Source organism: Streptomyces sp. H27-H5, from assembly GCF_026627505.1.
In the GTDB taxonomy this organism is placed as follows: domain Bacteria; phylum Actinomycetota; class Actinomycetes; order Streptomycetales; family Streptomycetaceae; genus Streptomyces.
Genome location: NZ_JAPNLK010000003.1, coordinates 2,840 through 60,510, shown reverse-complemented (window position 1 = coordinate 60,510; position 57,671 = coordinate 2,840). Strand labels below are relative to the sequence as shown.

The window sequence follows — 57,671 nt, the reverse complement described above, 5'->3', positions numbered from 1 at the left end:
ACGGGCGCGCACGGGCACCCGCCGGCGTGCACGAGCACCCGCCGGCTCGGCCCTGACCGGGCCGAGCCGGCCGAAACAGGTGCGTCCGACGCGCCGTCGAACCCCCGTCGACGGGCCGCCGATCCCGGCCCGTCCCGTGTCTTCCCTCCGCAAGGCCCCCGGCGTACCTTGAGCCACCAATCTGATGTGCCGTCAGTAACTTGTCGGACATCCACGGTTCACGGTTCGAGGGGAAGACGAAGGTGACCCACCGCAAACGCACCACCGCGCTCGCGCTGGCCTCCGCGCTGGCCGGATCGGCGGCCGTCCTGACGCTCGCCCCCTCGGCCCACGCCGACGTGGTCGACGTCGCCTACAACTGCGCCACACCCATCGGGGACAAGTCGGCCGTCTCGCCCATCGACATCAAGGCGGTCAAGGCGGGCGACGGGTACAAGCTGACGATGTCCTTCCAGAAGGGCGTCTCCTCCAGCCCCATCGAACTCGGCAAGGGCGCGATGAGTCCCGGCGCCGTCATCCTCGTCGGCGGCGCCGACAAGGGCTCCGTCCCCGTCTCCGGCCCGCCCAACCCCGAGGCCGTGCCCGCCGACACCCCCATCAAGATCACCGACCTCTCGGGCACCTACACCCCCAAGAAGAGCGGCAAGGTCACCTTCACCGCCGGCGTCCTCACCATCAAGGCCATGGGCACCACCACCACCTGCACCCCCGGCAACAGCCCCAAGCCCTCCCTCGAACTGGACGTCACCGCCCCCGGCGGCGGCGCGGCACCACCACCCCCCGCGTCCACGGCGGCGGGCGGCGACAGCCTCCCGCAGACCGGCCCCGCCGACTCCGCCCTCGCGCTCGGCACCCTCGGCGCCACCGTGCTGCTCTCCGGCGCCGCCGGCGTGCTCTGGCTGACCCGGCGCGGCCGGCAGGCCCGGTCCTGAACGGAGCGGCCCCGCCCATGCCCGCACCCCCCACCCTCCGGCGCCTCGGCCCCACCGTCCGGCGCCTCGGCCCCGCGCTGCTCGCCGGCGCCGCGCTGCTCCTCGGCGCGCCCGCCGCCGTCGCCGACGAACCGGGCTGGACCGCCGAACCGGCCGCCGGGCGGACCGCCGGCGCCGTACGCCCGTACTTCTACCTCGCCGGCGCCTCCGGCAGCGTGCTGGAGGACCGCCTCGCCCTGACCAACACCACCGACCGGGAACGCACCCTCACCCTGCGCGGCGCCGACGCCTACAACACCGCCGACGGAGCCCTCGCGGTACGCCCCGACCGCCGGTCCACCGGCGCCGGCTCCTGGCTGTCCTTCGGCGCGAGCACGACCGTGAGGATCCCGCCCCGCACCCGCGCCGTGGTCCCCTTCACCGTCTCCGTGCCCCCCGCGACCCCGCCCGGAGACCACCCCGCCGCCGTCGTCGCCACCGAGGCCGGCCACGAGGTCGGCGTACGGATCCACCTGCGCGTCGGCGGGCCGACCCTGGCCGCCCTCACCGTCGAGGACGTCTCCGTACGCGGCAAGGGCGCGGCGACGCGTGTCGCCTACACCCTCGTCAACCGCGGCAACGTGGCCCTCGTCCCCGAACTCGCCCTGCACGTGCGCGGCCGCTTCGGCGAGGTCCCGGGGCGCGCCGCCCACGCCCTGCCGGTGGAACTGCTGCCCGGCCAGAGCGTCGAACTCACCGAACCCTGGCCCGGCGCCCCGGTGTTCGACCAGGTGCGCCTCACCCTCACCGTCACCGCCCCGGGCGGCGCCCGGGCCACGGCCGCCGCCTCCGACTGGTTCGTGCCCTGGGGCGTCGCCGGCTGGACGGGCCTCGGGCTGCTCCTCCTCGGCGCGGCCACCACGGCCGCGCTGCTCCTCGTACGCACCCGACGGGCGACCCGCGAGGAGCAGCCGGAGCCCTCCGGGCCGGTACCGGGGCAGGCGCAACCGACGTCGAAGGAACCCGAGTTGACGGGAGCACCCAGGTGAGCACCCAGGTGAGCGCCAAGGTCGGCGGGGCGGGCGGGACCCTCGCCGCCGCGGGGTGGTCGGCGGTGTCGGCCCTCGTGGCCTCGGCCCTGGCGGCCCTGGCCCTGGCCGTCCTGACCCTGTTCCCGGCGCCCCCGGCCGCCGCCGCGGAGACCAAGCCGACCGTGTCGCTCTCCCTCCAGGAGGTCGCCAAAGGCACCGGGATCACGGTCGCCGGCGCCGGCTGGCGGCCCAAGACCATGGTGATGCTGCTGGTCTGCGGACAGAACATGATCGGCGGCACCAACAGTTGCGCGAACGCCGACGGCGTCGCCGTCGCGGTCGCCGACGACGGGCGGTTCACCGCCCAACTCCCGGTCGTGGAACCGCCCAAGCCCTGCCCGTGCGTCGTGAACGTGACCTCCGTCAACGGGGACCAGTCCACCGTCGCCGCACCACTGAAGATCACCGACCACCCGGTGGCGGAACTGCCCACCGACTCCGGGACGGCCCGCCTCGCGGTGCTGACGGGGGTCCGCCTGGAGGGCGACGACGGGGTCCTGACCTGGTTCGGCGCCCCGCCCACCCGGAAGTTCACCGTCACCGTCGGAAACCTCGGCTCCGCTCCCGTCACCGACCCCGTCTTCCAACTCGGCACCGCCCACGGGGTGTTCGCCCCCCTGTGGGAGGAGGCCCGCTGGAAGGGCACCGTCCCGCCCGGCGGCAAGGCGGAGATCCGCCTGGACACCGCCCTGTCGGCCGGGGCCCACGGCGACTACACCGTCTCCCTCAAGTACGGGGACAAGGTCCTGGCCACGCAGCCGTGGGGCGTGGACCGCCCGTACGGGGTCCTGCTCTTCTGGGGCCTGCTCCTGCTGGTCGTCCCCGCCGCCGTCTTCCGCGTCGGCATGGCCGTCGTCGACCGGGCCCGACCGGGCGGGGCCCCGCCCGGCGGCCACCACCGGGGCGCCAAGGCGCTGGAGGCGGCGGCGTCGGCGGTGACGGCCCGACTGCCGCGGATCCCGGCCGTACGGGGATCCACGCCCGCCCCGCCCGCCGACACCCCGGCGGCCTCCCCCCAGACCACCACGGCGGTCCTGCCGTGGTTCACCCCGGACAGCGCGCCGGGATCCCAAGCACCACCAGGCCCACCTGCCCCACAGGCGTCCGCACCGTCTGAGAACCGTCCGACAACGAAGGGACATTCGTGAAGACCCAACGGAGGGTGAGCGCGGCCGCTGTCGCGCTGCTGTTCGGCGGCGCGGGCATCCTGCTGGCGGCCGCCCCCGCCCAGGCGGCCGACGCCACGTTCAAGGTGAAGTGCGTACCGCCCACGGGCGGCGGCTCCCCGGTGGAGGGCGAGACCACCGCCAAGATCACCGCGCCCCCGACGGCCAAGGTCGGCGACGAGGTCGACGTGTCGTGGGAGACGGTCAAGCCCGCCTCCAACAACACGGACCTGATGGTGATCCCCAAGGACTCCGTGGTGCCCACCGGCTGGTTCACGGTGAGCGGCGGCGGGGCCGAGCTGAAGGTCGTCGGGGAGAAGAAGAACCCGGAGATCCCGAAGAAGGCCCCGATGGTCATGTCGACCATGAAGGGCAAGCTCAAGCTCACCCAGGCGGGGAAGATCACCCTGACGCCCGGCCGGTACGAGGTCGCCGTCTCCTTCCCCTTCGGGACCTTCGTCACCAAGTGCGCCCCCGTGGGCACCGTGACGGGCGGGACCACCATCGACGTCTCCGCCGGCTCGACGGGCGGCGCGACCACCGGTGGGGCGACCACCGGCGGCGCGACGACGGGCGGTGCCACCACCGGTGGGGCCACCACGGGCGGTGCCACGACCGGCGGTGCCACCACCGGCTCCACCACCGGCTCCACCACGGGCGGCAGCGGCGGTCAGACCGACTTCCCGGGCAAGGCCGTCGAGGTCGCCTTCGACTGCGGCCCGGTCGTCCCCGGCGGCATCAAGACCCCGGTCACCGTCAACGCCAAGAAGAACGGCGGCGCCTACGACCTCACGGTCAAGACCGCCAAGGGCGCGATGGCCGCGCCCATGGCCCTGCCCGCCGGCGCCCTCAAGCCCTCGATGAACGTCAAGCTCGGCGGCGCCGACAGCGGCACGGTCAAGGTCTCCGGCCCGGCCAACGTCGAGCCGATCCCCGACAAGGCCCCGGTCAGCCTCAGCGACATGACCGGCACCTACAAGCCCGGCAAGACCGGAAAGGTGACGCTGACCCCCGACCAACTGACCATCGACGTCACCATGGCACCGGGCTCCACGCCCATCAACGTGCCCTGCAAGGCGACCAGCAGCGCCGTCTCGCTCGAACTGGACACCACCGCCCAGGCCGGCGGCTCCGGCTCCCCGTCCTCCACCGGCAGCACGAGCGCGGGCACGCCCTCGGGTTCGGGCGGCCTCGCCGAGACCGGCGCGCAGGACGACGGCGGCATCAAGGCCCTGGCCCTGGTCGCCGGCACGGTGATCCTGCTCGGCGGGGCGGTCTTCACCTTCACCCCGTGGCGCCGCCTGCGCGGCACCCGGTAGACGCGGGAAAGCGAACGGCCCGGCACACCTCGCGGTGTGCCGGGCCGTTCGTCGTGCGGGGGTCGGGCTAGTGGACGCTACCCATCAGGGACTGGACCTTCTTGCGGTACGAGAAGATCGCGAAGCCGGCGAGGACGGCGGCGGTCGCCTCCAGGGCGATCACCCCGGTGCCGTTCAGGTCCACTCCGCCGATGGACAGAAGACTGGTGGTGCAGTCACCGGCGGTGACCGCGAGGAACCAGACGCCCATCATCTGGGACGCGTACTTCTGCGGCGCCATCTTCGTGGTGACCGACAGGCCGACGGGGGAGAGGCACAGCTCACCGATGGTCTGGATCATGTAGATCGAGACCAGCCACATCGGGGAGACCTTGCCGTCGACCGCCATGTTCATCGGGACGATGAAGACGAAGAACGAGGCACCGACCAGCACCAGGCCCATCGCGAACTTCACGATGGTGTTCGGCTCCTGGTTCTTGCGGGCCAGCCACAGCCACAGCCAGGCGAAGACCGGGGCGAGAGCCATGACGAACAGCGGGTTCAGCGACTGGTACCAGGTGGCCGAGAAGCCGAAGCCGAAGACGCTGCCGGCGGTCTTGGAGTCGGCGAACAGGGAGAGCGTGGAGCCGCCCTGGTCGTAGATCATCCAGAAGACGGCGGCGGCGACGAAGAACCAGATGTAGGCCGTCATCTTCGACTGCTCGGTGTTCGACAGGTCCCGGTCGCGCTTGATGCGCGTCAGCACGGCGATCGGGATGATCAGACCGGCCAGGGTCAGCGGCACCAGTGCCCAGTTCAGGGTGTAGAAGCCGAGCGCGACAACAGCGCCGTAGAAGACCGCGATGCCCACGGCCGCGAGCACGACCTTCGTGATGACGGCCTTGCGCTCCTCGACGGACAGCGGGTTCGGAACCAGGCTGCTCTTGGGGCTCAGGTGCTTGGTGCCGAGCAGGAACTGCGCGAGGCCCAGGCCCATGCCGGCGGCGGCGAGGGCGAAGCCCAGGTGCCAGTTGTACTCCTTGCCGACCGTTCCGACGATGAACGGGGCGATGAAGGCGCCGAGGTTGATGCCGATGTAGAAGAGGGTGAAGCCACCGTCGCGGCGGGGGTCCTCAGGGCCTTCGTACAGGTGGCCGACCATGGTGGAGATGTTGGCCTTCAGCAGGCCCGAACCGGCGGCGACGAGGATCAGACCGACGAAGAACATCGCCTGGCCGGGGAGGGCCAGGGAGAGGTGACCACCCATGATCACGAAACCGGCTATGGCGACCGTCTTGCGGGCGCCCCAGACACGGTCGCCGAACCATCCGCCGGGCATCGCCATGAGGTAGACCATGGAGACGTACACGGAGTAGATGGCCGTCGTCGTGGCCGCGGTCATGGCCAGACCGCCGCCCTGCGAGCCGGTGGCCGCGTCGGCACCGCCCGAGACCAGGTAGTAGACCAGCAGTGCACGCATGCCGTAGTAGGAGAACCGCTCCCACATCTCGGTCATGAACAGAGTGGCCAGGCCACGGGGGTGGCCGAAGAAGGTCTTCTCCGCGGACGGATCCGCCGAGTCCTTCGTCAGGCTGGAAGCCATGGTCGATCCTTGCTTGCTCGGGACGCGCGGCTTCGTGAGCTGAACGGCGCCCGGTGGGGGGGTGGCCGGCACCGGCGACGGATGTCCCACCCCACGCCCCGGGGTCTCGCCTTCCGGGATGCCGGGGACGAAGGGTCAGCCGTAACCGGGATCCACGCCCTCCGCGCATCTCGCGCGCAGGGCCCGGCCCACAGGTCATTCACTGTCATCTGGGTCGGTTGAACCGACCAGAGCAGAATTTGAGGATCTCAGTGCGCATTTCGGCACAAAGATCCCCGGAGTAGTGCATCAGGCGTCTCGCCACCATACGACACGACACTGCGGGATATGGAAGGACTTGAGAGATGGATCACAGGCGAGCCGGGAACCGTTTGGCCATTTTCGAAGGCCGTAAGTCCCTCGTGTACCCAGATAGAGAGGGGTCTATCGGCGTGCCCCTCCTTTGACCCCGTGCGGACTACCATCACCCACATGACGCGTGTACTGCTCGCCGAGGACGACGCATCCATCTCGGAACCCCTGGCCCGCGCCCTGCGCCGGGAGGGCTATGAGGTCGAGGTCCGGGAGGACGGCCCCACCGCCCTGGACGCGGGACTGCAGGGCGGCGTCGACCTCGTCGTCCTCGACCTCGGGTTGCCCGGGATGGACGGCCTGGAAGTGGCCCGACGACTGCGGGCCGAGGGACACGGGTTCCCGATCCTCGTGCTCACCGCCCGTGCCGACGAGGTCGACACGGTCGTCGGCCTGGACGCCGGCGCCGACGACTACGTGACCAAGCCGTTCCGGCTCGCCGAACTGCTGGCCCGGGTACGGGCCCTGCTGCGCCGCGGCGCCACCGAGGCCTCCCAGCCGCCCGCCACCCACGGCGTGCGGATCGACGTCGAGTCGCACCGCGCCTGGATGGGCGAGGAGGAGCTCCAGCTCACCGCCAAGGAGTTCGACCTCCTGCGCGTCCTCGTCCGCGACGCCGGTCGGGTCGTCACGCGCGACCAGTTGATGCGCGAGGTGTGGGACACCACCTGGTGGTCCTCCACCAAGACCCTCGACATGCACATCTCCTGGCTGCGCAAGAAGCTGGGCGACGACGCGGCCAACCCCCGTTACATCGCCACCGTGCGGGGCGTCGGCTTCCGCTTCGAGAAGAGCTAGTACTTACTGAGTCATGCGCCGCCGCCTGATCAACTCCACGCTCGCCGTGGTGCTCGTCGTGATCGCCGTGTTCGGGGTCTCCCTCGTCATCGTCGAGACCCGGACCATCACCAGCAGCGCCCAGGACCGCATCGGGTCCGAGGCGCTGCGCCTGGTGGGCATCGTCGAGTCGAACGTCCTGGAGAACAAGCCGGTCAATCCCGCGGCGCTCGCGGAGCAACTGGACGTCGGCAAGTACGCCCGCATCACCATCCCGGGGCAGTCGCCCGTCGAGGTCGGCGAGCCCATCGACGAGAGCGTCATCCGGGGCACCGCCCACGGCGAGCAGGGCGAGGAGGTGGTCGTCGAGGCCACCCGCTCGACGGTCACCCGGGAGGTGGGCCGCACCCTGGCCGTGGTCGGCGCGGTGGCGCTGCTGGCGGTCGTGGCGGCCGTACTGCTCGCCGTACGCCAGGCCAACCGGCTGGCCTCCCCGCTCACCGACCTCGCGGAGACGGCGGAACGGCTGGGGTCGGGGGATCCGCGGCCCCGCCACAAGCGGTACGGGGTTCCCGAGCTGGACCGGGTCGCGGACGTGCTGGACTCCAGCGCGGAGCGGATCGCGCGGATGCTGACGGCGGAGCGGCGGCTCGCCGCGGACGCCTCGCACCAGTTGCGGACGCCGCTGACGGCCCTGTCGATGCGGCTGGAGGAGATCACGGTCACCGACGACCTGGAGACCGTGCGGGACGAGGCGACCATCGCCCTCACCCAGGTGGAGCGGCTCACGGACGTGGTCGAGCGGCTGCTGACGAACTCCAGGGACCCGCGGACCGGCTCGGCGGTCCCCTTCGATCTGGACGAGGTCGTCAAACAGCAGGTCGAGGAGTGGCGGCCGGCCTACCGAAGCGCCGGGCGGGCCATCGTGCGCTCGGGGAAGGCGGGCATGCGGGCCGTGGGCACCCCCGGCGCGGTCTCGCAGGTGCTGGCCACCCTCGTGGAGAACGCGCTCATGCACGGCGGCGGCACGGTCGCGCTGCGTACCCGGGTGACCGGAAACCAGGCGGTGCTGGAGGTCACGGACGAGGGCCCCGGCGTCCCGCCGGACCTCGGCAACCGGATCTTCGAGCGGGCCATCAGTGGCCGGAACTCCACCGGGATCGGCCTGGCGGTCGCGCGCGACCTCGCGGAGGCCGACGGCGGACGCCTGGAGCTGCTGCAGACCCAGCCGCCGGTGTTCGCCCTGTTCCTCAGCCGCACCGCGCCGGAGTGCGCGGAAGAACCCGAGCCGACGGTGCGCTGAGCCGAGGGAGCTTCGGGCCGGGTGGCTTCGAGCCGGGGGTGCCTTGAGCGAGGCCGCACGACCACGGTGGCCCGGGCCCGGCGACCGGTCTACTGGGCGGCGGACTCGTGCGCCAGGGGAACGACCGGCGTGACCGGGGCCACCGCAACGGCCGGGGCGTCCGGCTCGGCCGCGTGGCGTTCCCGCTGCTCGACGACGGCCCCGGCCGCCGGGGGCCGGCCCGCGGGCAGGGCCTTGAAGACCCAGGTGCGGTAGGACCAGAAGCGGAAGACGGTGGCGACGCCGATGCCGGCGAACTTGAAGACGTTCGTGGCCAGCCGGCCGTCCATGCCCAGGCCGTAGGTCCCGGCGTAGAGCACGCCGCTCTCGATGACCAGGCCGATCGCGCTGAAGAGGGCGAACAGGGGCAGCTCACGGGCCGGGGGCCGGCTGCCGTCGCCGCCCGACCGGTCCCGGTAGGTGAAGAAGCGGAAGCCGATGTAGTTCGTGCCGATGGCCACCACGATGGCTATCACGCTCGCCCGGACGACCTGGAGGTCGGTGGTCGCACGCAACAGGTTGAAGACACCCAGGTTGACCAGGACACCGACTCCGCCGACGGCCCCGAATCTGGCGGCCTCCCGAGCCAGGCCGCGCAGACGTTCGAGGGCGGATCCGTTCTTCGGCGTGCTCATGTGATCGGTCAGTCCCTGTCCGTCGTGTCCGCGGTATCCGTCGTGTCCGTGCTGTCCGTCGCCGTACCCGTCGCCATGTCCGTCGCCCCGGTGCGGGGCGTCACCCGTTCTCGTCAACCCGTCCATGTTAAGTGTCGCCCCCGCGACCCGCCCGTGCCTTCGCCCGCCCCGCGCCCCCTTGCGGCCCTTGCGGGGTCCGGCACACGGCCCGCCGGCGGGTCCGCGCCAGGGCTGCGTCCGGATGGCGCAATACCGACGGATATCCTGGAGAGGTGACGTTCCCGGTAGTCGGCATGGTCGGCGGCGGACAGCTCGCCCGCATGACCCACGAGGCGGGCATCCCCCTCGGCATCAGATTCAAGCTCCTCAGTGACACCCCACAGGACTCGGCGGCCCAGGTCGTGAGCGACGTCGTCATCGGCGACCATCGCGACCTGGAGACGTTGCGCGCCTTCGCGCGCGGCTGTGACGTGATCACGTTCGACCACGAGCACGTACCCATCGAACACCTGCGGGCCCTGGAAGCGGACGGCATCCCCGTCCGCCCGGGGCCCGACGCGTTGGTGCACGCCGCGGACAAGGGGGTGATGCGCGCCAGGCTCGACGCGATCGGCGCGCCCAGCCCCCGCCACCGGATCGTGGCCGATCCGGCGGACGTGGTGGCCTTCGCGGACGAGGTCGGCGGCTTCCCCGTCATCCTCAAGACGGTGCGCGGCGGGTACGACGGCAAGGGCGTGTGGTTCGTGCGCACCCCCGAGGACGCGGCGGCGCCCTTCCACGCGGGCGTCCCGGTGCTCGCCGAGGAGAAGGTGGACTTCGTCCGCGAGCTCGCGGCGAACATCGTCCGCTCCCCGCACGGCCAGGCGGTGGCCTACCCCGTGGTCGAGTCCATCCAGGTCGACGGGGTCTGCGACACGGTGATCGCCCCCGCGCCGAACCTCTCCGAGGAGCTGGCGGGCGAGGCCCAGTCCCTGGCCCTGCGCATCGCCCAGGAACTCGGCGTGACCGGCCACCTGGCCGTGGAGCTGTTCGAGACCACCGACGGCCGGATCCTGGTCAACGAACTGGCCATGCGCCCGCACAACAGCGGCCACTGGACCCAGGACGGCGCGATCACCTCCCAGTTCGCCAACCACGTACGGGCGGTCCTGGACCTCCCGCTCGGCGACCCGCGCCCGCGGGCCCGCTGGACGGTCATGGCGAACGTGCTCGGCGGGGACTACCCGGACATGTACGCGGCGTACCTGCACTGCATGGCCCACGACCCCCAGCTGAAGATCCACATGTACGGCAAGGACGTGAAGCACGGCCGCAAGGTCGGCCACGTCAACACCTACGGCGACGACCTGGACGATGTGCTGGAGCGAGCACGTCACGCTGCCGGCTACCTCAGAGGGACGATCACCGCATGAGCACCTCTTCCGCAGGCCCCGTCATCGGCATCGTCATGGGCTCGGACTCCGACTGGTCGGTCATGGAGGCCGCGGCCCAGGCGCTGGACGAGTTCGAGATCCCGTACGAGGTCGACGTGGTCTCCGCCCACCGGATGCCGCGCGAGATGATCGCGTACGGCGAGCAGGCCGACGGCCGCGGCCTGAAGGCGATCATCGCCGGCGCGGGCGGCGCCGCCCACCTGCCCGGCATGCTCGCATCCGTGACCCCGCTGCCGGTCATCGGCGTACCGGTACCGCTGAAGTACCTCGACGGCATGGACTCGCTGCTGTCGATCGTCCAGATGCCCGCCGGGGTTCCCGTCGCGACCGTCTCCGTCGCCGGGGCGCGCAACGCGGCCCTGCTGGCCGTCCGGATGCTCGCCGCCCACGACCCGGAGCTGCTGACCCGCATGCGGGAGTTCCAGCAGGAGCTCAACGAGCAGGCCACCGAGAAGGGCAAGCGACTGCGGGCCAAGGTCGCGGGCGCGGAGTCCTTCGGGTTCGGCAAGTGAGCGCCGCGCAGCGCCTGGGCGAGGCGCGGGAGCTGCTGTCCGAGCACCCGGTCGTCGACGGCCACAACGACCTGCCGTGGGCGCTGCGCGAGCAGGTCCGCTACGACCTGGACCGGCGGGACATCGCCGCCGACCAGTCGGGCCACCTGCACACCGACCTGCCCCGGCTGCGCGCCGGCGGCGTCGGCGCACAGTTCTGGTCCGTGTACGTGCGCTCCGACTACGCGGGCGACGAGGCGGTCAGCGCCACCCTGGAGCAGATCGACCTCGTCGACCAGCTGATCGCCCGTTACCCCGCCGACCTGGTGCGGGCCCTGACGGCCGACGACATGGAGGCTGCCCGCGCCGAGGGGAGGATCGCCTCCTTGATGGGCGCCGAGGGCGGGCACTCCATCAACAACTCGCTCGCCACCCTGCGCGCCCTGCACCGGCTGGGCGTGCGGTACATGACGCTCACGCACAACGACACCATCGACTGGGCGGACTCGGCGACCGACGAACCCCGACACGGCGGCCTGAGCGACTTCGGTCGCGAGGTCGTCCGCGAGATGAACCGCGTCGGCATGCTCGTGGACCTCTCGCACGTGGCCGCGACCACGATGCGCGACGCACTCGCGGTCTCGGCCGCCCCGGTGATCTTCTCGCACTCCTCGGCGCGGGCGATCTGCGACCACCCGCGCAACGTCCCGGACGACGTGCTGGAACTGCTGCCCGCCAACGGCGGCGTGGCCATGGCCACCTTCGTACCGAAGTTCATCCTCCCCGAGGCCGTCGCCTGGACCCTGGCCGCGGACGAGAACCTGCGGGCCCACGGGTTCCACCACCTCGACACCACCCCCGAGGCGATGGCCCTGCACCGGGCCTTCGAGACGGAGCGCCCCCGCCCGGTGGCCACCGCCGCCACCGTCGCCGACCACCTGGACCACATGCGCGAGGTGGCGGGCGTCGACCACATCGGCATCGGCGGCGACTACGACGGCACGGCCTTCACCCCCGCGGGCCTGGACGACGTCGCGGGGTACCCGAACCTGGTCGCCGAGCTGCTGGCACGCGGCTGGTCGCGCGCCGACCTGGCGAAGCTGACCTGGTCCAACGCCGTACGGGCGCTGCGCGACGCCGAGGCGGTGGCCCGCGAGCTCACCGCCGCCCGGGGTCCGTCCAACGCGGTGCTCCGGCCGTAGGAGCGTAGAGCGGTGCTCCGGCCGTAGAAGCGCAGGAGGGACGACGGGCCCGCCCCGGGTGGGCGGGCCCGGACCTGCCCGCCCCCGCGACGGTGGCAGGCGCCCTCGAGCGGGCCGCCTCGCTCCTGGCCGTGCACCCCGTCGCGGACGGCTACAACACGCTCGTCTGGACCCTGCGGCAGAGCCCGCACCACGACATCGAGACCCCCGACGCGGGGGTCGCGCCGGGGGAGTGGGCGCCCAGTTCTGGTCGCTGCTGACCCCGGGCGAGCCCGAGAGCCCCGACCGGGTGGTGTCCGACACCCTGGAACAGATCGACGTCGCCCTGGCCTTCCTGCGCCGCTACCCCGACGGCCTGAGCCTCGCCCTGACCGCCGACGACATGGTCGACGCCCGCAACCGGGGCCGCATCGCCTCGTACCTGGGCCCCGTGCCGGGACGCGCGGTGACCGACGGGCTCGGCACCCTGCGCGCCTTCCACGCGCTGGGCGTACGGATCCTCGCACCGGCGGGAGCGCCCTGGGCCCGCGAGGGGCTCACCGCCTTCGGCCACGAGGTGGTCCGGGAGATGAACCGGCTGGCGATGCTGGTGGACCTGACCGGCTGCCCGCCGGCGGTGGCCTGCCAACTCACGGCCGCCTCCAAGGCGCCGGTCATCGTCTCCCACACCGCCGCCGCGACGCTCAACCCGCACCCGGAGAACGCGACCGACGAGGTGCTCCTCGCGCTGCGCGGGGCCGACGGGCTGGCCATGGTCACCTTCGACACGAACCGGACGGGCGACTCCCTGCACGCGGTGGCCGACCACGTGGATCACGTACGGGCGCTCGCGGGCCCGCACGGCGTCGGACTCGGCGCCACCTTCGGAGCCGAGCCCGGCAACCCCCGGCCGGCGGGCCTGACGGACCCCTCGGGGTACCCGAGGCTGATCGCCGAACTCCTGGAGCGGGGCTGGTCGGAGACCGACCTGTCGCTGCTGACCTGGGGCAACGCCAAAAGGGTGCTGCGCGACGCGGAGTTCACCTCACGCGCCGCACAGCACCGCAGGAACGTCTAGTGCTGTGAACGGAAAGCCCGGAGAGCGCGCCCGGGAACGCCCGGGGAGAACGCCCCGGGAGTGTGCCGTCAGGCCCTGGGGCGGCCCATGGCGCGGTACGTCCAGCCGGCGGCGCGCCAGCGCTCGGGGTCCAGGGAGTTGCGGCCGTCCAGGACCAGCCGGTCGGAGACGACCTCGCCGAGTTCCGCCGGGTCGAGGTCGCGGAACTCGCGCCACTCGGTGAGGTGCAGCACGACCTCGGCGCCCCGGGCCGCCGCGAGCGCGGAGTCCGCGTAGCCCAGCGTGGGGAAGACGCGGCGGGCGTTGTCCATGCCCTTGGGGTCGTAGACGGTGACCTGACCGCCCTGGAGGTGGATCTGCCCGGCCACGTTCAGCGCGGGCGAGTCGCGCACGTCGTCGGAGTCCGGCTTGAACGTGGCGCCCAGCACCGCGACCCGCTTGCCGAGGAACGAACCGCCCACCGCGTCCCGGGCCAGTTCGACCATGTGGCCACGCCGGCGCATGTTGATGGAGTCGACCTCCCGCAGGAAGGTCAGCGCCTGGTCCGCGCCCAGCTCGCCCGCCCGCGCCATGAAGGCCCGGATGTCCTTGGGCAGGCAGCCGCCGCCGAAGCCGATGCCCGCGCGCAGGAACTTCGAGCCGATCCGCTCGTCGTAACCGATGGCCTCCGCCAGCTTGACCACGTCACCACCGGCCGCCTCGCACACCTCGGCCATCGCGTTGATGAAGGAGATCTTCGTCGCGAGGAAGGAGTTCGCGGCCGTCTTGACCAGCTCGGCCGTCGGGAAGTCGGTCACCACCAGCGGGGTGCCCTCCGCCATGGGCGTCGCGTACACCTCGCGCAGCAGCTTCTCGGCGCGCTCGCCCTGTACGCCGATGACGATGCGGTCCGGGTGCAGGGTGTCGCCAACGGCGAAGCCCTCGCGCAGGAACTCGGGGTTCCAGGCCAGCTCGATCTCCTCGCCCGCCGGGGCGACGGCCGCGAGCCGGGCCGCGAGCCGCTCGGCCGAGCCGACCGGGACGGTGGACTTGCCCACCACCAGCGCCGGCCGGGTCAGGTGCGGCGCCAGGGAATCCATCGCGGAGTCCACGTAGCTCATGTCGCAGGCGTACTCGCCGTGCTTCTGCGGGGTGTTCACGCACACGAAGTGGACGTCGCCGAACGCGCCGACCTCCTCCCAGGAGGTGGTGAAACGCAGCCGCCCCGTCGAGCCCGGCAGCCCCTCCACGTGCGAGGCCAGCAGCTCCTCCAGCCCTGGTTCGTACATGGGGACACGGCCCGAGGCGAGCATCTCGATCTTCTCCGGGACCACGTCCAGCCCCAGGACCTCGAAGCCCAGCTCGGCCATCGCGGCGGCATGCGTGGCGCCGAGGTAGCCGGTGCCGATCACAGTGATCTTGAGGGGCATGCGTTGCTCCAGGTGTGGCGGGCCTTTGCGGCCACCGAGCATAGGCCGGCCCGCGGACCGGGACGCTCCCGGGGAGCCGCGGCCCGTGCGGCACGCCGCCGGCGGCCGCGGCACGCTGTCACGCAGCTCACGTACGCGTTACATATCGCTGCCGGGACCCCGGACACTAAGATTTGGGTTACTTAACGGTAGTTAGCATCACTGATGCGTCACGCATCACCTTGGGGAGTGAGAGATCTTGGCGGGTTCTGCCGACTTCGACCTGTACCGCCCGGCCGAGGAGCACGACATGCTCCGCGAGTCGGTCCGCTCGCTCGCCGAGGCGAAGATCCTGCCGTTCGCGGCGGCGGTCGACGAGGAGTCCCGCTTCCCGCAGGAGGCCCTCGACGCCCTGGTCGCCAGCGACCTGCACGCCGTCCACGTCCCCGAGACCTACGGCGGCGCCGGCGCGGACGCGCTCGCCACCGTGATCGTGATCGAGGAAGTGGCCCGCGTCTGCGCGTCCTCCTCGCTCATCCCGGCCGTGAACAAGCTCGGCTCGCTCCCGGTGATCCTCTCCGGTTCCGAGGAGCTCAAGGCCAAGTACCTCGGCCCGCTGGCCAAGGGCGACGCGATGTTCTCGTACGCCCTCTCCGAGCCCGACGCGGGCTCCGACGCCGCCGGCATGAAGACCCGCGCCGTGCGCGACGGAGACTTCTGGGTGCTCAACGGCGTGAAGCGCTGGATCACCAACGCGGGCGTCTCCGAGTACTACACGGTCATGGCCGTCACCGACCCGGAGAAGCGCTCCAAGGGCATCAGCGCCTTCGTCGTCGAGAAGGGCGACGAGGGCGTCTCCTTCGGCGCCCCGGAAAAGAAGCTCGGCATCAAGGGCTCCCCGACGCGCGAGGTCTACCTCGACAACGTGCGCATCCCCGCCGACCGCATGATCGGCGCCGAGGGCACCGGATTCGCCACCGCGATGAAGACCCTCGACCACACCCGCATCACGATCGCCGCCCAGGCGCTCGGCATCGCACAGGGCGCCCTGGACTACGCCAAGGGCTACGTCCAGGAGCGCAAGCAGTTCGGCAAGCCGATCGGCGACTTCCAGGGCGTGCAGTTCATGCTCGCGGACATGGCGATGAAGATCGAGGCCGCCCGCCAGCTGACGTACTCGGCGGCCGCCCGCTCGGAGCGCGTCTCCGGCGGAGGCCCCCACGAGGACCTGACGTTCTTCGGCGCCGCGGCCAAGTGCTTCGCCTCCGACGTGGCCATGGAGGTCACGACCGACGCCGTCCAGCTCCTCGGCGGCTACGGCTACACCCGTGACTACCCGGTGGAGCGCATGATGCGCGACGCCAAGATCACGCAGATTTATGAAGGCACGAACCAGGTCCAGCGCATCGTCATGGCCCGCAACCTGCCGTAACGGCCCACGAGGCATCCCACGACGGCCCCGGCGCAGCTCGCGCCGGGGCCGTCGTGGCGCCCGCACCGGCTCGCTGACGATCCTGACCCGACGGATGGACAGGCCGCGTGCAACCGCCGCAGCGATCTGATCGTGGAACGGTCGCCACCACGACGACCTGTCGTCCCAGTCGATCCTTTCGCCTCCTCGCCACGCCGCGAACCGCTCGTTGTCGCCGTAGTCGTCGCGCATTTCCAGGTGGACCGCCGAGCCGTCCGCGTCCCGGACGCACTCAGTGAAGCTCGGCTGCCGAGCGTTCTGCGGCATCGCACGCCTTCCTGATCTGGGCCACCATCCGAGCCGGAATCCGAATGACGGCCTCGGTGTCGGGGATCGGGCCGACCTCCGGACACTCCTTCTCTGTCTCGTCGTCCGCCCTCCACCCTTGAAAGGCGAGATCCGCGTTCTCTCGATCCACCCAGACGGTCGGACAGTGATCTTCGTCTGTGTCGGGGTCCTTGCCGAAGAACATCAGAGACACGGCCACCCTCTCCCGCGTCGAGCATGGGGCGACCTGTGTTGCACGACCTGGCGGCCGGCAACCGAGGTCGTCAAGAGGGTCGGTGCGGGCCTGCCCCGTAGGCAGGCCCACGGGTGGCGACCTGACCGGTGGGTAGCCCCCGCCACCTGCCCTGGGCGCGACATTGAGCCGGAGGCGGCCCCACCTGCCGTCTCCGGCCTTCGGCAGGCCCCCGATGGGCTAAATTTGTGCCCTCGTACGCCCGAATCGGTTGGGGAGACACAATGACGGAAGCGATCCTGCTTGTTGGCGGGCAGGGGACGCGTCTGCGCCCCGTGACGGTGAATACCCCCAAACCGATGGTGCCGGCCGCGGGTGTCCCGTTCCTCGCCCACCAGATAGCCAGGGCCGCGGCCGCCGGTGTCACCCACATCGTGATGGCCACCTGCTACCTCGCCGAGGTCTTCGAGCCCTATTTCGGCGACGGATCGGACTTCGGCGTCAGCCTCGAATACGTCGTCGAGGACGAGCCCCTGGGCACCGGCGGCGCCATTCGCAACGCCGCCCGCCGCCTCACCGGCGGCCCGGACACGTCCGTCCTCGTCTTCAACGGCGACATTCTGACGGGCCTGGACATCGCCGGCCTCGTCGACGCGCACCGCGAGGCCGACGCCGACGTCACCCTGCACCTCGTGCGGGTCGAGGACCCCCGCGCCTTCGGCCTGGTGCCCACCGACCCCGACGGGCGGGTGCTGGCCTTCACCGAGAAGCCGGAAACCCCCGAAGAGATCGTCACCGACCAGATCAACGCCGGCTGCTACGTCTTCCGTCGCAGTGTCATCGACACCATTCCGGACGACCGCGCCGTGTCCGTCGAGCGCGAGACGTTCCCCGGCCTGCTCACCTCCGGGGCGAAGCTCCACGGCGTCACCGAGGACACGTACTGGCTGGACCTCGGCAAGCCCGAGTCCTTCGTACAGGCCTCCGCCGACCTCGTCCGCGGCATCGTCTCCTCCCCGGCCGTTCCCGGTCCCCGCGGCGAGTCCCTCGTCCTGCCGGGTGCCCAGGTGGCCGACGGGGCCAAGCTGTCGGGCGGTACGGTCGTCGGGGCCGGAGCCCGTGTCGCGTCGGGCGCGATCGTCCACGGCTCCATCCTGATGGACGGCGCGGTCATCGGTTCGGACACCCACGTGAGTGCCAGCCTGATCGGCGCCGGAGCCTCGGTCGGTACGCGCACGGTGCTGGACGGCGCGGTCGTCGGAGACGGCGCGGTCGTCGGGGCCGACAACGAACTCCGTGCGGGGGCGCGGGTGTGGTGCGAGGCCGAACTGCCCTCCGCCTCCGTGCGCTTCTCCTCCGACCGCTGACCGCTGACCGCTGACCGCTGACCGCTGACGGCTGACCGACGCCGGCGAGGCGCCCACCCCGGCGCGACCACCTCAGGGAGTCAACCCGGTGCGCCCACCCCAGCGCGCCCACCCCAGGGCTCCACCCCCGTAACGCAACCCCAGTGAGGCGACCCCGGTGACGGCCGAGCAGCAGACTTCCCGCGCGGCAGACGCGGACGACGCCGCGGCCACGCGGCTCCCCGACGCGTGGGCGCGGACCCCGCTCACCGTGGTGATGCCCACCTACAACGAGGCGGGCAACCTGCCCGGCATGGTCGAGCTGTTGATGGGTCTCGACCAGCCGGGCCTGCGCCTGCTGGTCGTCGACGACTCGTCGCCCGACGGCACGGGCAGGATCGCCGACGAGCTGACGGAGGGCTTCCTCACCGAGGACGGCAAGCCCCGCATGTCGGTCCTGCACCGCACCGCGAAGGACGGCCTCGGCCGCGCCTACGCCGCCGGCATGACCCGGGCCGTCGAGGAGGGCGCCGCGTACGTGCTCCAGATGGACGCCGACGGCTCGCACCCGGCCGCCAAGATCGCCGAGTTGCTGGGCGTGGCCCGTTCCACCGGCGCCGGACTGGTCGTCGGCAGCCGGTACGTCCCCGGCGGCAGCCTCTCCGACGCCTGGGGCGCGCACCGCAAGCTGCTGTCCCGCTGGGCCAACGCGTACGCGAGCACCATCCTGGGCACCCGTGTCCGCGACATCACGGGCGGCTTCAACCTGTGGAGCGCCGACGCGCTGAAGGCGATCGACCTCGCGTCGATCGGCAGCGCCGGCTACAGCTTCCAGGTCGAGATGAAGTACCTCGCCCTGCGTCGCGGGTTCCAGGTGGTGGAGGTGCCGATCCACTTCGAGGACCGCACCATCGGCGAGTCCAAGATGAACCTCGCCGTCCAACTGGAATCCATCGCCATGCCGTGGGTGCTCCGCGCCCGTTCCGGCGAGTAGCCGGCGGCGAGCGCGGGCGCCGGGGGCGGCGGCCCGGGAGCCGTCACGGCCCGCCCCCGCCCTCGGTCACGCCACTAGCGGGACTGGACGGTGACCTTCTCGTCCTTCTGGATCTGCTGGACGAGCTGCTTCACCTTGGCCTTGTCCCAGACCAGGTTGCCGCCGCGCTGTCCGGAGATCGGCATGTTCATCGACACGCCCTCGCCGCCGCTGACGCCCTTCATCGCGAAGAACATCTGGCCCATGTCCCACAGGGACATGTCCTTGTCCACGATGAGCGTGTCCAGGCCGGCGCCCATCACCGGGTACAGCTCGAAGGGGTTGAGGACCGTGCTCGGAGTGGCGGCCTGGCTCGCGAGCGAGGACAGGAACTTCTGCTGGTTCTTCGTCCGCTGGAGGTCCGACTCGGCGAACGCGTACCGGGTGCGGACGAAGGCCAGGGACTGCTCGCCGTTGAGGGTCTGCTTGCCCGCCTTGAAGTCGGCCCCGGACTTCTCGTCCTTGAAGCCCTTCTCGATGTCGAGTTCCACGCCGCCCAGCGCGTCGACGATGTTCGCGAAGCCGGCGAAGCCGATCTCCGCGTAGTGGTCGATGCGCAGACCGGTGTTGTACTCCACCGTCCGCACGAGCAGTTCCGGTCCGTCCTCGGCGTAGGCGGCGTTGAGCTTGACCCGCCGGCCCTGCCCCTTGAACGTCTTGCCGGACTGGGAGCCGACGAAGGAGGGGATCTCCACGTCCGAGTCGCGCGGCAGGGAGACCATCGTGTTCCCGCTGGAGCACTTCGCGAGGATCATCATGGAGTCCGTGCGCTTGCCCTCGGCGGAGCCCGTGTGGAGTTTCTTCTTCTCCTCGGCGGACATGCCCTCGCGGCTGTCGGACCCGACGATGAGGTACGTCGTGCAGTCGCCCTCCTCGGGCCGCTCGATGACCTTGGACAGGTCGACCTCGCGGCGCACCTTGGAGTCGGCCCAGAAGTAGGTGCCGATGCCGGTCACCAGCAGCGCGGAGACCAGCACGATCGCGCCGATCTTGATCTGTCGGGCGCGGTTCGGCGCCGGGCCGGGGGAGCGGCCCGGGCGGCCGGGGCCGGCCGGGGGTCGGCCGTCGCCGCCGCCGGGGGCGCCCCCGGGTGCGCCGTAGACCTGGCCGGTGTTGTAGCCGCTGTCGTAGCCGTACCCGTCCGGGTTCTGTGCCTGCGGGGGCACCCCGTACGCGGGGGACTGCGCCGGCGGCGGGGGCGTGCCGGGGCGCCGCGAGGGCGGCGGCACCTGGGGCCGAGCGGGCTGCTGCCGCTGGACGTGCCGCATCCGCTGGGGACCTTCCGGTTGCGCCTGAGCGCTGCCGCGTCCGTACCCGTCGTCCCGGCGACCGCGGTCGTCGCGGTCTCCGGTCCACCCTTCTGGCCAGTCATTCATGCGCACAAGAATGCACGCCCCGGCGTGTCGCCCGACAGCCCGGGGCGCACTTCGTTCCGGTGCTGTTGCAGAGCTGATGCTTCCGATACCGCTTTAAGGTGTCCATATGACAGACACAGCGGGCGATACGGCCAGCGCTCCTGAGGGAAAGCCCACATCGGCCTCCCGGACGACCCTCAGCCACATCATGACCGCGAACGACACTAACCTGCTCGGCACGGTGCACGGCGGCGTGATCATGAAACTGGTCGACGACGCCGCCGGCGCGGTGGCCGGCCGGCACTCGGGCGGTCCCGCCGTGACCGCCTCCATGGACGAGATGGCCTTCCTCGCGCCGGTCCGTGTGGGGGACCTGGTCCACGTACGGGCCCAGTGCAACTGGACCGGCCGCTCCTCCATGGAGATCGGCGTACGGGTCCTCGCGGAGCGGTGGAACGAGTCCACGCCCGCCACCCAGGTCGGCAGCGCCTACCTGGTCTTCGCGGCCGTCGACGCCGAGGGCAAGCCCCGCACCGTCCCGCCGGTCCTCCCGGAGACGGAACAGGACGAGCGCCGCTACCAGGAGGCGCAGATCCGGCGCACCCACCGGCTGGCCCGGCGGCAGGCCATCACGGAGCTGCGCGCGCGCCGCTCCGCCGAGGGTCTCGACGAGTGACGTCCGCCACCGCCCGGGCGCACTCCCGGGCGTGACCCGAGCCGGGCGGCCAAGGCGGCCCGACCTCGGGCACCGGTGCTACTGCCCGGGCTTCGCGCACACCACCTGGTCGCCGGTGACCACTGCCGTCGCCCCGCCCTGGTACGGGTCCTGCGCCCGGACCGGCACCACCTTCCTGTAGTCCGCGCCCGCGATCACCAGCACCGTCCGCCCCTGTCCGGCGACCGCCCGCAGCTCGCTCCCGGGCAGTGCGGCCGACACGGTGCGGGCCGAGCGGTCCCAGCGGGGGTCGTACGACACGACCGTGCGCTTGACCTCCCGGCTGGCGCCGTTGCCGGGGGTCCGGGTGGTGTCGAAGCCGGTGGCCCGCAGACCCTCGTCGACCCGCCCGCCGAGCCCGTCGATCCGGGTGCCGTTCTCCACCTGGACCCGGATCTGCGCCGGAGGCACGTCCACCGCCACCGCCGCCTGCCGGGCGGGGCGACCGGGGCGGACGGGCTGGAGCGGCTGGTCCCGGCGCACCGAGTCGAAGAGCTTCGCCGCCTTGGCCCGGTCCCACTTCACGGTCGAGCCGATGCCCTTGACGCTGTACGAGGGGTCGCCGATCGGCACCGACGCGAACTCCGAGGACGAGGGCGTGAAGTCGCGCATCGCCTGTCCGAGGGCCAGCATCTGTTCCGAGCCGAAGCCCTCGTCGGCCCGGACCGAGCCCAGCAGGGTCGAGCTGACCTCCTTGAACTTCACCGGGTTCAGCAGCACCCCGCCGCCGGTGGCCTGCTTGATCAGCGCGGCCACGAACCGCTGCTGGCGCTGCATCCGGCCCAGGTCGGAGGCTCCGTCCACATGGCGCGAGCGCACGTACTGCAGGGCCTGCCCGCCGGTCAGCCGGTGCGTGCCGGGCAGCAGGTCCAGGCCGGTGTTGGCGTCGCGCATCGTCTTGGCCGTGCAGATGTCCACGCCGCCCACGGCGTCGACGGTCCTCATGAAGCTGGTGAAGTCGACCTCCAGGTAGTGGTCGATCTTCACGCGGGTCATGTTCTCGACGGTGCGGACGGTCAGGTTGGGGCCGCCCTCCGCGTAGGCCGCGTTGAGCTTCACCCCGTGCGCCTTGTGGTCCTTGCCGGTGGTCAGGTCGCGGTGGGCGGGGACCTCGGCGTAGCTGTCCCGGGGGAGGCTGATCACGCTGGCGCGTTCCCGGTCGGCGGACAGGTGCACCAGCATGATCGTGTCGGTGCAGTGGCAGGGGGCGCCGCCGAGGCGGTACTCCCGCTTCTCCTGCGGGGTGATCTTCTCGCGGCCGTCCGTGCCGACCAGCAGGAAGTTCACCCCGTGCCCGGCCTGGGGGCGGTTCTTCATGTCCTTGAACGGGTCGACCCGTTCGATCCCGGTGTCCAGGCCCGTCATCACGGCGTGCCCGACCGCCCCGGAGCCGAGCACCACGATCGACACCCCGGCCGCGAGCCGCACGCCCCACCGGGGCCCGTCCCCCCGCCGGCGCGCCGGACCACCGCCACCGCGACGCGACGTGCGCTGCGACTGCCGTGGCCTGGCGGGACGGGTGGGACGGTGCGGCTGGGGCACGGGGGACACCTCCGCGGGGGACGACCGGGACGACCGGAACGGCTGGGGCTTCTGTGGCGAAAAGTCCGGTAGGTGGAGAGAGCGGACGATTTGGCAGATCGTCAGAACAGTAGGCCCATACGATCAGCATCTGTCCGTACCGCTCGTCCGCCGCGCACCCGGTTCCCCCGTACGCGGTAACGTGACACCGATACCCGACCGTGAAGGACCACATGCCCGCCCAGCAGCCCGCAGTCTCGGTGATCATGCCGGTGCTCAACGAGGAGCGCCATCTGCGCGACTCCGTCCGCCACATCCTCGGACAGGAGTACGCAGGCGAGATGGAGGTGGTGATCGCGCTCGGGCCGTCCACGGACCGCACCGACGAGATCGCCGCCGAGCTCGTACGCGAGACCGCCTCCCATCCCCGAGCGCGCGTACACACCGTCCCGAACCCCACCGGCCGCACCCCCGCCGCCCTCAACGCCGCCATCAAGGCCTCGCGCCACCCCATCGTGGTGCGCGTCGACGGCCACGGCATGCTCTCCCCGAACTACATCGCCACCGCGGTCCGCCTCCTGGAGGAGACCGGCGCGCAGAACGTCGGCGGCATCATGCACGCCGAGGGCGAGAACGCCTGGGAGGACGCCGTCGCCGCCGCGATGACCTCGAAGATCGGCGTCGGGAACGCAGCCTTCCACACGGGCGGCGAGGCCGGCCCGGCCGAGACCGTCTACCTGGGCGTCTTCCGCCGCGAGGCCCTGGAACAGCAGGGCGGCTACAACGAGGAGTTCATTCGCGCCCAGGACTGGGAGCTGAACTTCCGCATCCGCGAGGCCGGCGGGCTCATCTGGTTCTCGCCCGAGCTGAAAGTCCAGTACCGCCCGAGGCCCTCCGTGCGGGCCCTCGCCAAGCAGTACAAGGACTACGGGCGCTGGCGCCACGTCGTGGCCCGCTACCACTCGGGCTCCATCAACCTGCGCTACCTCGCCCCGCCGACCGCCGTCTGCGCGATCGCGGCCGGCGTGGTCGCCGGCGTGGCCGTCACCCCCTGGGCCCTCGTGGTCCCGGCGGGCTACCTCGCCGCCATCGCCGCGGGCTCCGTGCCGGCGGGCAAGGGACTCTCGCTCAAGGCCCGGGCACAGATCCCCGTCGCCCTCGCCACCATGCACATGTGCTGGGGCTTCGGCTTCCTGACCAGCCCGCGGGCGCTCGCGAACAAGGTCATCGCGAGCCGCCGCCCGTCGGTGCGCCGGGACACCACGGAAGTCTGAGCCGAACCGGCCTCCGGAACCCGAAAGGGGTGACCCGGTCCCTCGCGGACCGGGTCACCCCTTTTCCGTGCCGCCCCGCTCGCGCGGGGCGGCACGGCTCACCAGCGGTAGGGCTTGTACACGTCCATGCAGGCGTCGCTGTCCGAGCCGTTGATCGCCTCGGCCGATTCCGGGACCGCCCCGGCCTCCGGCGGCGCCTGCCGCGGGTACGCGGCGCCCTCGCGCCAGTCGGCGCCCACGATCACGGTGATCCGCGACACCTCGGCCGACAGCTGTACCTGCGTGTTCGGGACACCCAGCGCGGCCGCGACGGCCTGCGCCTCGTCCGCCAGGTCCGCACTCGGGTGGCGGATCACGGTGGCCTTCTCCGGGGTGAGCCCGGACGCCGCCTTGGCGGCGGTGTAGCCCTTGCCCACGAGCGCCTGCGCGACGGCGCCGGCCCGCCCGTTGACCAGCGGCATGCCGGCGCCCGTGCCGTTGACCACGGACACGTTGACCTTGTCGGGCGCGGTCACCGGAGCCTTCGAGGGCTCCTGGCCCGGCGACGCCGGCGGCGAAGCCGGTTGCCCCGACGCGGGGGCGGAGGGCTGCGCGCCCTCGGGGGCCTGCGGGGCGCCGTTCTTGTCGAAGGGCACGTCCTTGCGGACCATCGTCCACAGCTTGTCGGCGTCCGTCGGGTTCACGACCAGCCGGTCGACGTCCAGCGGGTCCTGCAGCGTGGGCATCGTGGTCATCGTGATGCGGTTGGTCGGGACGTTCTTGAGCTGCATCGCCAGGGAGTACAGCTTCTTGACCGAGCCGATCTCCTCGGAGACCTCCAGCGCCTTGGTCGCCGCCTCGGCCAGCGACGTGATCCGACCGACGTCGGTGAACGCGTTCTGCCCCTTCAGCTCGCGCATCATCGAGTTCATGTACATGTGCTGGGCCTGCGCCCGGCCGAGGTCGCTGCTGAAGGCGTGCCGGGTGCGCAGCCACTGGAGCGCCTGCTCGCCCTTGACCTTGGTCTTGCCGGCCTTGAGCTTGAGGCCCGAGCCGCCCTCGGCGGTGGGCAGGGGCCGGTCCCAGACGTTGTCCTTCACACAGACCTCGACGCCGCCTATCGCGTCGGCCATCTGCACCACACCGGAGAAGTCGATCGTCATCCAGTGGTCGATGTAGATGTTGGTCAGCTTCTCCCAGGTGGCGAGGGTGCAGCCGGGACCCCCGCGCCCGAGGGTCTCGTTGATCATCGCCTTGGTCTTCTTGAACTTCTCGCCGGTCTTCGGGTCCGTGCACTCGGGTATGTCCACCCGGGTGTCGCGCGGGACACTGACCACCGAGGCGTTCTGCCGGTCGGCGGACACGTGCAGGAGCATCTGCACGTCGGCCAGCGGGGGAGCGCCGACGCTTTTGCGGTGGCCGCCGAGTTCGAGGTTCTCGGGCTTGTTCCGGCTGTCGGAGCCGAGGAGCAGGATGTTCAGCGGGCGTTGTCCGTCGGCGTTGGCCTCGGATCTCTCGACGCCGCTCTCGCCGCTCAGCCGCTGGCCGCTGCGGATGTTGCCGTCGAGGTGGCGGTAGTACAGGTAGCCGGCCGCGGAGACCGCGAGGATCAGGAACGCCAGGACCGCGGCCACCCAGAACAGCACGCGCCGTCTGCGCCGTCGAACAGGGGTCGCCCGATGGCCCGGACCTTTGGAACCATCCGATCCGGAGCGGGGCGGAGGCACGCTGCCGCCCGAGGCCCCCGCACCGTCGGGTATGCCACCGACGGCCTGGTCGGGCGCCCCCTCCCCACGCACGCTGCTGTGCCCCACGTGTACCCCCCTAAAGATCACTGCTGGTCGGTGTGCTGCCGGTCCCCACCGCCGGCCCCGCCCGTCGTGGGGCGGCGCCGGCGATGGTGTGTCGGTGCTGCGGTGTGTCGACGACCGGCCGTCGTCGACGGCCGGTCGTCGGAGCGTGCGCGTGCCCTACTTGGCGCAGACGGCCTTGTCCGCCTCCACCCGCTGGAGACCCTCGGGTGCCTTCTGGGGCGCCGCCGCGGTCAACGGGGTCCCCGCTTCCTTGAAGTCCGAACCGAGCGTGAGCTTCATCGGCGTCCGGTCCCCGGCGTCCGCCGTGCCCACCTTCAGCGCCGAGGCCGGCAACCCCATCATGTCCGCCAACGCCCTTGCCTGGTCGGCCTGGTCGGGGGCGTACTCCAGTTGGGTCGTGGCCACCTTCGCCGGGGCGTTGCCCCGGTTGGCGGCCTTGTTCACGCCCTTGCTGTTCTGCAGCCAGTTCAGCGTGGTCTGGGCCGAACCGGAGGGGCCACCGCCGTTGAAGACGTCCACCCGGACGTCCCCGGCGGGCGAGCGGGTGCCCTGGAGCTGGGCGTCCTGCTTGGTCTTGGCCTCCTTGTCGGCCGCGGCCTTCGCCGCCTTGACGTCCGTGAGGGAGACGTCGCCCCGGATCATCTCCAACAGCGGTTTGGCCAGCGTGTTGTTGAGGACGACCGTCGCCTTGCGGTTCGCCGGCTCGGCCGGGTTGTCGAGCACCGGCAAGGTGGTGAAGGTGATGTTCTGCAGTTCGATGTCCTTCAACTCGCCTGCCAGCGAGGTGAGTTGCTTGATGCCGCCGATGCCCTGGTCCACGCTCAGCGACTTGGTGGCCGCCTCCGCGAGGGAGAAGAACTTCTTCGGGCTGGTCAGCGTCTCCTTGGACTTCATCTCGCGCATCATCGAGCCGAGGAACTGCTGCTGCGTCTGGATCCGGTCCAGGTCGCTCTCGTTGCCGAAGGCGTGCCGGGTCCGTACGAAGGCCAGCGCCTGCTCGCCCTGCAACCGGTGTTCGCCGGCCTTGAGGTTGAGCTTGGAGTCCTTGTCGTTGACGTCCTTCTCCACGCACACCGGAACACCGCCGACGGCCGTGCTCAGGTTCTTCACCGCGTTGAAGTCGACCATCATGAAGTGGTCGACCGGGATGCCGGTCAGGTTCTTGACCGTGCTCATCGTGCAACCCGGGTCCCGGCCCGACTGCCCCAGGCTCGTGTTGAACCGGGTGCCCTTCTCGGCGGGCACCTGCTTGACCGAACCGTCCGGCTGCTGCGAACTGCACGCCGGGATGTCGGTGATCAGGTCGCGCGGGATGGACAACGCCGTCGCGTTGGAACGGTCCTTCGAGACGTGGAAGAGGATCGTGGTGTCGGCGTGCCCGACACTGCCCGAGTCCCCGTAGCCCTCGTTGCCCGCGCCGCTGCGCTTGTCGGTGCCGATGACCAGGATGTTGATCGCGCGGCCCTTGCTGAAGGTGCCCGAACTCGCGCCGGGGGTGTTGATGACGTTGATGTTGCCGTTCAGGTGCTGGTAGTAGAGGTACCCCGCCAGCGAGCCGCCGAGCAGCAGGAACGCCAGCGTGCCGCCGGTGATCGCGAGCCGCTTCTTGCGCTTGCTCGGGCCCCTGCCGCCGGCCTTGCGGGAGCGCCCGCCGCGTCGACCGCCGGCCGGCCCGTCGCCGCGGCGCGGCTTCGGGACTCCCGGTGTCGCGGGGGTGCCGGTTCCCGGGGGAGCGGGGCGGGTGGTACGGGATCTGCGGGGGGCGGCGACGGACGGCTTCTGTTGCTGCGCAACGGAATCGCCCAGTCGCAGTTCGTAGTTGCCGGTGCGAGGGTTGAGAACCCACTGGTCTGCGGGGTCGATCTCGTCTGCCCGCCCACGGCTTTGCGCATCCACGGTTGCTCGAATCCTCCGTCGGTGCCTCGCGATGCGCCTCCCCCAAGGCGCACGGTCAACGTCCGGCTGCTGGTGCAAGGCCTCTTTGCTGGCCGGTGCACCGGATCGCTCACCCTATCCGGCCAGGTCAACTGCAAACCATGCTGGTGACAAATTCCACTCCCCCCATAACGCCCCAAAGCGCCCAACCGGCCAGGTTCGGCACCGGCCTTTTGGATTGCTTTACCGGCAGTCGGCCGCGTCCGCGGTGGTTCCCGTGAAGGTGGGGACGGGTGCGGGGCCCGTGCCGGTTGCGCTGGGACTGGGTTCGGGAGACGCCGTTCGGGCGTGCGAGGTCCGCTCGTTGCGCTCCCGCTCCTCCATCGGCGGCGGGGGAGTCACCTTCAAGGGCTTGTCCGCGCGCAGTTGTCCGAACAGCCGGCCGGCCTCGGGCTGTACCAGTTCGTCACGGTTCGGGTTGGAAGGGTACGGTCGGCGCGGAACCGTGAGGAACGTTATGTATTCGGTCGGTATGTTCCTTACGCCCCGGACGAGTTCGTACAGTCCCCGCAGCGAGGCGAGCCCCTGGTCCGTGGTCACCGAGGAGGTCGCCGCGTCCAGCAGCGGGTAGAGCCGCGTCGGGTTCAGCAGCACCCCGTTGCTCTGCACCTTGTTCACGAGCGAACCGAGGAACTGCTGCTGCCGCTCCATCCGGTCGGTGTCGCTGCCGTTGCCCAGGCTGTGGCGGGCCCGCACGAAACCGAGGGCCTGCTCCCCCCGGAGCAGGTTCCGGCCGGCCGGCAGCCTCAGCTTGGCCTCCGTGTCGTTCACCGGGCGCCCGAGGCAGACCTCCACCCCGCCGACGGCGTCCACCATCCGCTTGAAGCCGACGAAGTCCACCACCATGTGGTGGTCGATCCGGATCCCGGTGAGCTTCTCGACCGTACGGATCGTGCAGGCGGCCCCGCCCCACTCGAAGGCCCAGTTGAACTGCGCGAGCTGTTCGCGGGTGCGCTGCCCGTCCGCCTTGAGGCAACTGGGCACCTCGGTCATCAGGTCCCGGGGGATCGAGACCGCCGCCGCGCTCTTCCGGTCGGCCGGCAGGTGCAGCAGGATCACGGTGTCCGAGCGCTGGGTGCCGCGGTCCGGCCCGTACTTCGCGTTCCCCTTGCCGGAACGCGAGTCCGAGCCGATCAGCAGGATGTTCTGGGAGCCGTTCGCGAGGTGCGTCGGGCGCTCCCGCTCGTACCGCTCCAGCTCGGCGGCGGCGGAGGTGTCCTCGGTGATGTTCCCGTCGAGCTTGTGATAGAGCCACCAGCCGCCACCGGCCCCCGCCAGCACCAACACGGCCACGCCCAGTCCGGTCAGGCGCAGCAGTCGGCGCCTGCGGCCGTGCGGGGGCTTCCGGGGCCCCCCGGCCGCGTCGCCGCCCGGTATGCCTGCGCTGTCCGTCACTGGCGTTCCGTCCCCTCGCCGTACCGGGAGGCCGCACGGGTGGATGGGCCTGTGCCGATCCTGCCCCCGAGACGCCGAGGCGGCCCGGGGGCGACCCCTTGTACTGGGCCGTGTGGGTGACAAATCGCCCGATGTGGTCACGACGCGGCGCAGGTGAGGGGGGACTCAGACGGTGTGGGTGACCCGCTCGCTCTCCACCCGCTGCGCCTGCCCGTCCGGCGAGAGCCGGTCCAGGTTCCGGCACAGCACCACGGACCCGCCGGCGGCCAGCGGCGCGAAGAGACCGGCCGACAACCCCTCCCAGGTGTCGTACCCCAGCCCGGACAGCACCCGGGAACCCTCGCCGAGGCCGAGCTTGACCGCGTCCTCGCGGGCGCGCGCGACCAGGTCCGCGTACGAGAGCTCCTCGCCGCCCACCACGAGCCCCGGACCGTCGGCGTCCACGGGCTGGAACGGGGCGAACCGGTCACCCTGCCCCGGAACCTCCACCGCGTAGTCCGCGAACCCGGCGGGCGGCTGCGGGAACCTGCCGCCCAGCGGACGCAGGGCGAGCGCGACCCGCTCGCCCCCGCACGCGGAGGCCTCCTCCAGCGTGTCGGGACCGGTCACGACGAGGTCCGCGGCGGCCGGATCCCCGCCCACCTCCGCGACCACCCCGACGGAGGCGCAGGCGAGCAACCACACGGCGCCCTGCCAGTGCGCGGGAAGCAGCAGCGCGAGCCGGTCGCCGGGCTCCGCGCCCAGGTCGCCCTGGAGCAGATTGGCGGTCTTGGCCACCCAATTGGCGAAGGTGGCGACGGACAATTCGACGCGCTCGCCCGTGGCGTCGTCGTAGAAGGTGACGAGCGGGCGGCCCGGATCGGCGGCGAGCGCGGATCGCAGCAGGTCGGCAGGGGTGCGGTCAGTGGCGTTCACCCGGCACAGGGTACGCGGCGCCCTCGTCCGTACGGCGGCCCCGGACTCCCCCGTACGGGGGAGAGGTATCAACGTCGTACCGGACGGGGCGTCAGTTCTCCGATGGCGCCCGGCGGTGCGCGCGCCGAGCATCCTTTCATGCGTGCATTCCTTGCTTCCTCGATCGGCGTCGCGACGGCCGCCGCGCTGGCCATGCCGCTCGCGCTCCCCACTCCCGCCCTGGCCACCCCCTCCGCGGTGGCGGTCGCCCCCGTGAACCCCGCGGGGTCCACCCAGTCACTGCGGCTCGTCCCGCTCGGACCGACGGCGGACCGCACCTCCGGCACCCCCGGCATGAGCACCGCGCCGCGCCTTCCCGAGGCGCGGGGCCTGACCGCTCGGGAGGTCAAGACGTTCTCGCTGGTCGGCGTCGTCTGGGACGACGCGAGCACCCAACTCCTCGGCCGGGTCCAGGTCCGCACCCGCTCCGTGAAGACGTCCACCTGGTCCGACTGGCAGGACGTCGAGACCCACAACAGCGAACACGCCGCCGACCCCGACACCGTGGAACGCGGATCCGGCCGCGTGCGCGGCAGCACCGCCCCCCTGTGGGTCGGCGAGTCCGACGGCATCGAGGTCCGCGTCCAGGCCGAGACGGGCGCCACCACCACCCGCGCCCCGTCCCGCCTCCCGTCCGGGATGCGGATCGAACTCGTCGACCCGGGCGCGCAGACGCCACCGGTCACCATCGACGGGAAGAACGCCGGCCCGAAGGACGACGACCCGGACGAGGACCCCGAGGGCGACGACAAGGGCGAACTCGTCCTCCTCCCCGGCATGACGATGGAGATGGCCGAGTCCTCCTCCGCCAACGTCCCGCTCGCCCCGATCGGCGCCGACGAGATCACCGAACTCAACAAGGCCGACTCCACCGCGGACGCCGTCCTGGCCGACGAGTCCCTCGCCGCCGCGGGGCGCCCGTACATCGGGCCGCGCCCCCGCATCGTCACCCGAAAGGGCTGGGGTGCGGACGAGGGCCTGCGCGAGAAGGGCTTCGTCTACACCAAGACCGTCAAGGCCGCCTTCGTCCACCACACCGCCTCCGGCAACAACTACGCCTGCAAGGACGCCCCGGCGGTCCTGCGCAGCCTGTACCGCTACCACGTGGTCAGCAGCGGCTGGCGCGACATCGGCTACAACTTCGCCGTCGACAAGTGCGGCACCGTCTACGAGGGCCGGGCGGGCGGCGTCGCCAAGCCGGTGCTCGGGGCCCACACCATGGGCTTCAACACCGACAGCATGGGCATCGCGGTGATCGGCTCGTACACCTCGACGACCCCGCCGGCCGCCTCGGTCAACGCGGTCGCCCGGCTCACGGCCTGGAAGCTGGGCCTCTTCGGGGCGGACCCGCGGGCGAAGGCCACCCTGAAGTCGGGCGGCGGCAACCTGTACGCCAAGGGCCGCAACGTGAAGCTCAACGTCATCTCGGGCCACCGCGACGGCTTCGCCACGGAATGCCCGGGCCGCCTCCTCTACGGCCAACTCCCCCCGGCCCGCACCTCCGCGGCCAAACTCCAGGGCCGCTGACCCACCGGGCCCCGACCCGGGCCTATCCAGCCTCGCCGGGGCCGGTCCACAGCCAATTCCGCCGGCGGTCCGGTCCCCGGGGGCCGGGCCACATCCAACCGCCGCCTGCGGTGGGTGCTCCCCGGACCCGGGCCGAATCCAGCCCCGCCGGCGTTTGAGGCGCGGGGTCCGGGGCGGAGCCCCGAAAGCCCGGCGCAGCCGGGGCCGCTCCGCGCCACGGCGCCGCGCGGCCCCGGCCGACCCAGTCCCGGGGGCCACGGCGCCGCGCGGCCCCGGCGGGCCGACCGTCGCCCCGAGGCCCGGGGCCGGTCCCGGGGCCCACGAACGACCCGGCCCCGCCCCACCCCCCACCCGGCTACGCTCAAAGGCATGGCCGGCCGCTTCGACCCCCTCACCCGCACCGCGATCCGCGGCGGCCGCACCGACGTGCCCGCGGGCCGGGGCCACACGCCGGGGGAGGCGATCGACGCCCGGAGACGGATCTGGGCCCCCGAGGGCCCCGTCGACCTGGGCCTCACCCTCGGCCCCCTCCGGCGCGGCCCCGCCGACCCCACCTTCCGCACCAGCCCCGACGGCTCTGTCTGGAAGACCAGCCGGACCCCCGACGGGCCCGCCACCCTCCGTGTCGCCGGCGCCGACGGCAAGGTCGGCGCCGAGGCCTGGGGGCCGGGCGCCGACTGGGTCCTCGACCGGCTGCCCGAACTCCTCGGCGCGGCCGACGACCCGGCCGCCTTCGTGCCCCGGCACCGGCTCGTGCACGCCAGCCACCGCCGCCGTCCCGGATTGCGCCTGACCCGGACCGGGCTGGTCCTGGAGTCGCTGATCCCGACCGTCCTGGAGCAGAAGGTCACCACCGACGAGGCCTACCGCGCCTGGCGCCGGCTGGTCCGCCGCCACGGCGAACCGGCCCCCGGCCCGCGCCCGGACCTGTACGTGATGCCGACGGCCCGCGTCTGGGCCATGATCCCGTCCTGGGACTGGCACACGGCCGGCGTCGACTCGAAGCGTTCCGCCACCATCGTCCGCGCCGCCCGGGTCGCGAACCGGCTGGAGGAGGCCGTCGCCATGGACCTGGCCGCGGCGACCCGACGGCTGGAGGCCGTACCCGGCATCGGCCCCTGGACCTCCGCCGAGACCCTCCAGCGCAGCAACGGCGCCGCCGACGCGGTCACCACCGGGGACCTCCACCTGCCGGGGATCGTCGGGTACGCCCTCGCCGGGGACCGGGACGCCGACGACGCGGCCATGCTGGAGCTCCTCGCCCCGTACGAGGGCCAGCGCCACCGCGCGGCCCGCCTCATCCTGCTGGCGGGCCGCACCCCGCCCCGCCGCACGCCGAAGATGCCGCGCACGGACATCGGCCGCCTCTGACCCCACACCCCGGCAGGCGCCACACCCCGGTACGCGCCGCACTCCGGCAGGCGCCGCACCCCCGGTACGCGGAAAGGGGCCGCGGGTATGCCCCGCGACCCCTTCCCGGCGCCGGATCCGCACCGGACCCGGCGCCCCCTCAGCGCACCTCGACGAACGCGGAAGCCGCCCGCGCGGGCCGCTCCGCCGGAGCCGCGGCGGCGTGGCCCACGGCCACCGCCCCCATCGGGTCCCAGTCCTCCGGGAGCGCCAGCACCTTGCGCACCACGTCCCGGCAGAACATCGTCGAGGACACCCACGCGGAGCCCAGCCGCTCCCCGGCCAGCGCGACCAGGAAGTTCTGGACGCCCGCGCCCATCGCGACCACGAACATCTCCCGCTCCGCCGCGTCCCGGCGCGCGTGCCCGTAGTCGTGCGCCCCGTCCATGACCAGGCACGGCACGACCAGGTACGGGGCGTTGCGGAGCACGTCGCCGCGCCGCACCCGTTTCGCGACGGACTCCTCGGACTTGCCGTCCCGCCGCAGGTCGTCGATCCACGCGTCCCGCATCGCGTCCAGGAGTTCCAGCCGCGCGGCGGCCGACTCCAGCAGCACGAACCGCCACGGCGTCGTGTGGTGCGGGGCCGGGGCCGTCACGGCCGCCGCCACCGCCCGGCGGACCGCGCCCGGGTCCACCGGCTCGTCAGTGAAGGCCCGTACGGTACGCCGCTGCGTCACGGCCTCGCGTACCGCCTCCGAGGTTCCCAGCCGGAACATGTCGTCGACGGACGGGCGGACCAGGTCGGCCGCCGAGGATCCCTCGCCGAGCAGGTGCGACAGCCCGCGCACGACGGCCACGGGAAGGCCCGAGGCCTTGCCCTTGACCAGGTCGCCGGCTGCGGCCAGTTCGTCCGCCGTGGCCACTATCGTCGCGCTCAGAGGGTTCCCGTGAGCGTCCGCGCCGCCGCGCAGGTCGTCCAGCACCCGCACGCCGGCCGAGCCGATCGCCACGTCGGTGAGCCCGGAGCGCCAGGGCCGCCCGAAGGTGTCCGTCACGATCACGCCGACGTCCACCGACAGCGCGGCCCGCAGCCCCTCGCGGATCGCCGCCGCCGAGGCGTCCGGGTCCTCGGGGAGCAGCAGCACCGTGCCCGGGGCGGTGTTCGAGGCGTCCACGCCGGCCGCCGCCATCACCAGGCCGCGGCGGTTCTCGACGATCCGCAGGGCGCCCCGGCGGGCGACCACGCGGACGGTCTCCGCGTCGATGGCGTCCTCGCGGGAGTCGGCCCGCACGATCCGGCCCTCCGCCTTGGACACGATCTTCGAGGTGACCAGGAGGACGTCCCCGTCGCGCAGCCCCGGTTCGGCCGCCGCGATCAGCGCGGCCAGGTCGTCGCCCGGGGCGACCTCGGGGATCCCGGGGACGGCGCGCACCTCGTAGGAGGGAACGGTCACCGGGAGGCCTCCGCCAGCTCCAACGCCGCCCGGGCCATCGCCGCGGTGGCGTCGAGGTCGGTCATCATCAGCGGGACCGCACGGCAGGTGATGCCGGCGGCCTCGACCTCGGCGACGGCCGCCGCGTCGGCGGTGTCCACCAGCCAGCCGTCGAGCAGGCCGGTGCCGTAGTGCAGGGCGACGGCCGCGGCGGTGGACTCGACGCCCACGGCGGCCAGCACCTTGTCGGCCATCCCGCGCACGGGGGCCCCCCCGACGATGGGGGAGAGGCCCACGACCGGCGCCGAGGCCGAGGCCACCGCCTCCCGGATGCCGGGCACGGCGAGGATGGTCCCGACGGAGACCACCGGGTTGGACGGCGGGAAGACGATGACGTCGGCGGCCGCGATGGCCTCCAGCACGCCGGGCGCGGGCTTGGCCTGCTCGGCGCCCACGGGTACGACGGCCTCCGCGTCCACCGCGGCGCGCATCTTGACCCAGTACTCCTGGAAGTGGATGACGCGGCGTTCGCCGGAGCCGGGCTCGGTGATGGCGACGTGCGTCTCGACCCGGTCGTCGGACATGGGCAGCAGCCGGACCCCGGGCTGCCAGCGGTCGCAGAGGGCCTCGGTGACGGCGCTGAGCGGGTAGCCCGCACCGATCATCTGGGTACGGACGATGTGGGTCGCGAAGTCGCGGTCGCCGAGGCCGAACCAGGTGGGTCCGACCCCGTACGCCGCGAGTTCCTCCTTGACGGTGAAGGACTCGTCGGTGCGTCCCCAACCCTGGTCCTCGTTGATGCCACCGCCGAGGGTGTACATCACGGTGTCCAGATCGGGGCACACCTTCAGCCCGAACAGGTGAATGTCGTCACCGGTGTTGCCGATGACCGTGATCTCCGCCTCGGGAACCGCCGACTTGAGTCCGCGGAGGAAACGGGCGCCGCCGATGCCGCCGGCCAGAACAACAATGCGCATGCGGACAGTCTGTCAGCCGCGGGCCGCCCGTCGAGGGGCGGTGGTCGGGTGACGGGTGGGACGGGCCGGGCGTCCGTCGATCAGACGGAAAGGGCCTCCGGCCTGGCCGGGGAGCAGCTGTGCATCGGCATCTCGGTGAGCCCGGGGAAGTAGACGTGCAGGCTGACCGCCCCGTCGAGGGTGTCGTTGACGACCTCGTGGGCGTAGCCGGGGGCGAAGACGCGCTGGGAGCCGGCGCGCAGGGTCAGCGGGCCGCGCGGGGCGTGCTCGGTGAGTTCGCCGTCCAGGACGGTCAGGACGCCGGAGGAGCCGCCGTGGTCGTGCCGGCCGCTGCCCTGCCCGGGGACCCAGCTGAGCAGCCAGACCTCGTAGCCGGGTCCGGTGCGCAGGCGGTGGTACCAGCGGGTGGTGGCGTCGTACTGGACCAGGTGCTCCCACTCCGCGCGGTTCTCGGCGATGGAGCGGGCGAGGCCCACGAACTCGGCGACGGTGGTCGGGTGTTCGCGGGCCGGCTGGAGGAGGTGCTGTACGGAGAGGATGTCGCCGGCGATCTGGAGGTCGCTCTCGACCATGGGCGCCGCGACGACGGGAACGGTGGGGGCCGCGGCGGTGGGGTGCGGGGCGGTGGTGCTGTTCATCGGGGGATTCCTCGACGGATGTCAGTCGTGCTGGCGGTTGCTGTGGGGAGCCGGTGCTCAGGGGAGCCGTGGCTCCGGTGGCATCAACAGCTGCAACAGCAACAGCGAACCTGGGCAGCGCGCAGGAACCCACGAATGGGGGTCCAGGTGGCGGCTGCGGGCGCTGACATGCGTACAAGGAGAACCGGCGAGGGGTCGGACTGTCAACCCAATGTCCGGATTGAGGCAAAAGTTTCACCTCATCCGGTTACTGAGTCCGGAGAAAGGTTTGTGCAGTGAGGTCCGGGGCATGTGCCGCCCCGAGAGTCGCATCAACCGCAATTCAAACCAACTGACGCCACTCGTGACCTGACTGTGATCCGCACCGCATCTCGGGACGGATCGCAACCACGTCACGCGGAGTCACGTCGGCTACGGGTGAGGGCGGGGTGCCGTTTCGGGTGCTGCTTTCAGGCCAGTGGCATGTGTCACGATTTTTGGCGATATGAACACTTACTGCATACGCTTGGTTCCGCAGAGTGAATAAGGGGCCCAATAGCAGATCTCGGCTTGACTGCGCTGGAGCCCCCCACTTGTAATTTCACTCGTGTCGTTACGTAGCGATCAGTGACGGCAACACCACGGGGACGCACAGACAGAGCGAGGGGCGCACATGACCGAGCTGTTTCAGGAACTGCTGGTCGAGGAGGCGGACGAGGAGCTCGGATGGCAGGAGCGCGCACTCTGCGCCCAGACCGACCCCGAGTCCTTCTTTCCCGAGAAGGGCGGCTCCACCCGCGAAGCCAAGAAGGTCTGCCTCGCCTGCGAGGTCCGCTCCGAATGCCTTGAATACGCCCTCGCGAACGACGAACGCTTCGGTATCTGGGGCGGTTTGTCCGAGCGTGAGCGCCGCCGCCTGAAGAAGGCGGCGGTCTGAGGCGCACCGCGCGCCGGCTGCCCGGCGCCGACGGCACCACCCACCTCATATCCGCCGGCACACCGGCCGCCGACCCTCCCGAAGACCGGCCCGCAGTACGATCCACCCGCGGATCCGCCCCGTCCGGAACCGCGCGCCGAACCGCAGGACGAACAGAGCAAACGGTCCGCCTCCCGCACCTTCCCCGCAGGAGGCGGACCGCTGTGTTCCGAGCCGTTAGTGTGGGGCGCTGTCCAGCAGCCTCCGAGGGCACACCACCCCCGGACCCCCGGCCGGAGGGCCCGTACCGCGATGTCCCTGCACAGCAACTCGTCGGCCTCCCACCAGGGCGCCGCCACCCCCGAGTTCCCCCGGCACGTCGTCACCGCGGTCCTCGTCGCCCATGACGGCGCGCGCTGGCTCCCCCGCGCCCTCGCCGGACTCCTCGGCCAGGAACGCCCCGCGCAGAACCACGTCGCCGCCGACACCGGCAGCGCCGACGAATCCGCGCGACTGCTGACCGAGGCCCTCGGCGCCGACCGGGTCCTGCACCTGGCCCGCCGCACCGGATTCGGCACCGCCGTCGACGAGGCCGCCCGCACCGCCGGCGTGCCGACCACCGAGGACCTTCCCTACCTCAAGCGCCCCAGCGGCTGGGACCCCGTCAGCCGCACCTGGCGGGACGACGCGTACGACCTCCCCGAACTCCCCCACGGCGAACCGGTGCAGTGGCTCTGGCTGCTCCACGACGACTGCGCCCCCGAACCCGACGCCCTCGCCGAACTGCTGCGCGTCGCCGAGGAGAACCCCGAGGCCGCCGTCATCGGCCCCAAACTGCGCGGCTGGTACGACAAGAAGCAGCTCCTCGAAGCCGGCGTCACCATCGCCCGCAGCGGCCGCCGCTGGACCGGACTCGACCGCCGCGAACAGGACCAGGGCCAGCACGACCAGATCCGCCCCGTCCTGTCCGTCTCCACCGCGGGCATGCTGGTGCGCCGCGACGTCTACGACGCCCTCGGCGGCTTCGACCGCAGACTCCCGCTCATGCGCGACGACGTCGACCTGTGCTGGCGCGTACAGAGCGCCGGCCACACCGTCCTCGTCGCCCCCGACGCCGTCATGCGGCACGCCGAGGCCGCCGCCCGCGAACGCCGCACCGTCGACTGCGCCGGCCGCTCCGCCGTCGGAGCCCACCGCGTCGACAAGGCCGGCGCGGTCTACACCGTGCTCACCAACAGCTCCGGCCGCGCCCTGCCGTACGTCCTGCTGCGGCTGCTCCTCGGCACCGTGCTGCGCACCCTCGGCTACCTCGTCGGCAAGGCCCCCGGCCAAGCCGTCGACGAGTTCACCGGCCTGCTCGCCACCCTGCTCCGCCCCGGCCGGATCCTCGCCGCCCGCAAGGCCCGCCGCGGCGCCGTCGTCCCCGCCAAGGAACTGCGCCCGCTCTTCCCGCCGCCCGGCGCCACCCTGCGCGTCAACGTCGAACAACTCGCCGGGTACTTCGGCGCCGACCGCGACAGCGACTCCGCCGGCGTCAGCAGACACGGCGGAGCCATCGAATCCGGCCCCGGCGGCGACGACGCCGACTACCTGGAGATCGAACAGTTCGCCCGGCTCAAGCGGATCGCCCGCAACCCGGCCCCCGTCCTCTTCGCCCTGCTCCTACTCGTCTCCCTCGTCGCCTGCCGCTCCCTGCTCTTCGGCGGCTCCCTCATGGGCGGCGCCCTGCTCCCCGCCCCCGACCGGGGCCTCGACCTCTGGCGCGCCTACACCACCGACTGGCAGCCCGTCGGCCTCGGCACCACCACCGGGGCCCCGCCCTACCTCGCCGTGCTCGGCGCCGTCGCCGGCCTGTTGTTCGGCTCCACCCAGGCCGCCCTGACCCTGCTGCTCGTCTGCTCGGTCCCGCTCGCCGGCCTCACCGCCTACTTCGCGTCCCGGCCGCTCGTCGAATCCCGGCTCCTGCGCGCCTGGGCCGCCGTCGCCTACGCCTTCCTCCCCGCCGTCACCGGCGCCCTGGCCGGCGGCCTCCTCGGCACCGCCGTCCTCGCCGTCCTGCTCCCGCTCATCGCCCGCGCCGCCGTCACCGCCTTCGGCCTGGGCGGACCCGCCGCCGAAGGCAGCTGGCGGGCGCTGTGGACGTACACCCTGCTGCTGACCCTGGCCACCGCCTTCACCCCCGTCGTGTGGCCGCTCGCCCTCGTCCTCGGCGCCGCCGCGCTCGTCACCCGCCGCGCGCGCTGGAAGACGTACGGACCCCGCCTCCTCGCCAACCTCGGCGTACCGCTCCTCGTGCTCGCCCCCTGGTCGCTGGGCCTGCTCAGCCACCCGACCCGCTTCCTGCGCGAGGCCGGACTGCCCTACGGGGCCCGCGCCGGCGCCCTCGACCTGCTCGGCATCAGCCCCGGCGGCCCCGGCGCCGGCGGCGGGCTGCTCCTGATCGGCGTCCTGCTCGCCGCGCTCGCCGCCCTGCTGCGCGCCGACCGGCGCTTCGCCGTCCGCGTCGCCTGGGCCACGGCCCTGACCGGGCTGCTCCTCGCCGTCCTCCTCAACCGCGACACCTGGGCCGGCCCCGCCACCCTCGTCTACGGCATCGGCCTCCTCGCGGCCGCCCTGCTCGGCGCCGACGGCGCCAAGTACCGGGTCGCCGCCAGCAGCTTCGGCTGGCGCCAACCGCTCGCCGCGCTCGTCGGACTCGCCGCGGCCGTCGGCCCGCTGCTCGCCGCCGCCGGCTGGATGTTCTCCGGAGCCGAGGGCCCGCTGACCCGCCGCGACCCCGCCCAGGTCCCGGCCGCCGCCGCCTACCTGAGCGGCGACACCAACCAGACCCGCACCCTCGTCCTGACCGGCGACTCGCCCGCCACCGTCTCCTACAGCCTGGTCCGCGGCTCCGGCGCCCGCCTCGGCGACGCCGAACTCCTCGCCGGCGCCGGCTCCGAACCCCGCCTCGTCAAGGTCGTCTCCAGCCTCGTCTCCGGCTCCGGCGCCGACCAGTCCGCCCAACTCGACGACTTCGCCGTCCGCTACGTCGTCCTCCAGCCCGGCGCGCCCGACCACTTTCGCCAGGTACTCGACGCCACCCCGGGCCTCAAGGCCGTCCAGGACGACGACGTCGCCTCCTGGGAGGTCGAACGGGCCCCGGCCCGCGCCGTCATCGTCCCCGGCCGCCAAGGCCAGGCCCCCGTCGCCATCGAAGCCGGACCCGTCGAGGTCCACACCACCATCCCGGCCGGCGAGGAGGGCCGGGTCCTGCGCATCGCCGACCGGGCCGACCCGGGCTGGCGGGCCACCGTCGACGGCAAGCCGCTCAAGGCCAAGACGGTGGACGGCTGGGCCCAGGGCTTCGAACTGCCCGCCGGCGAAGGCCGCCTGGACCTCGTCCACGAGGACGCCGCCGGCCGCGACGCCTGGCACTGGGCCCAGGGCCTGCTCGCGCTGGTCCTGCTCGTGATGGCCCTGCCGGGCCGCCGCGCCCGGCTCGACGACGACCTCCCCGAGGAGGACGCCGCCATCCCCGCCCAGGCCGACGCCGCCGGGGAAGGCCGGCGCGCCCGCCGCCTGCGCGCGGAGGCCGAGGCCGAACAGCGGCCCGCGACCCCGACGGCCGCCGTCGCCGACCCGTACGCGCAGATCCCCGCGCAGCAGGCGTACGGGGAGGAGCAGTACGCGTACCAGGACCACCCGTACGAGCAGCAGCAGACCCCGCAGGAGCCCACCCGGGAGCAGTACGCCGAGCCGTACCCGCCCCACGACCCCTACCAGCAGCAGCAACAGCAGTACCCGTACCAGTACGAGCCTTACGAGAACACCTACGGACAGCACGAACCGCGTCCGGACGGGAGCCCCCAGCAGTGAAGCAGCGCGCACCCCTGACGCTCGCGGCGGTGGCCGCCGCGCTGGCCGCCGTCACCGGCATCGCCTCACTGACCGCCCCCGCCGCCCCGGCCGCCGAGGGCGCCGCGGGCGCCTCCCGGATGCCCGTGGAACGGTCCGTGCTGACGTGCCCGGCACCCAGCACCTCGGACATCGCGGAGACCACCTACACCTCGATCACCCCCGGCAAGCCGGGCGCCCCCGGAACGGCCCGGCTCCTCACCAGGGACGGCAAGCCCGTCGTGCAGCCGAAGGAACCGGGCAAGCCCGCCGGAGCCGCCGCCTCGGGCGCCGAGGCACCCCCGCTGACCGGCTCCGCCGACGGGGTCATGGCCCCCGGCTGGACCGCCCAACAGACCACCAAGGTCGCGGTGGGCCAGTCCCGAGGCCTCCTCGGCGTCGCCTGCACCCCGCCCGGGACCGACTTCTGGTTCCCCGCCCTCAGCAGCGTCAAGAGCCGCCTCGACTCCATCCACCTGACCAACCCGGACGACACCGAGGCCACCGTCCAGGTGAAGCTGTACGGCCCGGACGGCCTGCTCAAGGACAAGCCCGGCAGCCCCGAACGGCTCCCCTACAAGGTCGACCCCCGCGCCAGCGCCAAGGTGATGCTGTCCGACTTCCTCCCGGGCACCCAGCTCGCCGACCTCACCGCCCGCGTCACCGTCGTCACCGGCCGGGTCGGCGCGACCGCGCAGATCGCCGAGGAGGGAGTCGGCGTCGACTGGCTGCCGGCGTCCACCGGACCCACGGGCAGCCTCGTCCTGCCGGGCATCCCCGCGGACGCCACCTCCGTCCGGCTCGTCGCCTTCGCCCCCGGCGAGGACGACGCCGACCTCAACCTCCGACTGGCCGGCCCCGGCGGCTCCATCAGCCCGGCCGGCAACGAGCAGGTCCACGTCAAGGCCGGCATGACGGCGAGCGTGGACCTCAAGGACGTCACCCGCGGCGAGGTGGGCTCCCTGCACCTGACCCCCGCGGACCCGAAGAAGGCCACCCCGGTCGTCGCGGCCGTCCGCGTGGTCCGCGGCACCGGCGCCAAGCAGGAGCTGGGCTTCCTCCCGGCCACCGCCCCCGTGGGCGCGCGGGCCACCGTCGCGGACAACCGGCTCGACGACAAGGCGACCCTGCTCGCCCTCACCGCCGCGGGCAGCGGGGACGCGAAGGTCCGCGTCACGGCCTCACCGGGCACCGACGGCGGCGAACCCACCGTCAAGGAAGTCACCGTCAAGGCGGGCACCACCCTGGCCGTGTCCCCGCCGCCGGCCCCCACCGGCGCGAAGGGCGCCTACGCCCTGACGCTGGAAACCCTCTCCGGAGGCCCCGTGTACGCCTCCCGCACGCTGACCCTGCCGCACGAGGGCATCCCCATGTTCACGATCCAGCCCTTCGGCGACGACCTCTCCACGGTCTCGGTCCCCAAGGCCGTCGAGGACCTCTCGATCCTGACCAGGTGAACCGGCGCGGGGCTCCGCCGGCACCCGGCGGAGCCCCCGCGGGAAGCAGCGACGGGCGGGCCCTCAGTCCTGCCCGTAGCGGGGATCCACGATCTCCGGCGAGAGCCCCAACAGCTCCGCCACCTGCTCCACCACGATCTCGTGGACCAGCATGGCCTTCTCGTCGCGCCCCTTCGCCCGGATCTCCACCGGCCGCCGGAACACCACGATCCGGGCCGGTCGCCCGTCCCGGGCCTCCACCAGCCCGCCGAGCGGCACCGCCTCGTCGTTCCAACCACCGTCCGCGCCCCCCGGCGGCCCCGGCACGTCCGCGACCACGAACTCCACCTCGGCCAGCTGCGTCCAGCGCCGCTCCAACCGCTCCACGGAATCCCGTACGAGATCACCGAAGAGCTCCGCCCGGCTCGCCGCCAGCGGTACCTGAGGTGGCGCCACCGGCCCCCGCATCCCCCGCCCGTGGCGGTCGCGCCGCCGGGGCCTCGGCTCGTGGGGGGTCCCTTCGGGACTCGTGGGAATCGGGGGCTTCAGCGGGCTGTCCGTCACCCTCGCAGGGTAGCCGTCACCCTGCCCCCCGGCAGGGCCTCCCGGCGGCCACGGCCCCATGTCGTACCGCGAGCAATCCGGCCGGGGGCGGGGCCCGTTCAGGGCGACACGGGGGCGTGCCCGGTGGGGGAGTCGTCGCGGCCCGGTCAAGAGTGCGGTACCGTCCAACGTCGTGAGCCTTGTACGTCGCTGTTCGCGCACCGCGTGCGGCCGCCCTGCCGTCGCCACACTGACGTACGTCTACGCCGACTCGACCGCAGTTCTCGGCCCGCTCGCCACCTACGCCGAACCCCACTGTTACGACCTGTGCGCCGAGCACTCCGAGCGCCTGACCGCCCCCCGGGGCTGGGACGTGGTGCGGCTGACCGACGGTTCGGCCCCCTCCCGCCCCAGCGGCGACGACCTCGAAGCCCTGGCCAACGCCGTGCGCGAGGCGGCCCGCCCGCACGACCGCGCGGCCCAGGCGGGCGGCTCCGCACCCGGCGCCCCCACCCCCGGCGAAACCCGGCGAGGCCACCTGCGCGTCCTGCGTTCGCCCGATTCCTGACCCGCCGATCCCCCCTCGGCTCGTCCGAAAGGGCGATCCGGGCACAGGGTAGGTTTGCCCCACCGCACGGATCCTTCAGGGGGGCAGGCAGTGGCCGCAGATCTTTCGAACATCGTCAAGGCGTACGACGTGCGCGGCGTCGTGCCCGACGAGTGGGACGAATCGCTGGCCGCACTCTTCGGCGCCGCGTTCGTCGAGGTCACCGGCGCCACCGCGATCGTGGTCGGCCACGACATGCGCCCCTCCTCGCCCGGCCTCTCCGCCGCGTTCGCCCGCGGCGCGGCCGCCCGCGGCGTCGACGTCACCCTGATCGGACTGTGCTCCACCGACCAGCTGTACTACGCCTCCGGAACGCTGGACCGGCCCGGCGCGATGTTCACCGCCTCCCACAACCCGGCCCGGTACAACGGCATCAAGCTCTGCCGCGCCGGCGCCGCCCCCGTGGGCCAGGACACCGGCCTCGCCACCATCCGCGAACTCGTCGAGAAGTGGACCGACGAGGGCGCCCCCGCCGTCCCCGCCGACACCGTCCCGGGCACCGTCACCGAACAGGACACCCTCACCGGGTACGCCGACCACCTCAAGGGCCTGGTCGACCTCACCGCCATCCGCCCCCTCAAGGTCGTCGTCGACGCCGGCAACGGCATGGGCGGACACACCGTCCCCACCGTCTTCGAAGGCCTCCCGCTGGACCTCGTCCCCCTGTACTTCGAACTCGACGGGACCTTCCCCAACCACGAGGCGAACCCCCTCGACCCGAAGAACCTCGTGGACCTCCAGGCCCGCGTGCTCGCCGAGGGCGCCGACCTCGGACTCGCCTTCGACGGCGACGCCGACCGCTGCTTCGTCGTCGACGAGCGCGGCGAGGGCGTCTCCCCCTCCGCCATCACCGCCCTGGTCGCCGCCCGCGAACTGGCCCGCAACGGCGGCACCGGCGTCGTGATCCACAACCTGATCACCTCCTGGTCCGTCCCCGAGGTCGTCAAGGAACACGGCGGCACCCCCGTCCGCACCCGCGTCGGACACTCCTTCATCAAGCAGGAGATGGCCACCTCCGGCGCCATCTTCGGCGGCGAGCACTCCGCGCACTACTACTTCAAGGACTTCTGGAACGCGGACACCGGCATGCTCGCCGCGCTCCACGTCCTCGCGGCCCTCGGCGGCCAGCCCGGCACCCTCTCCGACCTGGTCTCCTCCTACGACCGCTACGTCGGCTCCGGCGAGATCAACTCGACCGTCGCCGACCAGGCCGGCCGCACCGCCCTCGTCAGGAAGACCTACGGCTCCCGGGACGGCGCCACCGTCGACGAACTCGACGGCCTCACCGTGACCACCGCCGACTGGTGGTTCAACCTGCGCCCGTCCAACACGGAGCCGTTGCTGCGCCTGAACGTCGAGGCCCGCGACACCGCGACCCTCGAAAAGATCCGCGACGAGGTCCTCGCGCTCGTCCGCGCGTAGTCACCCGCCGGACAAGAAGCGCCTCGGCATCACCGGGCCGGGCCGCGTCACACGCGGCCCGGCGGTACGCTGACCTCGCCCAATCCGCATGTTCGAAGGGAAGCGCCCCATGCCGCTCGAAGCCGGCCTCCTGCAGATCCTCGCCTGTCCCGCCTGCCACTCGCCCCTCGACGACAAGTCGGCCGACGAGAACACCCCCGAGCTGATCTGCACCGGCCAGGACTGCGGCCTCGCGTACCCGGTCCGTGACGGCATCCCGGTCCTCCTCGTGGACGAGGCCCGCCGCCCCGCCTGACCCGCCCGCGCAGACGCTGAGACCGGTTCCGTCCCCCTGGGCCCTCGCCCCCGGGTCCGTCCACCCACAGCCGGAGGCCGCCATGCTCGACGAGTCCATCCTCGACGCACCGGACGATCTCGCCCGCGCCGACCGCCGCGGCCTGCTCCGCGGCGCCGCCGACGCCGGAGCCAGGGTCCGCACCGCCGCCCGGCACGCCGCCGAGGCCGGCCTGGCCGACCTGCGGCCCGACGGCCGCCCCCGCGCCGTGCTCATCGCGGGCCCCGGCACCGCCGCCACCGGCGTCGCCGACCTCCTCGGCGCCCTCGCCGGAGCCTCCGTACCGGTCACCCGCCTGCATCCCACCGGCGTCGCACACGCCGCCGGCGCACTGCGCTGGACCCTGCCCGGCTGGGCCGGTCCCGTGGACCTGCTGCTCGTCGCCACCACCGACGGCACCGAGCCCGGACTGGCCGTCCTCACCGAGCAGGCCTACCGGCGCGGCTGCACCGTCGTCGCCGTCGCCCCCGAACGCTCCCCGCTGAGCGAGGCCGTGGACGGCGCCCACGGAGTGCTCGTACCGATGGCCCGGGCCCCCTACCAGGAGTACGACGAATCCGCCGCGGCCGGCCCCGGCGCCCTGTGGGCCCTGCTCACCCCGCTCCTCGTCCTCCTCGACAAGGTCGGACTCGTCACCGCCGCACCCGACACGCTCCTGCTCGTCGCCGACCGGCTCGACCGCACCGCCGAACGCTGCGGCCCCGCGATCGCCACCTACTCCAACCCGGCCAAGACCCTCGCCACCGAACTCGCCGACTCCCTCCCGCTCATCTGGAGCGAGGGAGCCGGAGCCGGCCCGGCCGGACGCCGGTTCGCCGCAACCCTCGCCGAACTCGCCGGGCGCCCCGCCCTCGCCGCCGAACTCCCCGAGGCCCTGCCCGCCCACGGAGTGCTCCTCTCCGGGGCCTTCGCCGCCGGCGCCGACCCCGACGACTTCTTCCGCGACCGCGTCGACGAACCCCAGGCGATGCGCGCCCGCGTCGTCCTGCTGCGCGACCGACCCACCGGCGGACTCAGCGCCGCACCCGCCGCCCGCGAACTCGCCCTCGGCCACGACACGGCCATCAGCGAACTCGAACCCGAGGAGGGAACCGAGTTGGAACAGCTCGCCGAACTCCTCGCCATCACCGACTTCGCCACCGCCTACCTGGCGTTGGCGTCAGGGGGACACCGCTGAGGCACACCCGTGCCCGCCTGCCCAGCCCCACATCAAGACCCAGGAAGACGACGATGGACCGTCTGACGAACACCATCCGCCCCTACGCGTGGGGATCGACCACCGCGATCCCCGCCCTCCTCGGGATCGAGCCGACGGGCGAACCCCAGGCCGAGATGTGGATGGGCGCCCACCCCGGAGCGCCCTCCCGCCTCGACCGCGGAGCCGGCGAGACCACGCTGTCGGACGTCATCGCCGCCGACCCCGCCCGCGAACTCGGCGCGGCCACCGTGGCCAGGTTCGGCCCCCGACTGCCCTTCCTCTTCAAGATCCTCGCGGCCGACGCCCCCCTCTCCCTCCAGGTCCACCCCGACCTGGCACAGGCCAGGGCGGGCCACGAGGACGAGGAACGCCGAGGCGTCCCGATCGACGCGGCCCACCGCAACTACAAGGACGCCAACCACAAGCCCGAGATGATCTGCGCCCTCACCCCCTTCGAGGGACTGTGCGGCTTCCGCGCCCCGCTGGAGACCGCCGACCTCCTCGCCGGCCTGGAGGTCGACTCCCTCAAGCCGTACGTCGACCTGCTGCACGCGCACCCCGAAGAGGCCGCGCTGCGCGAGGTCCTCACCGCCGTCCTCACCGCCGACCGCGCCGAGATGGCCCGCACGGTCACCGAGGCGGCCGCCGCCGCCGACCGCCTCGGCGGCCCCTACGCGCCCTACGCGGCCCTCGTCCACGACTACCCGGGCGACCCCGGTGTCATCGCGGCCATGCTGCTCAACCACGTACGGCTCCAGCCCGGCGAGGCCATGTTCCTCGGCGCCGGCGTCCCGCACGCCTACATCGACGGCCTCGGCGTCGAGCTGCTCGCCAACTCCGACAACGTGCTGCGCGCGGGCCTCACCCCCAAGCACGTCGACGTGCCCGAACTGCTGAAGATCGTGCGGTTCGAGTCCGGCGACCCCGCCGTGCAGCGCCCCGAAGGCGGCGCCGAGGAGGTCTACGAGACCCCCATCGACGAGTTCCGGCTCTCCCGCTTCCTCCTCGCCCCCGGCGGCGCCCCGCAACTCCTCCCCGACACCACCCCGCAGATCCTGCTCTGCACCGCCGGTTCCCCGAAGGCCGGCGAACTGACCCTGGCCCCCGGCCGGTCCGTCTTCGTCCCCGCGGGCGAAAAGGCCGAACTGTCCGGTAGCGGTACCGTCTTCCGCGCCACCGTCGTGGTCTGACGTACCGTCCCTACCGGCGGCTGCGACAATATGCGGCCGTAGCGCGGCGCCCCGGCCCTGGGGCGCCGCATCGAGGAAGGGACACCCAGCACCCATGAGCGCGTCGGGCGGTACCAGGGCGATCGTGGCGGCACTCGCCGCCAACCTCGCCATCGCCGTAGCCAAGTTCGTGGCCTACGTCTTCAGCGGTTCGTCGTCGATGCTCGCGGAGAGCGTCCACTCGCTCGCGGACTCCGGCAACCAGGGGCTGCTGCTCCTCGGCGGCAAGAAGGCCAAGCGCGAGGCCACGCCCCAACACCCCTTCGGGTACGGGCGCGAGCGCTACATCTACGCCTTCCTGGTGTCCATCGTGCTGTTCACCGTCGGTGGCATGTTCGCCATCTACGAGGGCATCGAGAAGATCAACCATCCGCACCCGATCGAGCAGTGGTACTGGCCGATCGGCGTCCTCGTCTTCGCGATCATCGCGGAGTCCTTCTCCTTCCGCACCGCCATCAAGGAGTCGAACGAGATCCGCGGCTCGCTCAGCTGGGGCCAGTTCATCAAGCGCGCCAAGGCCCCCGAGCTCCCCGTCGTCCTCCTCGAAGACCTCGGCGCGCTCATCGGTCTGGTCCTCGCCCTCGGCGGCGTCGGTCTGGCCCTGGCCACCGGCGACGGCGTGTGGGACGGCATCGGCACCCTCTGCATCGGCGTCCTGCTGATCATCATCGCCATCGTGCTCGCCGCCGAGACCAAGTCGCTGCTGCTGGGCGAGGCCGCCGGCACCGAGGACGTCGACAAGATCACGGCAGCCATGGTCGACGGCGACGTGGTCACCGGCGTCATCCACATGCGCACCCTGCACCTCGGCCCCGAGGAACTGCTCGTCGCCGCGAAGATCGCCGTCCGGCACGACGACACCGCGACCGAGGTGGCCAACGCCATCAACGAGGCCGAGGCCCGCATCCGCGCCGCGGTCCCGATCGCCCGGGTGATCTACCTGGAGCCGGACATCTACAACGCCGAGGCCGCCGAGGCCGGCGCCAACCCCGCCGCCACCCCCGGCGGCGATCCCGCCCACTGACACACCCGAGAACGTACGAAGGCCCCCGCGACCCACCGGCCGCGGGGGCCTTCGCCCGTCCCGCCCCGGCTACGCGATCTCGCGCAGCACCGCGAGGACGGCCCGCTCGTCCGGTGCGCACTGCAATCGGGCCCGGAAGTCGACGTCCATCAACTTGCGCGACAACAGGGCCAGGATCCGCAGGTGTTCGTCACCGGCCGCCGCCTCCGGCACCGAGATCATGAAGACCAGGCGGGCCTTCGTCCCGTCCAGCGAACCCCACTCGACGCCCTCGTCGGACCGGGCGAAGCCCACCGTCGGCCGGGTGACCGCGTCCGTCTTGGCGTGCGGGATCGCGATCGACTCGCCGAGCCCCGTCGTCCCCTGCGCCTCCCGGGCGAGGGCGACCCGTACCAGCTCCTCCACGTCACGGACGTTGCCGGTGGCCGCGAGCATCTCCGCCATCTCGCGGATCGCCGCCTCCTTGGTGTCCGCGATCAGCTCCGTCCTCACGGTCCGCGCGGTCAGGTAGCCGGACAGCACCTCGGCCCCACCGTCGTCCGCGCCGGCCGAAGGCCCCGCCACGACCGTCGCGGTCGCGGTCGCCTTCGCGGCACCGGCACCGGCACCGGCACCGGCACCGGCACCGGCACCGGCACCGGCACCGGCAGCGGCAGCGGCAGCGGCGGTCCGCGGGGCCGGGACCGACCCCTCGGCCGCGCCCGCCGCACCGGCGCCCACCCCGACGAGCACCGGCTCGTGCACCGCGCCCGGTACCGGCTCGGCGGAGCGGCCCCGCCGCTCCTTGAGCCCGATCAGCGCGTTGGTCGTCAGCGCGGTGACCGCGACACCCGCGGCGATGGCGACGAAGAACATCGCGAGCCCGCTCACCGCGCCGAACAGCGCGACGATCGGACCGCCGTGCGGCACCGAGTTCTCGACCCCGGCCATGCCCGCGACGGCGCCGGCCACGGCGCCACCGAGCATGTTCGCCGGGATGACCTGCGCCGGTCGCGCGGCGGCGAACGGGATGGCGCCCTCGGAAATGCCGAAGAAGCCCATGAAGAGAGCGGCGATGCCGGTCTCCCGCTCCTGATCGCTGTAGAGCCGGCGCCGCAGCAGCGTGGCCAGGCCCTGCCCCAGCGGCATGACCGGGATGGCGGCGGCGGCCATGCCCATGACGGCGTTGTTCGTGCCGATGAGACCCACGGCGACGAGGAAGGCCGTCTTGTTGACCGGGCCGCCCATGTCGAAGGCGATCATCAGGCCGATCAGCGCGCCGAGCACGATCGCGCTGGAGCCGGTCATCCCGTTCAGCCAGTCGGTCAGGTGCGTGAACACCCAGGAGATCGGCTGCCCGATCACATGGATGTAGAGCAGACCGAGGGCCAGCGTCGAGACGATCGGGATCACGATGATCGGCATGATCGGCTGTACGAACCTCGGGACCTTGACCTTCTTGATCCAGATCACCAGGTAGCCGGCGAGGAAGCCCGTCGCGATGGCGCCCAGGAACCCCGCGTTCGCCTCCGCCCCGTAGACGGTCGTGGCCTCCGCGGCCAGGAATCCGCCGAGCATGCCCGGCACCAGCGCCGGCCGGTCACCCAACGCGAAGGCGATGTACCCGGAGAAGATCGGCAGCATCAGCTTGAAGCCGAGGCCGCCGAGGGCGTTGACGTAGAACCAGAACGACCCCTCGTCGAAGGTGATGCCCTTCGCGGACGCGTGGCCGCCGAGCGCGATCGAGACGGCGAGCAGCAGACCGCCCACCACCACGAACGGGATCATGTGCGAGACGCCGTTCATCAGCGCCTTGTACGCGGCGCTGCGCTCGTTGCCGCCGCCACCGGAGTTCTCCGACGACGTCGCCCCCGACTGCACCGGCGCGCTCCGCACCCGCTCGATCAGCTCCTCGGGCCGGTGGATCCCGTCCGCGACCCCCGTCGACAGGACCCGCTTGCCCGCGAACCGCGTGCGATCGACCTCCTTGTCGGCGGCGATGATGATCCCGTCCGCCTCCCTGACATCGTTGTCATCCAGTACGTTCTCGGCCCCGATGGACCCCTGGGTCTCCACCTTGATGTCGATGCCGAGCCGCTCGGCGGCCTGCTGGAGCTTCTCCGCAGCCATGTAGGTGTGCGCGATCCCCGTGGGGCACGCGGTCACGGCGAGCAGCTTCAGGCGCCTGCCCCCGCTTGCGCCCCCGCCACCGGGAGGGCCTGCCGGACTGGTCACTGGGTTCTCCTTCGTGCAGTCGGTCCTGTGGGATCGCACTCGCGACCCGATCCCACCGCATCCTTCTCCACACGAGGGGGCGACCAAAAGACCGAAAGGCCCTGAACCCCTCCGCAGGACGGCCCGAATCCGGTCGGCACTTCTTCTCCGGCCCGCTGGGGCCCACCGGGCCGGTCGGTGTAGATTCGTCCTCAGTGTCAGGCGTCGCTGCTGATGGCGGTCGGGCGGTCCTCGTGACCGGCCGAGGGGAGAGAGGGCCCCCGACGGACTGTGCTCGGTGCACGGGTCCGCCCATGCACGGCTCAGCCGTACCCACCCTCTCGAACCATGAGGAGCAGCACCCATGGACTTCAAGGTCGCAGACCTCTCCCTCGCCGCCTTCGGCCGCAAGGAGATCACCCTGGCCGAGCACGAGATGCCCGGCCTGATGTCGATCCGCGCCGAGTACGCCGAGGCCCAGCCGCTGGCCGGCGCCCGCATCACCGGCTCCCTGCACATGACCGTGCAGACCGCCGTGCTCATCGAGACCCTCGTCGCCCTCGGCGCCGACGTCCGCTGGGCCTCCTGCAACATCTTCTCCACCCAGGACCACGCGGCCGCCGCCATCGCGGTGGGCCCGAACGGCACCCCGGAGAACCCGCAGGGCGTCCCCGTCTACGCCTGGAAGGGCGAGACGCTGGAGGAGTACTGGTGGTGCACGGAGCAGGCGCTGACCTGGCCGAACACCCCCACCGGCGGCCCGAACATGATCCTCGACGACGGTGGTGACGCCACCCTCCTCGTCCACAAGGGCGTCGAGTTCGAGAAGGCCGGCGCGGCCCCGGACCCGTCGACGGCGGACTCCGAGGAGTACGCCCACATCCTCACCCTCCTCAACCGCACCCTCGGCGAGGCCCCGCAGAAGTGGACGCAGCTCGCGTCCGAGATCCGCGGCGTGACCGAGGAGACCACCACCGGCGTCCACCGCCTGTACGAGATGATGGCCGAGGGCACCCTGCTCTTCCCGGCGATCAACGTGAACGACGCCGTCACCAAGTCGAAGTTCGACAACAAGTACGGCTGCCGCCACTCCCTCATCGACGGCATCAACCGCGCCACCGACGTCCTCATCGGCGGCAAGGTCGCGGTCGTCTTCGGCTACGGCGACGTCGGCAAGGGCTGCGCCGAGTCGCTCCGCGGCCAGGGCGCCCGCGTCATCGTCACCGAGATCGACCCGATCTGCGCCCTTCAGGCGGCCATGGACGGCTACCAGGTCGCGACGCTGGACGACGTCGTGGAGACGGCCGACATCTTCATCACGACCACGGGCAACAAGGACATCATCATGGCCTCGGACATGGCCAAGATGAAGCACCAGGCCATCGTCGGCAACATCGGCCACTTCGACAACGAGATCGACATGGCCGGCCTGGCCAAGATCGACGGCATCGTCAAGGACGAGGTCAAGCCCCAGGTCCACACCTGGAAGTTCCCCGACGGCAAGGTCCTGATCGTCCTCTCCGAGGGTCGCCTGCTGAACCTCGGCAACGCGACCGGCCACCCCTCCTTCGTCATGTCGAACTCCTTCGCGGACCAGACCCTGGCCCAGATCGAGCTCTTCACGAAGCAGGCGGAGTACCCCACCGACGTCTACGTGCTCCCCAAGCACCTCGACGAGAAGGTGGCCCGCCTCCACCTCGACGCCCTCGGCGTCCGCCTCACCACCCTGCGCCCCGAGCAGGCCGCCTACATCGGCGTCAAGGTCGAAGGCCCGTACAAGGCCGACCACTACCGCTACTGATCCCCGGCGGATCCGCGGCACGGCACCACAGGCAGGCCCCCGGCACCACGCCGGGGGCCTGCCCCGTCCCCGCCCCGGGCCCCCGACCACCCGGGCCCCTGCGGCCCATCCGAGAATTGGGACCCGATGCCCCGCGGCCGCTACTCGCTCCACGACCCGCACGACCACACGCCCCTCGGCGAGGAGCACTTCCACTGCGCGCCCGGCCCCTCCGGATGGCGCTACGTCGCCCAACGCACCACCCCGAGCGGCGACCACGCCGGCTCGGTGGACCTGGCCGTCGACGAGATCGGCCGCCCCATCCGGCTGGAGGTCAACGCCTCCGGATGGCAGGTCCGCGGCGCCGCCGTCGACGGCGTCACCTGGGTCCGGACCGATCCCGCCGGCGCGGAGGCCACCGAGGGCAACGTCCGGGCGCCCGGCTTCACCGGCACCTCGCCGGCCTTCCTCGTCGCGACGACCCGCCTGTTGCGCCTGACCCCGGGCGCCCCCGCCACCCGCGTCCGACTGCTCGCCCTGACCGACCCGGTCCTCGCCGCCCGCACGGTCGACCAGGCCTGGGAGCTCACCGGCCGCGAGGAACACCCCACCGACAGCGGCCCGCTCACCGTGGACGCGTACCGCGTCACGGCCCTGGACACCGGCGAGGTCCACACCGTGCACATCGCCGGCGACGTCGTGCTCTCCGCCCCCGGCATCGAACTCGAACACCTGGAGACCCCGCCCTCGACGTTCGAGGACCCGGCCCCTTAGCCCCTCACGGTCACGCGGTCCCTCGCGGTCACCGGCCTCAGGCGGGCGGCGCGAACCCGGTGCGGCCGCGCGGCGGCTCGACGGGCGAGACCCGCGCCGGAGCGACCGCCTCGGGCCGGACGGGCGGCGCGACCGGCGCCGTCACCACCGGCGCGGGCACCGCGGGCATCGCGCCGTACGGCACGGGAGCCGGCGCGGCCTGCGCTCCGTACGGGGCCTGCGGCGGAGCCGCCCGGAAGGCCCGCGCCGCCTCGCGCGACTGCCGCTCGTGCACCACGGCCGCCAGGAACGCGGCGGCCGGCACGCCCGCCGGCGGCGGGGTCCCCGTACGCGCCACGACCTCGTCCGCGAGCTTCGCCGCCATCGCGGCGCCCGTGTGCGGGTCCAGCTGGTTCATCCGCGTCAGGTACTGCCTGATCGTCAGCCACAGTCCGTCCGGTACCGCCGACAGGTCCAGTCCCGTGAACCGCCCCGCCAGCCACGGCGGCGGCGGGGGCACCGGCATCACCCGTGCTCCCGGCACCCGCTCCCGGACCACCAGCGTCCCCGCGAACACGTCACCGAGCCGCCGCCCCCGCGACGACACCAGGGAGGCGATGCAGGCCACGCTCCCGAAGGTGATCAGCAATTCCACGACCCCCATCGCGCCGCGCACCAGCGCGTGCCGGAACCGGATGGGCCCGCCGTCGTCCCGCACCACGCGCAACCCCAGCGCCAACTTCCCGAGCGAACGTCCGTGGGTGAGCGTCTCCACGGCGATCGGGACACCGACCAGCACCAGCAGGAACATGCCCACCGAGACGGCGGCCTGGGCGGCGTCGTCCAGCGAGGCCGTCGCGAACACGATGCCGATCGAGACGAGCAGGTATCCGGCGCCGTAGACGAGCACGTCGAGACAGATCGCCAGCGCCCGGCTCGGCAGCCTCGCAGGCCTCAACCCCAGGACGACCGCGTCCCCCGTCACCAGATCGCTCACTGACGCGCACCCTTCATCCGCCCTGACCCGCCCCTGTTTCCCCCAGTCTGCCAAGCTGACCACAGGAGAAGTAAGCGGTGGCGGCTGGGCTGGGGCAGGGGAGCGGTAAACCGGATGGATGTCGACGTCTTCGTGGCGGCCCACCAGGCGCAGTGGGCGCGTCTGGAACAACTCCTCGGCCGGGGCCGGCGGCTCACCGGCGAGGAGGCGGACGAACTCGTCTCGCTCTACCAGCGCACCTCCACCCACCTGTCCCTGATCCAGTCGAGCGCCCCGGACCCGATGCTCGTCGGCCGCCTCACGCAGCTCGTCGCCCGCGCCCGCTCCGCCGTCACCGGCGCCCGCCGGGCCGGCTGGCGCGACGCCGCCCGCTTCTTCACGGCCGGCTTCCCGGCCGCCGTGTACCGCAGCCGCCGCTGGTGGATCCCCACGGCCGTGCTCTCGATAGCCGTCGGCGTCCTCCTCGGCTGGTGGATAGCCACCAACCCCGAGGCGCAGAGCGTCATCGCCGCCCCGGACGACCTGAGGCGACTCACCAAGCCGGGCGGGGAGTACGAGACGTACTACTCCAGCCATCCCGCGGCCTCCTTCGCCGCGAAGGTCTGGACGAACAACGCGCAGGCCGCCGCGATGTGCCTGGTCCTGGGCGCGTTCCTGGGGCTGCCGGTGCTCTGGATCCTGTTCCTGAACATGGCCAACCTCGGCGTCGGCATCGGCCTGATGGCATCCGCCGGTCGCCTCGACGTCTTCCTCGGCCTGATCCTTCCGCACGGCCTGCTCGAACTGACGGCGGTCTTCGTCGCCGCGGGCATGGGCCTGCGCCTGGGATGGACGGTCATCGACCCGGGACCCCGCACCCGCCGCGCCGCCTTGGCCGAACAGGGCAGAGCCGCCCTCGGCATGGCCATCGGCCTGGCCTTCATCCTCTTCATCTCCGGCCTCATCGAGGGCTTCGTCACCCCGTCCGGCCTCCCCACCTGGGCCCGCATCGCCATCGGCATCGCCGCCGAGGCGGCCTTCCTGGTCTACGTCTACGTCCTGGGCGGTCGCGCCGCCCGTGCCGGCGACGTGGGTGACGTCGAGGAAGCCGACCAGACGGCGACGCTCCCCACCGCGGCCTGATGTGCGGACGAGCCGGCCGAGCTGCTAGTCTCCTCGTCGTCCCGCAAACACCGTTGACACGGTCGCAGCGGGGAGGTAGATTCGAACGGTTGCCTCGAACTGGACAAGTTCGGCAGCGATGGTTTAAAGTCTCTCTCGCCCCCAGGAATTGAATTCCAAGTGGGCACAATCGACTCTTCTTCCAGAAAGTCTGAAGCCGGGAAATCCGGTGGAAAACCTCTGATAGAGTCGGACTCGCCGGAAAGGGAAACGCGAAAGCGAAGAACTGGAAAGCAAAACCCGCTTCGACCGGGAATCGGACACGAAAGAGTCTGATAGAGTCGGAAACGAAGGAAGCGCCTGGAGGAAAGCCCGAGAGGGTGAGTACAAAGGAAGCGTCCGTTCCTTGAGAACTCAACAGCGTGCCAAAAATCAACGCCAAAAGTTGATACCCCGTCCATTTCGGTGGATGAGGTTCCTTTGAAAAAGACCTGTGAGGTCACCATCCCTCGGGATTGTGGTGCTTGCAGGCGATTACACAGCGAGGACGCAGTGGTCGATCGGTCTTATTCCGACATGATCGGCCCGCTCTAAGTGCGTGTGCACCCGATTACGGGTAAATATTCATGGAGAGTTTGATCCTGGCTCAGGACGAACGCTGGCGGCGTGCTTAACACATGCAAGTCGAACGATGAAGCCCTTCGGGGTGGATTAGTGGCGAACGGGTGAGTAACACGTGGGCAATCTGCCCTTCACTCTGGGACAAGCCCTGGAAACGGGGTCTAATACCGGATAACACTCCTGCCTGCATGGGTGGGGGTTAAAAGCTCCGGCGGTGAAGGATGAGCCCGCGGCCTATCAGCTTGTTGGTGGGGTAATGGCCCACCAAGGCGACGACGGGTAGCCGGCCTGAGAGGGCGACCGGCCACACTGGGACTGAGACACGGCCCAGACTCCTACGGGAGGCAGCAGTGGGGAATATTGCACAATGGGCGAAAGCCTGATGCAGCGACGCCGCGTGAGGGATGACGGCCTTCGGGTTGTAAACCTCTTTCAGCAGGGAAGAAGCGAAAGTGACGGTACCTGCAGAAGAAGCGCCGGCTAACTACGTGCCAGCAGCCGCGGTAATACGTAGGGCGCAAGCGTTGTCCGGAATTATTGGGCGTAAAGAGCTCGTAGGCGGCTTGTCACGTCGGATGTGAAAGCCCGAGGCTTAACCTCGGGTCTGCATTCGATACGGGCTAGCTAGAGTGTGGTAGGGGAGATCGGAATTCCTGGTGTAGCGGTGAAATGCGCAGATATCAGGAGGAACACCGGTGGCGAAGGCGGATCTCTGGGCCATTACTGACGCTGAGGAGCGAAAGCGTGGGGAGCGAACAGGATTAGATACCCTGGTAGTCCACGCCGTAAACGTTGGGAACTAGGTGTTGGCGACATTCCACGTCGTCGGTGCCGCAGCTAACGCATTAAGTTCCCCGCCTGGGGAGTACGGCCGCAAGGCTAAAACTCAAAGGAATTGACGGGGGCCCGCACAAGCAGCGGAGCATGTGGCTTAATTCGACGCAACGCGAAGAACCTTACCAAGGCTTGACATATACCGGAAAGCATTAGAGATAGTGCCCCCCTTGTGGTCGGTATACAGGTGGTGCATGGCTGTCGTCAGCTCGTGTCGTGAGATGTTGGGTTAAGTCCCGCAACGAGCGCAACCCTTGTCCTGTGTTGCCAGCATGCCCTTCGGGGTGATGGGGACTCACAGGAGACCGCCGGGGTCAACTCGGAGGAAGGTGGGGACGACGTCAAGTCATCATGCCCCTTATGTCTTGGGCTGCACACGTGCTACAATGGCCGGTACAATGAGCTGCGATACCGTGAGGTGGAGCGAATCTCAAAAAGCCGGTCTCAGTTCGGATTGGGGTCTGCAACTCGACCCCATGAAGTCGGAGTTGCTAGTAATCGCAGATCAGCATTGCTGCGGTGAATACGTTCCCGGGCCTTGTACACACCGCCCGTCACGTCACGAAAGTCGGTAACACCCGAAGCCGGTGGCCCAACCCGTAAGGGAGGGAGCTGTCGAAGGTGGGACTGGCGATTGGGACGAAGTCGTAACAAGGTAGCCGTACCGGAAGGTGCGGCTGGATCACCTCCTTTCTAAGGAGCACAGTACCGATTGCAGACAAATGTTCTGCACGGTCAGCTCATGGGTGGAACGTTGATTATTTGGCACGGTCTTCCAGATGGATCACAAGTACTGCTTCGGCGTGGAAAGTGACTCACTGATGGAGGGTCGTGCCTGGCACGTTGTTGGGTATCTGAGGGTACGGCCGTAAGGTTGTATCTTCGCGATGCCGGCCCCAGTGAACTA

At 71.8% G+C, this 57,671-nt stretch carries 46 protein-coding genes, 2 rRNA genes and 1 pseudogene (1 of these 49 cut by a window edge); 32 read left to right on the top strand and 17 right to left on the bottom strand.

Annotated elements, in window-relative coordinates; genetic code table 11:
• Window positions 1-242: 242 nt before the first annotated feature.
• From OTB19_RS02020 to OTB19_RS02005, 4 genes are all read left to right on the top strand, one after another.
• A complete protein-coding gene (locus OTB19_RS02020; protein ID WP_267796175.1) occupies window positions 243-932 on the top strand; it encodes an LPXTG cell wall anchor domain-containing protein in 690 nt (229 codons plus the stop codon).
• Between the two features lie 17 nt (window positions 933-949).
• Complete coding sequence (locus OTB19_RS02015) at window positions 950-1,960, top strand: hypothetical protein (protein ID WP_267796174.1); 1,011 nt, start codon at window positions 950-952, stop codon at window positions 1,958-1,960.
• 65 nt (window positions 1,961-2,025) lie between these two features.
• Window positions 2,026-3,150 carry a hypothetical protein gene (locus OTB19_RS02010; RefSeq protein ID WP_420716780.1) on the top strand — a complete coding sequence of 375 codons (1,125 nt, stop codon included), beginning with the start codon at window positions 2,026-2,028 and terminating at the stop codon, window positions 3,148-3,150.
• Between the two features lie 14 nt (window positions 3,151-3,164).
• The gene (locus tag OTB19_RS02005; protein ID WP_267796173.1) at window positions 3,165-4,487 is read left to right on the top strand and encodes a hypothetical protein; all 1,323 of its coding nucleotides are present in this window, start codon (window positions 3,165-3,167) and stop codon (window positions 4,485-4,487) included.
• A 67-nt stretch (window positions 4,488-4,554) separates the two neighbouring features.
• On the opposite strand, the gene OTB19_RS02000 is transcribed toward OTB19_RS02005, so the two are convergent.
• Window positions 4,555-6,069 (bottom strand): peptide MFS transporter, encoded by a 1,515-nt coding sequence (locus tag OTB19_RS02000; RefSeq protein ID WP_267796172.1) that lies wholly within the window; start codon window positions 6,067-6,069, stop codon window positions 4,555-4,557.
• A gap of 471 nt (window positions 6,070-6,540) precedes the next feature.
• On the opposite strand from OTB19_RS02000, the gene OTB19_RS01995 reads away from it, so the two are divergent.
• Entirely contained in the window at window positions 6,541-7,218 is a 678-nt protein-coding gene (locus OTB19_RS01995; protein WP_053681251.1) for a response regulator transcription factor, read from the top strand.
• Window positions 7,219-7,231: 13 nt separating this feature from the next.
• On the top strand, window positions 7,232-8,500 hold the full coding sequence (locus OTB19_RS01990) for an ATP-binding protein (protein ID WP_267796171.1): 1,269 nt from the start codon (window positions 7,232-7,234) through the stop codon (window positions 8,498-8,500).
• Between the two features lie 89 nt (window positions 8,501-8,589).
• Here OTB19_RS01990 and OTB19_RS01985 read toward each other — a convergent pair whose 3' ends face one another.
• A complete protein-coding gene (locus OTB19_RS01985; RefSeq protein WP_267796239.1) occupies window positions 8,590-9,174 on the bottom strand; it encodes a GtrA family protein in 585 nt (194 codons plus the stop codon).
• A 272-nt stretch (window positions 9,175-9,446) separates the two neighbouring features.
• Here OTB19_RS01985 and OTB19_RS01980 point away from each other — a divergent pair, with 272 nt between their 5' ends.
• The 5 genes from OTB19_RS01980 (at window position 9,447) to OTB19_RS01960 (ending at window position 13,357) form a co-directional block, all read left to right on the top strand.
• Window positions 9,447-10,586, top strand: a complete 1,140-nt coding sequence (locus OTB19_RS01980; protein ID WP_267796170.1) for a 5-(carboxyamino)imidazole ribonucleotide synthase — start codon at window positions 9,447-9,449, stop codon at window positions 10,584-10,586.
• Window positions 10,583-11,119: a 5-(carboxyamino)imidazole ribonucleotide mutase gene (gene purE, locus OTB19_RS01975; RefSeq protein WP_267796169.1), complete on the top strand. Its 537-nt coding sequence runs from the start codon at window positions 10,583-10,585 to the stop codon at window positions 11,117-11,119. Before OTB19_RS01980 ends, purE begins: the two co-directional genes overlap by 4 nt.
• Entirely contained in the window at window positions 11,116-12,300 is a 1,185-nt protein-coding gene (locus tag OTB19_RS01970) for a dipeptidase (RefSeq protein WP_267796168.1), read from the top strand. Before purE ends, OTB19_RS01970 begins: the two co-directional genes overlap by 4 nt.
• Window positions 12,301-12,392: 92 nt before the next feature.
• A complete protein-coding gene (locus OTB19_RS01965; protein ID WP_267796167.1) occupies window positions 12,393-12,560 on the top strand; it encodes a hypothetical protein in 168 nt (55 codons plus the stop codon).
• On the top strand, window positions 12,533-13,357 hold the full coding sequence (locus tag OTB19_RS01960; RefSeq protein WP_267796166.1) for a membrane dipeptidase: 825 nt from the start codon (window positions 12,533-12,535) through the stop codon (window positions 13,355-13,357). The genes OTB19_RS01965 and OTB19_RS01960 overlap by 28 nt, the downstream gene beginning before the upstream one ends.
• 68 nt (window positions 13,358-13,425) lie before the next feature.
• Here the strand turns inward: OTB19_RS01960 and OTB19_RS01955 are convergent, their stop codons facing one another.
• The gene (locus OTB19_RS01955) at window positions 13,426-14,766 is read right to left on the bottom strand and encodes a UDP-glucose dehydrogenase family protein (protein ID WP_267796165.1); all 1,341 of its coding nucleotides are present in this window, start codon (window positions 14,764-14,766) and stop codon (window positions 13,426-13,428) included.
• A gap of 238 nt (window positions 14,767-15,004) precedes the next feature.
• Here OTB19_RS01955 and OTB19_RS01950 point away from each other — a divergent pair, with 238 nt between their 5' ends.
• On the top strand, window positions 15,005-16,177 hold the full coding sequence (locus tag OTB19_RS01950) for an acyl-CoA dehydrogenase family protein (protein WP_031147482.1): 1,173 nt from the start codon (window positions 15,005-15,007) through the stop codon (window positions 16,175-16,177).
• Window positions 16,178-16,300: 123 nt separating this feature from the next.
• Here the strand turns inward: OTB19_RS01950 and OTB19_RS43360 are convergent.
• Window positions 16,301-16,408 (bottom strand): annotated as a pseudogene (locus tag OTB19_RS43360) (hypothetical protein); the annotation flags it as partial.
• 40 nt (window positions 16,409-16,448) lie between these two features.
• Window positions 16,449-16,688 (bottom strand): hypothetical protein, encoded by a 240-nt coding sequence (locus tag OTB19_RS01945; protein WP_420716779.1) that lies wholly within the window; start codon window positions 16,686-16,688, stop codon window positions 16,449-16,451.
• A gap of 272 nt (window positions 16,689-16,960) precedes the next feature.
• On the opposite strand from OTB19_RS01945, the gene OTB19_RS01940 reads away from it, so the two are divergent.
• Together OTB19_RS01940 and OTB19_RS01935 are read left to right on the top strand one after the other, a co-directional pair.
• Window positions 16,961-18,043 carry a nucleotidyltransferase family protein gene (locus OTB19_RS01940; protein WP_267796163.1) on the top strand — a complete coding sequence of 361 codons (1,083 nt, stop codon included), beginning with the start codon at window positions 16,961-16,963 and terminating at the stop codon, window positions 18,041-18,043.
• Between the two features lie 157 nt (window positions 18,044-18,200).
• On the top strand, window positions 18,201-19,016 hold the full coding sequence (locus OTB19_RS01935; RefSeq protein WP_267796162.1) for a polyprenol monophosphomannose synthase: 816 nt from the start codon (window positions 18,201-18,203) through the stop codon (window positions 19,014-19,016).
• Between the two features lie 74 nt (window positions 19,017-19,090).
• On the opposite strand, the gene OTB19_RS01930 is transcribed toward OTB19_RS01935, so the two are convergent.
• Entirely contained in the window at window positions 19,091-20,431 is a 1,341-nt protein-coding gene (locus tag OTB19_RS01930) for an LCP family protein (protein WP_267796161.1), read from the bottom strand.
• A 106-nt stretch (window positions 20,432-20,537) separates the two neighbouring features.
• Here OTB19_RS01930 and OTB19_RS01925 point away from each other — a divergent pair, with 106 nt between their 5' ends.
• A complete protein-coding gene (locus tag OTB19_RS01925; protein WP_267796160.1) occupies window positions 20,538-21,086 on the top strand; it encodes an acyl-CoA thioesterase in 549 nt (182 codons plus the stop codon).
• Between the two features lie 78 nt (window positions 21,087-21,164).
• On the opposite strand, the gene OTB19_RS01920 is transcribed toward OTB19_RS01925, so the two are convergent.
• On the bottom strand, window positions 21,165-22,553 hold the full coding sequence (locus tag OTB19_RS01920) for an LCP family protein (RefSeq protein ID WP_267796159.1): 1,389 nt from the start codon (window positions 22,551-22,553) through the stop codon (window positions 21,165-21,167).
• A 326-nt stretch (window positions 22,554-22,879) separates the two neighbouring features.
• On the opposite strand from OTB19_RS01920, the gene OTB19_RS01915 reads away from it, so the two are divergent.
• Entirely contained in the window at window positions 22,880-23,920 is a 1,041-nt protein-coding gene (locus OTB19_RS01915) for a glycosyltransferase family 2 protein (protein ID WP_267796158.1), read from the top strand.
• A 98-nt stretch (window positions 23,921-24,018) separates the two neighbouring features.
• Here the strand turns inward: OTB19_RS01915 and OTB19_RS01910 are convergent, their stop codons facing one another.
• The 4 genes from OTB19_RS01910 to OTB19_RS01895 all read right to left on the bottom strand — a co-directional run bounded on the left by OTB19_RS01910 (window position 24,019) and on the right by OTB19_RS01895 (window position 29,958).
• On the bottom strand, window positions 24,019-25,713 hold the full coding sequence (locus OTB19_RS01910; RefSeq protein WP_420716775.1) for an LCP family protein: 1,695 nt from the start codon (window positions 25,711-25,713) through the stop codon (window positions 24,019-24,021).
• Window positions 25,714-25,869: 156 nt separating this feature from the next.
• Window positions 25,870-27,609 (bottom strand): LCP family protein, encoded by a 1,740-nt coding sequence (locus tag OTB19_RS01905; protein ID WP_267796156.1) that lies wholly within the window; start codon window positions 27,607-27,609, stop codon window positions 25,870-25,872.
• Between the two features lie 222 nt (window positions 27,610-27,831).
• Window positions 27,832-29,043 (bottom strand): LCP family protein, encoded by a 1,212-nt coding sequence (locus OTB19_RS01900; protein WP_267796155.1) that lies wholly within the window; start codon window positions 29,041-29,043, stop codon window positions 27,832-27,834.
• A 165-nt stretch (window positions 29,044-29,208) separates the two neighbouring features.
• On the bottom strand, window positions 29,209-29,958 hold the full coding sequence (locus OTB19_RS01895) for a TIGR03089 family protein (RefSeq protein WP_267796154.1): 750 nt from the start codon (window positions 29,956-29,958) through the stop codon (window positions 29,209-29,211).
• A gap of 138 nt (window positions 29,959-30,096) precedes the next feature.
• Between OTB19_RS01895 and OTB19_RS01890 the strand changes: the two genes are divergently transcribed.
• Together OTB19_RS01890 and OTB19_RS01885 are read left to right on the top strand one after the other, a co-directional pair.
• On the top strand, window positions 30,097-31,524 hold the full coding sequence (locus OTB19_RS01890; RefSeq protein ID WP_267796153.1) for a peptidoglycan recognition protein: 1,428 nt from the start codon (window positions 30,097-30,099) through the stop codon (window positions 31,522-31,524).
• Between the two features lie 369 nt (window positions 31,525-31,893).
• The gene (locus OTB19_RS01885; RefSeq protein ID WP_267796152.1) at window positions 31,894-32,895 is read left to right on the top strand and encodes a DNA-3-methyladenine glycosylase family protein; all 1,002 of its coding nucleotides are present in this window, start codon (window positions 31,894-31,896) and stop codon (window positions 32,893-32,895) included.
• 139 nt (window positions 32,896-33,034) lie between these two features.
• On the opposite strand, the gene OTB19_RS01880 is transcribed toward OTB19_RS01885, so the two are convergent.
• The 3 genes from OTB19_RS01880 to OTB19_RS01870 form a co-directional block, all read right to left on the bottom strand.
• Complete coding sequence (locus OTB19_RS01880; RefSeq protein ID WP_267796151.1) at window positions 33,035-34,330, bottom strand: coenzyme F420-0:L-glutamate ligase; 1,296 nt, start codon at window positions 34,328-34,330, stop codon at window positions 33,035-33,037.
• Window positions 34,327-35,286, bottom strand: a complete 960-nt coding sequence (gene cofD, locus OTB19_RS01875; RefSeq protein WP_267796150.1) for a 2-phospho-L-lactate transferase — start codon at window positions 35,284-35,286, stop codon at window positions 34,327-34,329. Before cofD ends, OTB19_RS01880 begins: the two co-directional genes overlap by 4 nt.
• 80 nt (window positions 35,287-35,366) lie before the next feature.
• Window positions 35,367-35,858 (bottom strand): cysteine dioxygenase, encoded by a 492-nt coding sequence (locus OTB19_RS01870; RefSeq protein WP_267796238.1) that lies wholly within the window; start codon window positions 35,856-35,858, stop codon window positions 35,367-35,369.
• A gap of 718 nt (window positions 35,859-36,576) precedes the next feature.
• Between OTB19_RS01870 and OTB19_RS01865 the strand changes: the two genes are divergently transcribed.
• The 3 genes from OTB19_RS01865 (at window position 36,577) to OTB19_RS01855 (ending at window position 42,149) form a co-directional block, all read left to right on the top strand.
• Entirely contained in the window at window positions 36,577-36,840 is a 264-nt protein-coding gene (locus OTB19_RS01865; RefSeq protein WP_003983763.1) for a WhiB family transcriptional regulator, read from the top strand.
• Between the two features lie 291 nt (window positions 36,841-37,131).
• Window positions 37,132-40,674 (top strand): glycosyltransferase family 2 protein, encoded by a 3,543-nt coding sequence (locus tag OTB19_RS01860; RefSeq protein ID WP_267796149.1) that lies wholly within the window; start codon window positions 37,132-37,134, stop codon window positions 40,672-40,674.
• Window positions 40,671-42,149 carry a DUF5719 family protein gene (locus OTB19_RS01855; protein WP_267796148.1) on the top strand — a complete coding sequence of 493 codons (1,479 nt, stop codon included), beginning with the start codon at window positions 40,671-40,673 and terminating at the stop codon, window positions 42,147-42,149. The genes OTB19_RS01860 and OTB19_RS01855 overlap by 4 nt, the downstream gene beginning before the upstream one ends.
• Window positions 42,150-42,212: 63 nt before the next feature.
• On the opposite strand, the gene OTB19_RS01850 is transcribed toward OTB19_RS01855, so the two are convergent.
• The gene (locus OTB19_RS01850) at window positions 42,213-42,752 is read right to left on the bottom strand and encodes a metallopeptidase family protein (protein WP_420716774.1); all 540 of its coding nucleotides are present in this window, start codon (window positions 42,750-42,752) and stop codon (window positions 42,213-42,215) included.
• A 112-nt stretch (window positions 42,753-42,864) separates the two neighbouring features.
• Between OTB19_RS01850 and OTB19_RS01845 the strand changes: the two genes are divergently transcribed.
• From OTB19_RS01845 to OTB19_RS01820, 6 genes are all read left to right on the top strand, one after another.
• Window positions 42,865-43,239, top strand: a complete 375-nt coding sequence (locus OTB19_RS01845; RefSeq protein ID WP_267796147.1) for a DUF3499 domain-containing protein — start codon at window positions 42,865-42,867, stop codon at window positions 43,237-43,239.
• A 90-nt stretch (window positions 43,240-43,329) separates the two neighbouring features.
• Window positions 43,330-44,700 carry a phosphomannomutase/phosphoglucomutase gene (locus OTB19_RS01840; protein WP_267796146.1) on the top strand — a complete coding sequence of 457 codons (1,371 nt, stop codon included), beginning with the start codon at window positions 43,330-43,332 and terminating at the stop codon, window positions 44,698-44,700.
• Window positions 44,701-44,809: 109 nt separating this feature from the next.
• Window positions 44,810-44,995 (top strand): Trm112 family protein, encoded by a 186-nt coding sequence (locus tag OTB19_RS01835; RefSeq protein WP_267796145.1) that lies wholly within the window; start codon window positions 44,810-44,812, stop codon window positions 44,993-44,995.
• 82 nt (window positions 44,996-45,077) lie between these two features.
• Entirely contained in the window at window positions 45,078-46,211 is a 1,134-nt protein-coding gene (locus OTB19_RS01830; protein ID WP_267796144.1) for an SIS domain-containing protein, read from the top strand.
• 53 nt (window positions 46,212-46,264) lie between these two features.
• Entirely contained in the window at window positions 46,265-47,422 is a 1,158-nt protein-coding gene (gene manA / locus OTB19_RS01825) for a mannose-6-phosphate isomerase, class I (RefSeq protein ID WP_267796143.1), read from the top strand.
• A 94-nt stretch (window positions 47,423-47,516) separates the two neighbouring features.
• Entirely contained in the window at window positions 47,517-48,485 is a 969-nt protein-coding gene (locus tag OTB19_RS01820; RefSeq protein WP_267796142.1) for a cation diffusion facilitator family transporter, read from the top strand.
• 69 nt (window positions 48,486-48,554) lie between these two features.
• On the opposite strand, the gene OTB19_RS01815 is transcribed toward OTB19_RS01820, so the two are convergent.
• Window positions 48,555-50,699 (bottom strand): fructose-specific PTS transporter subunit EIIC, encoded by a 2,145-nt coding sequence (locus OTB19_RS01815; protein WP_267796141.1) that lies wholly within the window; start codon window positions 50,697-50,699, stop codon window positions 48,555-48,557.
• Between the two features lie 343 nt (window positions 50,700-51,042).
• On the opposite strand from OTB19_RS01815, the gene ahcY reads away from it, so the two are divergent.
• Entirely contained in the window at window positions 51,043-52,479 is a 1,437-nt protein-coding gene (ahcY, locus tag OTB19_RS01810; protein WP_267796140.1) for an adenosylhomocysteinase, read from the top strand.
• Between the two features lie 126 nt (window positions 52,480-52,605).
• The gene (locus tag OTB19_RS01805; protein WP_267796139.1) at window positions 52,606-53,232 is read left to right on the top strand and encodes a hypothetical protein; all 627 of its coding nucleotides are present in this window, start codon (window positions 52,606-52,608) and stop codon (window positions 53,230-53,232) included.
• A gap of 37 nt (window positions 53,233-53,269) precedes the next feature.
• On the opposite strand, the gene OTB19_RS01800 is transcribed toward OTB19_RS01805, so the two are convergent.
• The gene (locus OTB19_RS01800; RefSeq protein WP_267796138.1) at window positions 53,270-54,208 is read right to left on the bottom strand and encodes an RDD family protein; all 939 of its coding nucleotides are present in this window, start codon (window positions 54,206-54,208) and stop codon (window positions 53,270-53,272) included.
• A gap of 114 nt (window positions 54,209-54,322) precedes the next feature.
• Between OTB19_RS01800 and OTB19_RS01795 the strand changes: the two genes are divergently transcribed.
• From OTB19_RS01795 to OTB19_RS01785, 3 genes are all read left to right on the top strand, one after another.
• Window positions 54,323-55,330, top strand: coding sequence for a stage II sporulation protein M (locus OTB19_RS01795; protein WP_267796137.1), 1,008 nt, complete (start codon window positions 54,323-54,325; stop codon window positions 55,328-55,330).
• A 602-nt stretch (window positions 55,331-55,932) separates the two neighbouring features.
• A 16S ribosomal RNA gene (locus OTB19_RS01790) occupies window positions 55,933-57,457 on the top strand.
• Window positions 57,458-57,591: 134 nt separating this feature from the next.
• Window positions 57,592-57,671: ribosomal RNA gene (locus OTB19_RS01785) — 23S ribosomal RNA — on the top strand (it continues 2,799 nt past the right edge of the window).
• The 16S and 23S rRNA genes sit together here, the layout of an rRNA operon.

Bases quoted from the DNA above. Each gene is read 5' to 3' on its own strand.
- OTB19_RS02015 (WP_267796174.1), top strand. From the start codon at position 950: ATGCCCGCACCCCCCACCCTCCGGCGCCTCGGCCCCACCGTCCGGCGC.
- OTB19_RS02000 (WP_267796172.1), bottom strand. From the start codon at position 6,069: ATGGCTTCCAGCCTGACGAAGGACTCGGCGGATCCGTCCGCGGAGAAG.
- OTB19_RS01995 (WP_053681251.1), top strand. From the start codon at position 6,541: ATGACGCGTGTACTGCTCGCCGAGGACGACGCATCCATCTCGGAACCC.
- OTB19_RS01990 (WP_267796171.1), top strand. From the start codon at position 7,232: ATGCGCCGCCGCCTGATCAACTCCACGCTCGCCGTGGTGCTCGTCGTG.
- OTB19_RS01985 (WP_267796239.1), bottom strand. From the start codon at position 9,174: ATGAGCACGCCGAAGAACGGATCCGCCCTCGAACGTCTGCGCGGCCTG.
- purE (WP_267796169.1), top strand. From the start codon at position 10,583: ATGAGCACCTCTTCCGCAGGCCCCGTCATCGGCATCGTCATGGGCTCG.
- OTB19_RS01955 (WP_267796165.1), bottom strand. From the start codon at position 14,766: ATGCCCCTCAAGATCACTGTGATCGGCACCGGCTACCTCGGCGCCACG.
- OTB19_RS01945 (WP_420716779.1), bottom strand. From the start codon at position 16,688: ATGTTCTTCGGCAAGGACCCCGACACAGACGAAGATCACTGTCCGACC.
- OTB19_RS01940 (WP_267796163.1), top strand. From the start codon at position 16,961: ATGACGGAAGCGATCCTGCTTGTTGGCGGGCAGGGGACGCGTCTGCGC.
- OTB19_RS01930 (WP_267796161.1), bottom strand. From the start codon at position 20,431: ATGAATGACTGGCCAGAAGGGTGGACCGGAGACCGCGACGACCGCGGT.
- OTB19_RS01925 (WP_267796160.1), top strand. From the start codon at position 20,538: ATGACAGACACAGCGGGCGATACGGCCAGCGCTCCTGAGGGAAAGCCC.
- OTB19_RS01915 (WP_267796158.1), top strand. From the start codon at position 22,880: ATGCCCGCCCAGCAGCCCGCAGTCTCGGTGATCATGCCGGTGCTCAAC.
- OTB19_RS01890 (WP_267796153.1), top strand. From the start codon at position 30,097: ATGCGTGCATTCCTTGCTTCCTCGATCGGCGTCGCGACGGCCGCCGCG.
- OTB19_RS01885 (WP_267796152.1), top strand. From the start codon at position 31,894: ATGGCCGGCCGCTTCGACCCCCTCACCCGCACCGCGATCCGCGGCGGC.
- cofD (WP_267796150.1), bottom strand. From the start codon at position 35,286: ATGCGCATTGTTGTTCTGGCCGGCGGCATCGGCGGCGCCCGTTTCCTC.
- OTB19_RS01870 (WP_267796238.1), bottom strand. From the start codon at position 35,858: ATGGTCGAGAGCGACCTCCAGATCGCCGGCGACATCCTCTCCGTACAG.
- OTB19_RS01865 (WP_003983763.1), top strand. From the start codon at position 36,577: ATGACCGAGCTGTTTCAGGAACTGCTGGTCGAGGAGGCGGACGAGGAG.
- OTB19_RS01860 (WP_267796149.1), top strand. From the start codon at position 37,132: ATGTCCCTGCACAGCAACTCGTCGGCCTCCCACCAGGGCGCCGCCACC.
- OTB19_RS01850 (WP_420716774.1), bottom strand. From the start codon at position 42,752: ATGGGGCCGTGGCCGCCGGGAGGCCCTGCCGGGGGGCAGGGTGACGGC.
- OTB19_RS01835 (WP_267796145.1), top strand. From the start codon at position 44,810: ATGCCGCTCGAAGCCGGCCTCCTGCAGATCCTCGCCTGTCCCGCCTGC.
- OTB19_RS01830 (WP_267796144.1), top strand. From the start codon at position 45,078: ATGCTCGACGAGTCCATCCTCGACGCACCGGACGATCTCGCCCGCGCC.
- manA (WP_267796143.1), top strand. From the start codon at position 46,265: ATGGACCGTCTGACGAACACCATCCGCCCCTACGCGTGGGGATCGACC.
- OTB19_RS01820 (WP_267796142.1), top strand. From the start codon at position 47,517: ATGAGCGCGTCGGGCGGTACCAGGGCGATCGTGGCGGCACTCGCCGCC.
- ahcY (WP_267796140.1), top strand. From the start codon at position 51,043: ATGGACTTCAAGGTCGCAGACCTCTCCCTCGCCGCCTTCGGCCGCAAG.
- OTB19_RS01805 (WP_267796139.1), top strand. From the start codon at position 52,606: ATGCCCCGCGGCCGCTACTCGCTCCACGACCCGCACGACCACACGCCC.
- OTB19_RS01795 (WP_267796137.1), top strand. From the start codon at position 54,323: ATGGATGTCGACGTCTTCGTGGCGGCCCACCAGGCGCAGTGGGCGCGT.